The 57,671-nt window shown below is 68.4% G+C and carries 48 protein-coding genes and 1 tRNA gene (2 of these 49 cut by a window edge); 23 read left to right on the top strand and 26 right to left on the bottom strand.

The annotated features are described in order from the left end of the window. Both G1H10_RS25000 and G1H10_RS25005 read right to left on the bottom strand, forming a co-directional pair. Positions 1-829, bottom strand: the beginning of a protein-coding gene (locus G1H10_RS25000) for an ABC transporter ATP-binding protein (RefSeq protein ID WP_376778659.1). The gene continues 1,001 nt to the left of window position 1, outside the view; only the first 829 of its 1,830 coding nucleotides appear in the window; its start codon is at positions 827-829; its stop codon lies off the left edge, out of view. A 26-nt stretch (positions 830-855) separates the two neighbouring features. Further along, positions 856-2,703 (bottom strand): ABC transporter ATP-binding protein, encoded by a 1,848-nt coding sequence (locus G1H10_RS25005; protein WP_163743096.1) that lies wholly within the window; start codon positions 2,701-2,703, stop codon positions 856-858. Between the two features lie 143 nt (positions 2,704-2,846). Here G1H10_RS25005 and G1H10_RS25010 point away from each other — a divergent pair, with 143 nt between their 5' ends. Next, complete coding sequence (locus tag G1H10_RS25010) at positions 2,847-3,209, top strand: PPOX class F420-dependent oxidoreductase (protein WP_163743098.1); 363 nt, start codon at positions 2,847-2,849, stop codon at positions 3,207-3,209. A 106-nt stretch (positions 3,210-3,315) separates the two neighbouring features. On the opposite strand, the gene G1H10_RS25015 is transcribed toward G1H10_RS25010, so the two are convergent. The 5 genes from G1H10_RS25015 to G1H10_RS25035 are packed head-to-tail and all read right to left on the bottom strand — an operon-like array spanning position 3,316 to position 7,669. After that, entirely contained in the window at positions 3,316-4,005 is a 690-nt protein-coding gene (locus tag G1H10_RS25015; RefSeq protein ID WP_163743099.1) for a hypothetical protein, read from the bottom strand. Positions 4,006-4,054: 49 nt separating this feature from the next. Beyond that, a complete protein-coding gene (locus tag G1H10_RS25020; protein ID WP_163743102.1) occupies positions 4,055-5,521 on the bottom strand; it encodes a hypothetical protein in 1,467 nt (488 codons plus the stop codon). Then, entirely contained in the window at positions 5,518-6,288 is a 771-nt protein-coding gene (locus G1H10_RS25025; protein WP_216853639.1) for an ABC transporter ATP-binding protein, read from the bottom strand. Before G1H10_RS25025 ends, G1H10_RS25020 begins: the two co-directional genes overlap by 4 nt. 2 nt (positions 6,289-6,290) lie before the next feature. Beyond that, positions 6,291-7,136 carry a zf-HC2 domain-containing protein gene (locus G1H10_RS25030; RefSeq protein WP_163743104.1) on the bottom strand — a complete coding sequence of 282 codons (846 nt, stop codon included), beginning with the start codon at positions 7,134-7,136 and terminating at the stop codon, positions 6,291-6,293. Then, positions 7,133-7,669, bottom strand: a complete 537-nt coding sequence (locus tag G1H10_RS25035; RefSeq protein WP_163743106.1) for an RNA polymerase sigma factor — start codon at positions 7,667-7,669, stop codon at positions 7,133-7,135. Before G1H10_RS25035 ends, G1H10_RS25030 begins: the two co-directional genes overlap by 4 nt. Before the next feature lie 336 nt (positions 7,670-8,005). On the opposite strand from G1H10_RS25035, the gene G1H10_RS25040 reads away from it, so the two are divergent. From G1H10_RS25040 to G1H10_RS25050, 3 genes are all read left to right on the top strand, one after another. Further along, positions 8,006-8,989, top strand: a complete 984-nt coding sequence (locus tag G1H10_RS25040) for a sigma-70 family RNA polymerase sigma factor (RefSeq protein WP_163743108.1) — start codon at positions 8,006-8,008, stop codon at positions 8,987-8,989. A gap of 849 nt (positions 8,990-9,838) precedes the next feature. After that, positions 9,839-10,876: a LacI family DNA-binding transcriptional regulator gene (locus G1H10_RS25045; RefSeq protein ID WP_163743109.1), complete on the top strand. Its 1,038-nt coding sequence runs from the start codon at positions 9,839-9,841 to the stop codon at positions 10,874-10,876. Between the two features lie 246 nt (positions 10,877-11,122). Next, positions 11,123-12,034 (top strand): LysR family transcriptional regulator, encoded by a 912-nt coding sequence (locus G1H10_RS25050; RefSeq protein ID WP_163743110.1) that lies wholly within the window; start codon positions 11,123-11,125, stop codon positions 12,032-12,034. 118 nt (positions 12,035-12,152) lie between these two features. On the opposite strand, the gene G1H10_RS25055 is transcribed toward G1H10_RS25050, so the two are convergent. Together G1H10_RS25055 and G1H10_RS25060 are read right to left on the bottom strand one after the other, a co-directional pair. Continuing rightward, entirely contained in the window at positions 12,153-12,935 is a 783-nt protein-coding gene (locus G1H10_RS25055; protein ID WP_163743111.1) for a 3-ketoacyl-ACP reductase, read from the bottom strand. Positions 12,936-13,093: 158 nt separating this feature from the next. Then, on the bottom strand, positions 13,094-14,464 hold the full coding sequence (locus G1H10_RS25060) for a glycoside hydrolase family 88 protein (protein WP_163743112.1): 1,371 nt from the start codon (positions 14,462-14,464) through the stop codon (positions 13,094-13,096). A 225-nt stretch (positions 14,465-14,689) separates the two neighbouring features. Here G1H10_RS25060 and G1H10_RS25065 point away from each other — a divergent pair, with 225 nt between their 5' ends. Then, a complete protein-coding gene (locus G1H10_RS25065; RefSeq protein WP_163743113.1) occupies positions 14,690-15,841 on the top strand; it encodes a Gfo/Idh/MocA family protein in 1,152 nt (383 codons plus the stop codon). Positions 15,842-15,869: 28 nt separating this feature from the next. Next, on the top strand, positions 15,870-16,799 hold the full coding sequence (locus G1H10_RS25070; RefSeq protein WP_163743114.1) for a sugar phosphate isomerase/epimerase family protein: 930 nt from the start codon (positions 15,870-15,872) through the stop codon (positions 16,797-16,799). A gap of 32 nt (positions 16,800-16,831) precedes the next feature. Here G1H10_RS25070 and G1H10_RS25075 read toward each other — a convergent pair whose 3' ends face one another. The 3 genes from G1H10_RS25075 to G1H10_RS25085 all read right to left on the bottom strand — a co-directional run bounded on the left by G1H10_RS25075 (position 16,832) and on the right by G1H10_RS25085 (position 19,522). After that, entirely contained in the window at positions 16,832-17,449 is a 618-nt protein-coding gene (locus tag G1H10_RS25075) for a hypothetical protein (protein ID WP_163743115.1), read from the bottom strand. After that, on the bottom strand, positions 17,446-18,465 hold the full coding sequence (locus G1H10_RS25080) for a DUF7224 domain-containing protein (protein ID WP_216853640.1): 1,020 nt from the start codon (positions 18,463-18,465) through the stop codon (positions 17,446-17,448). The genes G1H10_RS25075 and G1H10_RS25080 overlap by 4 nt, the downstream gene beginning before the upstream one ends. Before the next feature lie 313 nt (positions 18,466-18,778). Further along, complete coding sequence (locus G1H10_RS25085; RefSeq protein WP_163743117.1) at positions 18,779-19,522, bottom strand: ATP-binding cassette domain-containing protein; 744 nt, start codon at positions 19,520-19,522, stop codon at positions 18,779-18,781. A 229-nt stretch (positions 19,523-19,751) separates the two neighbouring features. Between G1H10_RS25085 and G1H10_RS25090 the strand changes: the two genes are divergently transcribed. Then, positions 19,752-20,291, top strand: a complete 540-nt coding sequence (locus G1H10_RS25090) for a hypothetical protein (protein WP_163743118.1) — start codon at positions 19,752-19,754, stop codon at positions 20,289-20,291. Between the two features lie 235 nt (positions 20,292-20,526). Beyond that, a complete protein-coding gene (locus tag G1H10_RS25095; RefSeq protein ID WP_163743119.1) occupies positions 20,527-21,207 on the top strand; it encodes an Abi family protein in 681 nt (226 codons plus the stop codon). Between the two features lie 126 nt (positions 21,208-21,333). On the opposite strand, the gene G1H10_RS25100 is transcribed toward G1H10_RS25095, so the two are convergent. The 8 genes from G1H10_RS25100 to G1H10_RS25135 all read right to left on the bottom strand — a co-directional run bounded on the left by G1H10_RS25100 (position 21,334) and on the right by G1H10_RS25135 (position 30,934). Then, positions 21,334-22,371, bottom strand: a complete 1,038-nt coding sequence (locus tag G1H10_RS25100) for a Gfo/Idh/MocA family oxidoreductase (RefSeq protein WP_216853641.1) — start codon at positions 22,369-22,371, stop codon at positions 21,334-21,336. Then, complete coding sequence (locus G1H10_RS25105) at positions 22,359-23,270, bottom strand: sugar phosphate isomerase/epimerase family protein (RefSeq protein ID WP_163743120.1); 912 nt, start codon at positions 23,268-23,270, stop codon at positions 22,359-22,361. The genes G1H10_RS25100 and G1H10_RS25105 overlap by 13 nt, the downstream gene beginning before the upstream one ends. A gap of 81 nt (positions 23,271-23,351) precedes the next feature. Continuing rightward, the gene (locus tag G1H10_RS25110) at positions 23,352-24,848 is read right to left on the bottom strand and encodes a CoA-acylating methylmalonate-semialdehyde dehydrogenase (RefSeq protein ID WP_163743121.1); all 1,497 of its coding nucleotides are present in this window, start codon (positions 24,846-24,848) and stop codon (positions 23,352-23,354) included. A 95-nt stretch (positions 24,849-24,943) separates the two neighbouring features. Continuing rightward, positions 24,944-26,836, bottom strand: a complete 1,893-nt coding sequence (iolD, locus tag G1H10_RS25115; protein ID WP_163743122.1) for a 3D-(3,5/4)-trihydroxycyclohexane-1,2-dione acylhydrolase (decyclizing) — start codon at positions 26,834-26,836, stop codon at positions 24,944-24,946. Positions 26,837-26,910: 74 nt separating this feature from the next. After that, positions 26,911-27,840, bottom strand: a complete 930-nt coding sequence (iolB, locus tag G1H10_RS25120) for a 5-deoxy-glucuronate isomerase (protein ID WP_163743123.1) — start codon at positions 27,838-27,840, stop codon at positions 26,911-26,913. Between the two features lie 247 nt (positions 27,841-28,087). Beyond that, positions 28,088-28,975, bottom strand: a complete 888-nt coding sequence (locus G1H10_RS25125; RefSeq protein ID WP_163743125.1) for a Cgl0159 family (beta/alpha)8-fold protein — start codon at positions 28,973-28,975, stop codon at positions 28,088-28,090. After that, positions 28,965-29,936, bottom strand: a complete 972-nt coding sequence (gene iolC / locus G1H10_RS25130) for a 5-dehydro-2-deoxygluconokinase (protein WP_163743127.1) — start codon at positions 29,934-29,936, stop codon at positions 28,965-28,967. The genes G1H10_RS25125 and iolC overlap by 11 nt, the downstream gene beginning before the upstream one ends. Then, positions 29,933-30,934, bottom strand: a complete 1,002-nt coding sequence (locus G1H10_RS25135) for a Gfo/Idh/MocA family protein (RefSeq protein ID WP_163743129.1) — start codon at positions 30,932-30,934, stop codon at positions 29,933-29,935. Before G1H10_RS25135 ends, iolC begins: the two co-directional genes overlap by 4 nt. 417 nt (positions 30,935-31,351) lie before the next feature. On the opposite strand from G1H10_RS25135, the gene G1H10_RS25140 reads away from it, so the two are divergent. Continuing rightward, a tRNA-Asn gene (locus G1H10_RS25140) sits at positions 31,352-31,427 on the top strand. A gap of 293 nt (positions 31,428-31,720) precedes the next feature. On the opposite strand, the gene G1H10_RS32180 is transcribed toward G1H10_RS25140, so the two are convergent. From G1H10_RS32180 to G1H10_RS25150, 3 genes are all read right to left on the bottom strand, one after another. Next, complete coding sequence (locus G1H10_RS32180; protein ID WP_174264641.1) at positions 31,721-31,879, bottom strand: hypothetical protein; 159 nt, start codon at positions 31,877-31,879, stop codon at positions 31,721-31,723. A gap of 226 nt (positions 31,880-32,105) precedes the next feature. Next, positions 32,106-32,795: a response regulator transcription factor gene (locus G1H10_RS25145; protein ID WP_163743131.1), complete on the bottom strand. Its 690-nt coding sequence runs from the start codon at positions 32,793-32,795 to the stop codon at positions 32,106-32,108. After that, the gene (locus G1H10_RS25150) at positions 32,770-34,071 is read right to left on the bottom strand and encodes a sensor histidine kinase (RefSeq protein ID WP_163743132.1); all 1,302 of its coding nucleotides are present in this window, start codon (positions 34,069-34,071) and stop codon (positions 32,770-32,772) included. The genes G1H10_RS25145 and G1H10_RS25150 overlap by 26 nt, the downstream gene beginning before the upstream one ends. Positions 34,072-34,313: 242 nt before the next feature. On the opposite strand from G1H10_RS25150, the gene G1H10_RS25155 reads away from it, so the two are divergent. The 4 genes from G1H10_RS25155 (at position 34,314) to G1H10_RS25170 (ending at position 41,272) form a co-directional block, all read left to right on the top strand. After that, positions 34,314-35,111 (top strand): ABC transporter ATP-binding protein, encoded by a 798-nt coding sequence (locus G1H10_RS25155; protein ID WP_163743194.1) that lies wholly within the window; start codon positions 34,314-34,316, stop codon positions 35,109-35,111. After that, positions 35,111-37,363 carry an ABC transporter permease gene (locus tag G1H10_RS25160; protein ID WP_163743134.1) on the top strand — a complete coding sequence of 751 codons (2,253 nt, stop codon included), beginning with the start codon at positions 35,111-35,113 and terminating at the stop codon, positions 37,361-37,363. The genes G1H10_RS25155 and G1H10_RS25160 overlap by 1 nt, the downstream gene beginning before the upstream one ends. 420 nt (positions 37,364-37,783) lie before the next feature. After that, complete coding sequence (locus tag G1H10_RS25165; protein ID WP_163743136.1) at positions 37,784-38,872, top strand: fatty acid desaturase family protein; 1,089 nt, start codon at positions 37,784-37,786, stop codon at positions 38,870-38,872. 204 nt (positions 38,873-39,076) lie between these two features. Beyond that, complete coding sequence (locus G1H10_RS25170) at positions 39,077-41,272, top strand: lamin tail domain-containing protein (RefSeq protein WP_163743138.1); 2,196 nt, start codon at positions 39,077-39,079, stop codon at positions 41,270-41,272. 78 nt (positions 41,273-41,350) lie between these two features. Here the strand turns inward: G1H10_RS25170 and G1H10_RS25175 are convergent, their stop codons facing one another. Next, positions 41,351-42,355 carry a hypothetical protein gene (locus G1H10_RS25175; RefSeq protein WP_216853643.1) on the bottom strand — a complete coding sequence of 335 codons (1,005 nt, stop codon included), beginning with the start codon at positions 42,353-42,355 and terminating at the stop codon, positions 41,351-41,353. Positions 42,356-42,982: 627 nt separating this feature from the next. On the opposite strand from G1H10_RS25175, the gene G1H10_RS25180 reads away from it, so the two are divergent. Together G1H10_RS25180 and G1H10_RS25185 are read left to right on the top strand one after the other, a co-directional pair. Beyond that, a complete protein-coding gene (locus G1H10_RS25180; protein ID WP_163743140.1) occupies positions 42,983-44,389 on the top strand; it encodes an LVIVD repeat-containing protein in 1,407 nt (468 codons plus the stop codon). Positions 44,390-44,427: 38 nt separating this feature from the next. Further along, positions 44,428-45,966, top strand: coding sequence for an LVIVD repeat-containing protein (locus G1H10_RS25185; protein ID WP_163743142.1), 1,539 nt, complete (start codon positions 44,428-44,430; stop codon positions 45,964-45,966). A gap of 177 nt (positions 45,967-46,143) precedes the next feature. Here G1H10_RS25185 and G1H10_RS32550 read toward each other — a convergent pair whose 3' ends face one another. Next, on the bottom strand, positions 46,144-46,839 hold the full coding sequence (locus tag G1H10_RS32550) for a DUF5979 domain-containing protein (RefSeq protein WP_163743144.1): 696 nt from the start codon (positions 46,837-46,839) through the stop codon (positions 46,144-46,146). Continuing rightward, a complete protein-coding gene (locus tag G1H10_RS25195) occupies positions 46,781-49,744 on the bottom strand; it encodes a DUF5979 domain-containing protein (RefSeq protein WP_163743146.1) in 2,964 nt (987 codons plus the stop codon). Before G1H10_RS25195 ends, G1H10_RS32550 begins: the two co-directional genes overlap by 59 nt. Positions 49,745-50,062: 318 nt before the next feature. Here G1H10_RS25195 and G1H10_RS25200 point away from each other — a divergent pair, with 318 nt between their 5' ends. The 8 genes from G1H10_RS25200 to G1H10_RS25235 all read left to right on the top strand — a co-directional run. After that, positions 50,063-50,614, top strand: coding sequence for a ribonuclease FAU-1 family protein (locus G1H10_RS25200; protein WP_163743148.1), 552 nt, complete (start codon positions 50,063-50,065; stop codon positions 50,612-50,614). A gap of 203 nt (positions 50,615-50,817) precedes the next feature. Beyond that, positions 50,818-52,365, top strand: coding sequence for a sialidase family protein (locus G1H10_RS25205; RefSeq protein ID WP_163743150.1), 1,548 nt, complete (start codon positions 50,818-50,820; stop codon positions 52,363-52,365). Positions 52,366-52,776: 411 nt separating this feature from the next. Further along, entirely contained in the window at positions 52,777-53,583 is an 807-nt protein-coding gene (locus tag G1H10_RS25210; protein ID WP_163743152.1) for a class I SAM-dependent methyltransferase, read from the top strand. Between the two features lie 103 nt (positions 53,584-53,686). Continuing rightward, positions 53,687-54,235, top strand: coding sequence for a WCX domain-containing protein (locus G1H10_RS25215; RefSeq protein WP_163743154.1), 549 nt, complete (start codon positions 53,687-53,689; stop codon positions 54,233-54,235). Positions 54,236-54,438: 203 nt separating this feature from the next. Next, complete coding sequence (locus G1H10_RS34765; protein WP_216853644.1) at positions 54,439-55,677, top strand: cytochrome P450; 1,239 nt, start codon at positions 54,439-54,441, stop codon at positions 55,675-55,677. Then, positions 55,677-55,880 carry a ferredoxin gene (locus G1H10_RS25225; RefSeq protein WP_163743198.1) on the top strand — a complete coding sequence of 68 codons (204 nt, stop codon included), beginning with the start codon at positions 55,677-55,679 and terminating at the stop codon, positions 55,878-55,880. The genes G1H10_RS34765 and G1H10_RS25225 overlap by 1 nt, the downstream gene beginning before the upstream one ends. Continuing rightward, positions 55,877-57,178, top strand: coding sequence for an NAD(P)/FAD-dependent oxidoreductase (locus tag G1H10_RS25230; RefSeq protein WP_216853646.1), 1,302 nt, complete (start codon positions 55,877-55,879; stop codon positions 57,176-57,178). Before G1H10_RS25225 ends, G1H10_RS25230 begins: the two co-directional genes overlap by 4 nt. Next, on the top strand, positions 57,175-57,671 hold the beginning of the coding sequence (locus G1H10_RS25235; RefSeq protein WP_163743155.1) for a MurR/RpiR family transcriptional regulator. Its footprint extends 499 nt past the window's final position; only the first 497 of its 996 coding nucleotides appear in the window; its start codon is at positions 57,175-57,177; its stop codon lies beyond the right edge, outside the window. The genes G1H10_RS25230 and G1H10_RS25235 overlap by 4 nt, the downstream gene beginning before the upstream one ends.

Consider the following 57,671-nt stretch of genomic DNA (forward strand, 5'->3'; position numbering starts at 1 on the left):
TCGCGACATCGCTCACCGGAAAGAACACCGAGCGCAGCGCCAGCGTGCGCACGCGCGTGCGGTAGGCGCGCCCGATCGCGGCATCCGCCTCCGCCACCCGGACGTCGCGCAGACCGAACGCCTCGACGGTCCGCGCACCCTCGGCCGTCGACATCATGCTCTCCGTCACATCCGAGTTCGCCTGGCCCTCGGCCAGGTAGGCCTCGCGTGCCCGTTTCAGATACCAGCGGAACACCCACACCATCAGCGGCAGCCCGACCAGGGCGCACGCACCGAGCAACGGATGCAGGAGGAAGATCGCGCCGAAGACGAACGCCGCCTGAACGCACGCCAGGAAGACATCGGGGGCGGCGTTCCGCAGCGTCAACCCGACGACGCCCACGTCTCCGGTCGAACGCGTGACCAGGTCACCGGTTCCCGCTCGCTCCGCCACCCGCGTCGGCAGCGCCAGCACCCCTCCCACGAACTCCTCACGCAGCCTCGCCAGCGCCCGCTCACCGAACCGGTGCACGGCGTACCGCGCACACCGGGTGAGGACGAGCTGGGCGACGGCGAACCCGAGCAGCACCAGAGCCAGTACGTTAACGGTGGACATGGTGGCGTCGCCGGCCTCGACCACGTCGACGATCTCCCCCACGATCCACGGCGGAGCGAGCGCGACCAGCGCAGCCAGGCAGGTCAGGACGACGACCGCGGCCATCGACCGGCCGTCCTCGCGGATCAGCCGCCAGGTGGCCCGCCGCACGGTCGCCGCGTCGGCCACCGGCAGCCGCCATTCATCGTGCCCACCGTCGTCACGTCCACAGCCGTCACGCCCACCGTCGGCGATCCCTTGGTTGCTCACCGACTGCCGGCTCACAGCGCTGCCCTCTCGCTCGCGTCGTCTTCCTCCGACCCGCGGAAGACGAGGTCGCGGTAGCTCGGCTCGGTCGCCAGCAACTCCGCATGTGTGCCCACCGACCGCACGGCGCCGTCCACCACATAGGCGACCTGGTCGGCCTGGTCCAGCAGCAACGGCGACGTGCCGATGACCAGGGTGGTGCGCCCTTGTCTCCACTCGCGGAGTCGGCGGATCATCGCCGCTTCGGTGAGCGCGTCGACCGCCGACGTCGGTTCGACGAGCAGCAGCACCTCCGGCTCGGCCAGCAGCACCCGGACCAACCGGATCCGTTGTCGCTGCCCACCCGACAGGTTGCGTCCTTGTGGCTCGATCAGCGTGTGCAATCCGTCCCCGAGGGCGGCGACTATGTCGTCCGCGCTCGCCGCCCGCATCGCGGCTTCGATCTCGCGGTCACTCACCGTCGCACGAGGACGGCCGGTGGAACCGCCGGCACCGCTGCGATAACCGCCGTCGACGCAGTCACGCAGCGCCCCGGCGAACAGGTACGCGTCGTGATCCGCCACCAGGATCCGCCGGCGCACCTCCGTGACGGCGATGTCGCGCAACCGGGTGCCGCCCCAGGTCACCTCGGACTCCGTGTAACGGCCGAGCCGGTCGACGATGCTTGTGGCGTCCTCGGACGTCGCGCATACCAGGGCGCTGAGTCGGCCTGCCGGTACGACCAGCCCGGACGCCGGATCACGCAGGTCCGCGTGGCCGCTCGGTCCAGGCCTCATCGCCGGCCGGCCATCAGTGTCCGGCCGGCCGTCGGTGTCGGGACGGCCATCGGTATCGGGCTCGACGCCGCCCGTCGTCGCATCCTCGATCTGGGGCGTCATCGCGAGGATGCGGATCACACGCCGGGCGGACACGATACCGGGAACGATGTCATCCGCAGCCTCGATGAAGAACGACACCGGAATGATCAAGATGGCCACGTACCCGTAGACGGCGACCATCTCCCCCACCGTGATCGTGCCCTGCACCGCCTCACGCGCGGCGAGCCACACGACCACGCCGACGAACAGCACCGGCAAGCAGGCTCCCACCGCCTGGATCCAGCTGGTGATCGCGCCGACCCGATAGCCGATCTCTCGCAACTCCGCGGACCGCGCCCGGTACCGTTGCCCGAACGTCGCTGCCCCACCGACGCCGGAGAGCACCCGCAGCCCGGCGACCGTATCGCCGGCGAACGCGGTCAGCGCACCCTGGTGCTCGCGGTACCGGGTATCGACGCCGCGTAGCCTGCGCAGCAGCGGCCCGATCAGCAGCACCAGCACGGGCACGCCCACCAGCACCACCACCGCCAGCAGCGGCGAGATCGAGAAAAGCAGGACGGCCACGACGACGTAGGCGATCACGGACCCCACGCCGGGACCGGCGATGGTCAGCGTCTGGGCGATGCGGCCGACGTCGGTGGCCTGCACGGTCGCCAGCTCGCCCGACGTCACGCGCCGGGTGAGCGCGGCACCGAGCCGCACGGTCTGGCGCACGACCAGCTGCACCGTCCGCAGGGCGGCGTCGGTCCGGACGAAGGTCATCGTGCGGTGCCGCAGGATGCTCAGCACGGCGGTGACGACACCGATGCCCAGGACCGCCGACGCCCACAGGACCAGTGCCGTCATGTTCTCGCGCCGCAGACCGTCATCGATCGCACGCGCCGTCAGATACGGGGGCAGGGTGAGGCTGCACATGCCCAGGCTCGCCCACAGAGAACCGAGCAGGACCCGGCGGCGCTGCATCCGGACCAGCCACCACAGGTACCGCACGGGACCACGGCTGTCCGGCGTGCCGGGATCTGCGTACGGAACGTGGCGACGCATGCTGCCATCATCGCGTCCTGCTCCCTCGCCCCAGCGGGCCGGGTCACGTCGCGGGACGACCCCGCAGATGGGAAGAGATCGCGGCCGGGCCGGGTTGTGCTACACAGGTTGTGTAATTTCTCGCCACGAACCTCGGAGGATCGATGAGCGCCTTCAGCGACGACGAGCTCGCCTACCTGCACGCCACCGACCGGCCCTCCAGGGACCGGCTCGCGCGACTCGCCACCGTCGGCACCGACGGCACACCACATGTGACACCGGTGGGTTGGTCGTACAACGCCGAGCTGGACACCATCGACATCGGCGGTCGGGACTTCGCCACGACCAAGAAGTTCCGCGATGTTCAGCGTACGGAGCGTGCGGCCGCCGTCATCGACGACGTCCTCCCACCCTGGCGGCCACGGGGTATCGAGATTCGAGGACGGGCCGAGGCCATCGACGGCCCGGCGCCGATCATCCGGATCCACCCGGATCGGGTCCGCTCCTGGGGACTGGCTCAGGGCTAGCGATCTCAAGCCTCGCCGTCGCCCCGGATCTCGGAAAATCCTCCACGCTTCTTGAGCGTCAGTTGCGCGAATGGCGTGTGTGCCGGCACGTATTTGCAGCTGACGCTCAAGAAGCAGACGAGGACACTCGAGCTCCCAGTACCCCGTACAGGGTCAGGCCGATGACGAAGATCCCAACGGATACCGTGACCGCCGCACCGGCGCTCCACGGCTGAACCGGCCATGTCCACCATGCCGTGCCGGATGCGATCGGCCGCGGCGCGATCGCGTACACCGCGGTTCCATAGGCGAGTGCCGGTAGCCAGGCCAGCCGCGTGCCCATGACGACGGCCGCACCGACGATCAGCCCGGTGAAGCCGAGGGTGTTCCGCACCAGCTCCGCCGCACCGTAGGTCCGCGGTTCCCACAACCCTGTGACCGCGAGAACCGCGCCGATCACCGCCGCGACGACGAGGACGTGCACCAGGCGATACCGCCGCCACGGCGCGGGCAGGGAACGTTCTAGTTCCTCGGCCGCCCCGCCCAGCCCTGGCGACGCCAGCGTGGCGGCCATGAGCGGTGCGACCACCACTACCGACATCCGTGCCTGCGGCGTGGGCGTCGGTTCACGATGCACCAGCCAGTCGGCCAGGCCCCACCCGGCCAGAGCGACGGCAACGATCCCGAGCAACAGCGCCGGCGCGCCTCGCGCCCGCAGGTGCAGCGTGACGAGCCTCGAACGCCGACCGCGCGGAGCGTGCCGCGGAGCATGCCGTGAACGTCGCCACGCGCCTGACCGCACCACTGTCATCGTCATGGTCGCCCCTCATCCGCGGTCATCACGAGGCGCGCCGCCGTCGCCCGCCTCATTGCAGCTCCCGCACCAAGGCGGCGAACATGTCCGTGTCACAGGAGCGGGCAGCCATCATGTACCGGCTCAGCCAGTCCTTCTGCTCGACCTCCGGTTTGGCCAGCAGCGTCTGGAATTCGTGGTTCTCGCCTTCTCCCAGAACCATGCCGACCGGATCCGGGTCCCCCAGCACCCAGTAATACGCGATCTCGCCTGCCCAGATGACGGCCTGTTCCTCGGGCGACGGCTCGCCTCCGTCCAGATCGCAATGCCGATTGACCACGCCACCGGCGGAAGAGGCGAAGGACGTCTGGACCGTCTCTCCGTACTCGTTCTGCTCGGACAGCCCGCCGTTCCAGGACACGAGCCAGCTCAGGTCCAACCCGGCCGTGCCGTCGGGTAGCGATGACGGATCATGCCCGTGCGCCGTCGAGTCGACGGCACGGACGAACCCACCGTCGATGCCCTCCCATCGAGCCAGCTGCTCCCGCACGGGCCCTTTCGCGTCCTCCAAGAGGAAGGCATTGACCCGGGTCATGCACACCTCCGGCCCGCCGTCGTCGGTACAGACCAGCTCCGCAGCCGCCGGATCGCGTTGCCATCCGACGTCGCGAGTGTCGTTCACCAGCCACGCCGCCGCCACGATCGCGGCCGCCGCCGGGGCGACGACCAGCCACCTCCGCCGCGAGGACACCAGCACCAACACCGTCACGGTCAATCCCGCCAGCCAGAGCAGCTGGAGCAGGCGCGCATCGGTGGAGACGTGCTCTACGCCGTATCCGGTCCAGTCCATGGATGGAGTCAGCCAGGTGTACCCGGAACCGTTGGTCCCGCTGCCCATGCCCATGCTGACGAACACGACCAACCCGATCACGGGCGCCACCACCCGGCTCGGGATCAACCGTCCGGCCGCGACGCCGATGGCGGCGGCCGCCGCCAGGCCGGCGAACGCCACGGCCAGCGTCAACCACCAGCCACGGCCTCCGTACGTCGCCACCCGGGCGACCAGGACCGCACCGGAAGCCCAGACCAGAAGCAGACCGGCGAAGGCGCCGAGCGTGACGGCGGCCCACGCCAGCACCAACGGCTGCCCGGACGGCCGGGCCGTCGAGTCCAGTAGGTCACCGATCCGTCGCCGGCGTTCCCGTCCGGCCTGCCAGGCACCGGCCGCCGCGGCAAGCGGCAGGAGCGCGAACAGGATGACGGAGATGTACTCGGCCAGCGGATTCCACCGCCCGGCCCACCGCTCGGTCTCGTTGAACAGCATGGCGCCGCCGGCTACGGCGATGCTCAGCGCCGCCATCGGTGCGGTGCCGCGAATGAGTTCGGTCCGCAGCGCGCGCCACGTGGTCCGGTCGATGCCCACCGAACCTCGTTTCCCCACTCGATCCGCCCGGCCCGCCTGCTCCCGGCCCGCCTGATCCCGGCCCGGCTGCTCCCGGCCCGGCTGCTCCTGGCCCGCGCCCTCTCTGACCAGGCTCATCGCTGCCTCGCCGCCCGGAGCACCGCGGTGTAGCCGCGCTCGATCGCCGAGTCACCCGTGCCGGCGTCGTTCCCGGCCGCGGCCAGCTCCTCATGTGTGCCACGAAAGACCGTCCGCCCGTCGTTGATCAGGGTGACATCGGTGCATGCGGCCGTGACGTCCTCGACCAAATGCGTCGCCACCACGACGCACGCGTCGACCCCGATGGTCCGCAGCAGCTCGCGGAAGGCCACCCGTTGCTCCGGGTCGAGCCCGGCGGTCGGCTCGTCCAGCAGCAGCAGGTCGGGGTCGTTGACGATCGCCTGCGCGATCCCGGCCCGCCGCAGCATCCCGCCGGAGAGCTTCTTCAGCCGCTCGTCGGCGCGGTCCAGCAGGCCGACGCGCTCGATCGCCCGGTCGACGGCGGTCGGCACCTGCGCCGCGGGCATCTCCTTCAGCCAGGCGAAGTACTCGACGAACTCCCGAACGGTGAACCGCGGGTAGTAGCCGAACTGTTGCGGCAGGTAGCCGAGCCGGCGCCGGACCTGTCGCAGACGCCCGTGGTCACCGAGTTCGTGGTCGAGCAGCGACACGTGACCCGAGGTCGGTGTCGCCACCGTGGCCAGCACTCGCATCAGGGTCGTCTTCCCCGCGCCATTGGGTCCGAGCAGCCCGTGCACACCCGTGTCCAGGGTGAGGTCAAGCCGGTCGAGTGCGGCGCGCTTCCCGAACCGCACGACGAGGTCGCGCACGTCGACGTGGGTTCCGATCATGGTGGGAACGGTCATCGTCACATCTCCATCTGTGGACGGTCCGATACGGACTGCCGGTCGAATGCACTGCGTCGCACGGCCACCACCAAGGCCGCCGTCGCGGCCACGGCCAGCCAGACCGGGACCGACTCGGTGGTCAGCGCGGCGGGCGTCGTGCGCGCCGGAGTGTCGAACGTCGCGATCGTCACGCCCAGCGCCCAGCTGAACGCCGCCACGGCCGCCGCCTTGGGTATCCCGATGACGGAGCCGAGCGCCAGCGTGACCACGGTCAGCGCCAGACTGGCCAGCAGCCACGGCAGCGGCGATCCGTAGCCGGAGACCGCACCGGCCGCTGCGCCCAGTGCCGCCGACGTGGTCAGCACCACGGCCGAGCGCACCAGCAGCAGCCGCAGCCCACCGCCGGGCGTGGACGCGATGATCTCCTGCGCGTCGTCCAGCCCTGAGCCGTACGACAGCGCCACCCCCAGGATCGGCACCATCGGCGCCACGGCGCCGAGCATCGGCACGTCGCCGCGCCCGGACAGCGGCGCGAACGTGTCCAGGGCGGCCGCGAGCGCGAGCCCCACCACGCTGGCCGCCAGCCATGCCCACCGTGCCGCCGGCCCCGACGCCACCAGCATGACCACCTCGCGGTAGCGCGAGCCACGCCTGACCCGCCCCTGCTGCCCCAATCCCGCCGAGACCGCGGCCCATCCATCGGCGATGTCGCGCGTGATCGACCCGACGTCGCCTGCGGTGGACGCGACGACGGTGCGGCAATGCCCGCAGGACACCAGGTGTGCCTCGACCGACCAGGCGTCGGCGTCGCTCACCTCGCCGTCGACGTAGGCACGGGCCGTCCGCTGCGTCACATGCCAGGTCATGCCAGGGCCTCCCTCAGTTGCAGCCGCGCCCGCCGGGCGCGGGACTTGATGGTTCCTTCCGGCACGTCGAGCAGCACCGCCGCCTCCCGGACGGACAGTCCGTCCAGGACGGTCGCCTGCAGCACCGCCCTCAGCTCCGGCGATAGGCGGTCGAGTGCGACGGCGAGCTCCGAACCGACGGACGCCGCCAACGCTTCTTCCTCGGCCGACGGCACCTGGACCAGCTCCTCGTACGGTTCCCCCGCCGTCTGTGCCCGGGCGGCCCGTCGCCGGTGCGCGTCGATCAGCCGCCGGGTGGCGATCGACCACAGCCAGCCGCCGGATTGGCCGTTGCCTGTATACGACGCCGCCGCGCGCCAGACCGCCAGGAAGGTCTCCTGCAGGACATCCGCGGCCAGCTCGGGGTCACCGCAGCGCCGCCGCAGCCGCACCAGCAGCCAGGCGGCGTTACGCCGGTAGTACTCCTCGAACGCCGCGCGGTCACCGGAACCGGCGGCACGCAGCAGCTCGTCGTCGGAGCGTTCGCCTGTCACGTCAGATAGAGACGCAGCATTGTCAGAAACGGTTCTCGGGGCTCGTGCATGACCGCATTGTGTCGTGCGCTACGGCCAAGCGCGGCTGGAATAGCCCTCCGCACTCACAATGTTGTAAGATTCGCTGCCTTCTAGTTCTCAATGACAGGAGTGAGGGCAGGGACGGACAAGGCGGCCGACGTGGGTAGGGCTTCGAACGTAGGACCCGAGTCTCCGTAACTCTCAGCAGGTTCTCAGGAATCCAGGAATCTCTAGGGCGCCTCGTACGTTATGAAACGTATGTTCGTCGGGCGAACTGGGTACCGTCCGACTAGCGATCACAGGAAGGGAGGAGCCATGGCAGTCAGCACTGAACTAGATGCCACGCGTCATAATACGCGTAGCGGCTCCGAGGGGGAACCTGACCTGGTCGGGCGATACCTCGCACAGATCGGAAAGACGCCTCTGCTCAGCGCGGAGGAAGAGGTAGAGCTCGCCAAGCGCATCGAAGCAGGAGTGTATGCAGCTGAGCTGCTACGCGCCGCGGATGCCGGAGAGAGCACGCGCAAGCTGACCCCGACCTACCGCAAGGAGCTCGAGGCCATCGCGCACGATGGCGAGCTCGCCAAGGATCATATGATCCGGGCGAACCTACGCTTGGTGGTCTCGGTGGCGCGCAAACTGTCCAACCGAGGTTTGCCGTTTCTGGACGTGATCCAGGAGGGCAACCTGGGCCTGATGCGCGCGGTCGAGAAGTTCGACTACGCCAAGGGTTTCAAGTTCTCCACCTACGCCACCTGGTGGATCCGGCAGTCGATCCAGCGCGGGTTGGCCGAGCAGACCCGCACGGTGCGGCTCCCGGTGCACGTCGCCGAGACGGTGGCGAAGCTGCACCGGATCGGTCGCGACCTGCAGCGTCTGCTGGGACGGGACGCGACGGTCGAGGAGATCGCCGAGGAGGCCGGGCTCCCCACGGAGCGCGTCATCGAGCTGAGGCGCGTCTCGCGGGATCCGCTCAGCCTGGACACCCCGATCGGTGAGGACGGCGACACGTCCGTCGGAGAGATCATCGAGGACGACGACGTGATCCGGGCCGAGGACGTGGCCGAGCACCACGCTCTGGTCGATTCGCTGCGCACCGTGCTCGACTCGCTGCCGCCCCGGGAGGCGCGGATCATCGAGTTGCGCTACGGGCTGGCGGATGGACACGAGCACACGCTGCAGGATGTCGCCGACGAGGTCGGTGTCTCCCGGGAACGCGTCCGTCAGCTGGAGAAGCACGCGCTGGCCGCGCTCCGCGAGCCGCAGCGCCGGCACTCGCTGCTTGCGTGGGCGAGTTAGCACCCACATCATCCCCCCTGAGTGATCGCTCAACGGTGGGCTCCGGTACAACCGGGGCCCACCGTTGTGCGTGGACGCGACAGCCGTCTCTGCGTTCTGGCCGCGAACCCGCATTCAGGCCTGTCATCGGCGTCTGGCCCAGCCGTCGCTCCAGTGAATCCGCTGCGCTCTCCCCCAGACTCTGTGCTCTCTACCGAACGCCCCGCGCCGGCCCCACACCGGCTCGAGCCGCGCTGGGTGTCGCTCGCACTCATCGTCCGGCCCGACGTCCGCTGCACACTCGCGCGATCAGGCGTGCGATCAGCTGTGCGAGCAGCTGTGCGAGCAGCCATGTGATCAGCCGTGGGAGTGTGGACCGCCTGCCGCGGTCGCGGGACCGGCCGTGAGGATTTTGACCGCTATACGCGGCCAGAATGCGCACGACAGCTCACTCGACTGCCAGGAGCCCGGATTTTGCCGTCGTTTCTCACACGACCGGGTGCACGACCATGGGCAAACCCGGCATGGCTCACACAACAATCCGCACGAGCAGGTCGTGGATGGAGTCATGTGAGAACCGACCGGTCACGAGCGGCCATATGTCCCGTCGTGCGCGCGGTTGTGCAAGTCCAGACCGATGCGTACCCGACTGTGCAGTCTGTCGTCTGAGGAGCGCGGGCGGGTGAGCGTCGGCGAAACGGGCGGGTGGCATGCCCTCACCGATGGTGGAGGCCCGGGCACCACGCGGAAGTCGCCGGGAGCATGACGGACGATTCACAGATTCGTACGTCGAAATGTCCAGCAGAGAGGCGTGTGCGCAGTAAGGTGGAAATCGCATTCCTGCAGGCCCGGTCGCGGAAAGGGTTCCTCATGGTCGAGCAACGAAACGGCGCCGTCACATTGACCGATGTCGCCCGGGAGGCGGGAGTCTCTCTTGCCACGGCGTCGCGGGCGATCAACGGGAGCACTCGACAGGTCGGGGAAGAGCTCCGCGAGCGTGTCCTGGACGCCGCCCGCAGACTCAACTACGCCGCCAACACGCAGGCGCAAGCGGTCGCGAAGGGCCAGACCAACCTGGTTGGCCTGCTCGTCCACGACATCGCCGACCCGTACTTCTCCTCCATCGCCGCCGGAGTCATGCGCGTCGCCGAGACGCACCAGATGCTGGTGACCCTGGCCAACACCGGCCGCAGCCCACAGCGCGAGATCGAGCACCTCAATTCTCTACGCGGACAGCACAGCCGGGTCGCCATTCTGGTGGGTAGCCGGGTTGCCGACAGCGCCGAGATGGAGGCGCTCCGGCACGAGTTCGGCATGTTCCAGCGGACGGGCGGCCGCGTCGTCATGATCAGCCAGGATGTGCTGCCGGTGGACACCGTCGCGATGGAGAACCGGGCGGGTGCGCGCGAGCTCGCGACCGAGCTCGTCGCACTCGGCTACCGTCGTTTCGGCATCCTGGCCGGCCCGTCCACGCTGCTCACCGCCCGTGACCGGATGGAGGGCTTCCAGGACGGCCTCGCCGCGGCCGGCATCGAGGTAGATCCCGGCAACATCGAGCACGGCGGCTTCACCCGCGACGGCGGATTCTCCGCCATGAACGAACTGCTGGCGCGGGGCGCCGACCTCGACTGCGTCTTCGCGGTCAACGATGTGATGGCGGTCGGCGCCATGACGGCGTGCCGGGATCACGGCGTCGAACTCCCGGCCCACATGGGTATGGCCGGATTCGACGACATCACCACGCTGCGCGACGTCAGCCCGGCGCTCACCACGGTTCGGATGCCGCTGGAAAAGGCCGGATCCCTCGCGCTCGAGCTCGCCCTGGACGCTACCCCGGACCAGCCGCCCCGAGTGCACAGTCTGGCCGGCGAGGTGGTCATCCGGCAGAGCACGCCAGGTCCGAGCTGATTCGAGCGCAGGGACACAACACCTTCCTGAGCCGTCGTGCGTCGACGTGCGCGGCTCCCTGCCGGAGCCACCGCGAGCACCGGGCTCCCATCACACCACGTTCCCGCCGCACCAGGCTCCCGTCACACCAGGTTTCCGCCGAAGCGGCATCCGGGCCAGGCCGGCCTCGCAGCCAGATCCTCGAACTCCCAAAGCAGACCTCATGTTTGTTAGCTTGGGCATTGAGAACGCTTATGGGAGGGGCCAATGATCGAGATCCGGCATCTTCAGCTCCTGCAGCAGGTAGCCGAGACCGGCTCGCTCTCCGCTGCAGCCCGCGAGCTCGGCGTCTCCCAGCCGGCCGCCAGCCAGCAGATGCGCGCTCTGGAGCGCGCCGTGCAGACCCCGATCCTCCTGCGCGAGCCGGGCAATACCCGGCTCACCGAGGCGGGCGAGATCCTGCTTCGGCACGCCCAGGACATCCTCGCACGGCTCTCGCTCGCCCAGAAGGAGATCGCCGCGATCACCGAGCTGGAGTCCGGGACCGTCCGGCTGGCGTCGTTCCCCAGCAGTAGCGCGACCATCCTGCCGCGCGCCCTCAGCGCTGTCACCCGCGAGCACCCGAACCTGCACTTCACCCTGGTCGAGGCCGAGCCGCCGGAGTCGCTGGACCTGCTGCGTAAGGGATCCTGCGAGATCGTCATCGGATACACCTACAAGCGTCCCGCGGAACCCGAACCCGAGGGCCTGCTGCAGGTACCGCTCTGCGAAGATCCGCTCTACCTGGCTCTCCCCCGGCAGCACCGGCTGGTCGAGGACGCGGAGAACATCTCGCTGCGCAAACTGAAGCGGGAACGCTGGATCGCCGGGTGCCCACGCTGCCGTCGCCAGCTCCTCGACACCTGCCACGAGGCCGGGTTCGAGCCGGAGATCGCGTTCTCCACTGACGACTACGTCGCCGTGCACCGTCTGGTCTCGGAGGGGTTCGGCGTCGCGCTGCTGTCCAGCCTGATGCTGTCCTCGGTCGGACTGAGCACGCTGGAGCTACGTACGGTCGCTCCGACGCCGGTCCGCTCCATCAGCGCCTACACCACGGCCGCGCTCGCGACGGTCCCGGCGGTGAAGACCACGTTGGAGGCGCTGGCGACCACCAGCCGTGAACTCCGGGACTCGTTCTAGCTCGTCGACAGCATCGGCGACGACGGCACCGAAGGACGGGCGTTGCCGTTGCGCCATGCATGCCGAGACGGACCACTTCCGGTGCGACTCCCCTTGATCCGGACGCGGGTGGAAGCCGCTACAGCGTCTGCAGGTGGAACCCGCCGTCGACGTCGATCACCTGCGCGGTGCTGAACGGCAGCAGATCGGTGGCCACGGCGACCACCGCCTTGCCGATGTCCTCCGGCTGCCCCCAGCGGCGGATCGGGGTGATGCCGTCCTCCAGGATCAGTTTGTCGTACTTCTCCTTGACCGCGCCGGTCATGTCGGTGGCGATGATGCCGGGGCGGATCTCGTAGACGTTGATGCCGTGCTCGGCGAGCCTGTCCGCGTAGAGCTTGACCATCATCGCCAGCCCCGACTTCGCCACGCAGTATTCGCCGCGGTTGGTGCTGGCGGCGTAGGCGCTGATGGACGAGACGACGACGATCTTCGGCCGCTCCACCACGCCGCTGTCGACCTGCTCGATCATGCGCTTGGCCACCAGCTGGGTCAGGAAATACGGACCCTTGAGGTTGATGCCCAGGACGCGGTCGAACGACTCCTCGCTGGCCTGCAGAAGGTCGGCACGCTCGGACGGCCCGACGCCGGCATTGTTCACCAGCAGGTCGAGGCGGCCGAATGCGGCATACGCCTCGTCCACGAGCCGGGCACGATCCTCGGCCACGGACACGTCCGCCTGCACGGCACGCCCGCGCGCACCGGCCTTCTCCACCTCCCGGACCACGTCGTTCGCGGCATCGGCGTTGCGGGCGTAGTTCACGACGACGTCGATGCCGGACCCCGCCAGCTCGAGGGCGATGCCCCGGCCGATCCCCCGCGACGCCCCGGTCACCAGCGCCGCCTGTGTCTCGCTACTCATCTGCTTCTCCCGTCACACGTTCGTATCCCACCAGCGCTCCCGGAAGGAACGACATCGCGGTCACGATCGCGACCTCGATGCATTTCCCTTCCGTATGCGGTCGCGGGATGCTGCCCCGCTCACGTCCTGCACGCGCATCGCCCACGCCGCGTACCGCATCACGAGCCGAAGAAGGTGTAGTACCTCTCGTCCCGAGCGACGCGCTGGACATACAGTGCCAGCTCGCGGGCGTGGTAGTCGCCCCACATGCAGGCTTCCCCGTTCGGTACCTTCTGCCCGGCAGCGATGTGATCCCAGCCGTTCGGCCGGTGGTAGACCGCGTGCAGCAGCAGACCCTGGTGGTTCGGGTCGGTGGACAGGTACGGAGCGTCGAAGATGGTGTCACAGACGGTGAGGCCGGCCTGCCAGTACCGGCGGCCGTCCGTGCTGTCCACACCGAGGTAATGCCCGAGGCGCAGCAGACCTTGGGCGGCGATGGCGGCGGCCGACGAGTCCACCGGCTCGTGCTCGTTGTACGGGTCGGCGGGCCGGGACAGGTAGTCGCCGAGGTGGGCCAGGCCGGGCGCTCCGGTGTCCCAGTACGGGACGCCGTCGACGGGCGTGTGCTCGAGGTAGAAGTCGGCCGTCGCCCGGGCGGCCTTCAGCATCATCTGCTCGACGGCAGCGCGGCCACCGTACGGCTCCAGCTCGGCGTCGTCGACCGTGGCCAGGAACTCCAGCTGCTCCGGGTATCCGGCGATGGCCCAGGCGAGACCGCGGGTCCACGTCGAGAACGGCGAGTAGCCCTGTTGCGTGCTCGGGCACCGGTACTGGCCGTCGTTGGTGTTGAAGATGGACTCGTGGACGGTACGGCCCCACAGGTCGTAGGAGTCCCGGCCCTCGCCGTAGTAGACGTTGTACTTCGCCGTGTTCGCGGCGTGCTCGATCATCCGGCCGAGCAGGGAGATCTTCTCGTCGTGCTCCCCCATCAGCACGTGGCCCAGGCGGTGCGCCACCGACAGCGCCCGGCACGAGCGGATGGTGTCCACGAACAGCGAGTGCGGTCCGTTGAAGGAGTACACGTACCCCGTGCCGTCGGCGGCGCGCTGCCACCGCGCGGCCTGGACCGCCCCGCTCACCTGCAGCGCGACCTCGTAGAAGGATCGCTCGCCCGCGTCTTCGGAGATCTTGCCCTCGCCCATCAGCCGCCACAGGTTTCCGTAGGTGCTGACGTTGTTGAAGCCATGGTCGTGCACGCCGATGTGGCTGAGGTGGCTGGCCATGTGCCGCGTCGTGCGGCTGCGGCCGAGGTCCAGGTACGACTTGTCCCCGGTGGCGTCGAACTGCAGGATCGCCGCGCCGTACTGGAACCCCTGCGTCCATTCGGTCCAGCCGCGGGCGGTGTAGCGGCCCTCGACCGTGTAGACGGGGGCGCCGGCATCCGGGGGACACGTCTGTTCGATCGAGTCGATCTTGGCCGCGGACGCTTCCCACAGCCGATCGATCTTTCCTTGCAGGTCAGCCGCGGTCAGCGAATCGTTCACCATCACGTTGGCACTCTCCCGAGCGTCGTTGGACCACGCACGGCCGCGCCCACTCTCCCATGATCATGAACAGTTCCCGTGCTATTTGAACGGTAAGTGTTCATGATCATGGAGTCAGGCTCCGGTCGCGCGACGTACAGGAGGCCGGACAAACCCGCTGTTCACATGGGCCTGTCGCGGCTCTGGCTCCATAGTGTACGCTGTCGGTAAGCGTTTTCCCAGGAGGGTTCAATGACACGCAGGTCCATCGGCGTCATCATGAACGGCGTCACCGGGCGGATGGGATACCGCCAGCATCTGGTCCGGTCCATCCTCGCCATCCGCGAGCAGGGCGGCGTCGAGCTCGCCGACGGCACTCGGGTCCAGATCGAGCCGCTGCTGGTCGGCCGCAACGAGACGAAGCTCCGCGAGATCGCCCAGCGGCACGACCTCGGCCGATGGACCACGGACGTCGACGCCGCGCTGGCAGAGCCGGAGATGCAGATCTACTTCGACGCGCAGCTCACCTCGGTCCGCGAGGCGTCCATCATCAAGGCGATCGAGGCCGGCAAGCACATCTACACCGAGAAGCCCATCGCCGAGAGCGTCGACGGCGCCCTCGAGCTGGCTCGTCGGGCGAACCAGGCCGGCGTGAAGAACGGTGTCGTACATGACAAGCTCTATCTGCCCGGACTGGTCAAGCTGCGCCGGCTGATCGACAGCGGATTCTTCGGCCGGATCCTCTCCGTCCGCGGCGAGTTCGGATACTGGGTGTTCGAAGGCGACTGGCAGGCAGCGCAGCGTCCGAGCTGGAATTACCGCAAGGAAGACGGCGGCGGCATCGTCAGCGACATGTTCTGTCACTGGGACTACGTGCTGACCAATCTGTTCGGCCGCGTCGAGGCGGTCACCGCCCGCGCGGTCACCCACATTCCGCAGCGGTGGGACGAGCAGGGCAAGCCGTACGACGCCACCGCGGACGACGCCGCCTACGGCATCTTCGAGCTCGCCGGCGGTGTCATCGCTCAGCTCAACTCGTCGTGGTGTGTCCGCGTCCACCGCGACGAGTTGGTCGAATTCCAGGTCGACGGGACGGAAGGCAGCGCCGTCGCCGGCCTGCACAACTGCGTGGCGCAGCACCGCGGCGCCACCCCGCGCCCGGTGTGGAACCCGGACCTGGTGGAGACCGAGCCGTTCCGCGACCAGTGGCAGGAGATCCCCGCCAACACGGAGATCGACAACGGGTTCAAGGCGCAGTGGGAGGAGTTCATCCGCCACGTCGTCGACGGCGCTCCGCACTCGTACGACTTCCTGGCCGGTGCCCGCGGCGTCCGCCTCGCCGAGGCCGGGCTCGAGTCGTCGGCGCAAGGCAAGCGGATCGCGCTGCCCGAACTCACGCTCTGACGGCGATAACCGAGACCGAGGACCAGCGATGAACCGCCTGTCGTTGAACCAGAAGACCACCAACTCGTGGGCCGTCGAGCAGGCCATCGACGGGTGCGTCCGCGCCGGCCTGGAGTCGATCGGCCTCTGGCGGGAGCCGGTGCACGAGGCCGGAGTCGCCAAGACCGCCGCGCTGATCGCGGATGCCGGGCTGCGTGTGTCGTCGCTGTGCCGCGGTGGGTTTATCACGGTGCCTGAAGGCGAGGCTCGTCGTCGAGCCATGGATGACAACCGCCGCGCCATCGACGAGGCCGCAGAGCTCGGCACCCGCTACCTGGTGATGGTGGTCGGCGGACTGCCTGCGGCGGGGGGCGCCAGCACTCCGGTCCTGCCCGGTCAGCGTGCGGCCGCTGGAAGCGCGAGCCCAGCGGCGACGACGGGTGGTGGTCCGGACGCACCCGTCGAGCGGGACCGGGATCTCCCGGCTGCACGGCAGCGGGTCGCCGACGGCATAGCCGAACTGGTTCCGTACGCCATGGAACGCGGTATCCAGCTGGCGCTGGAGCCGATGCATCCGATCTACTGCGCCGACCGCGGCGTGCTCTCCACGCTCGGCCAGGCGCTGGACATCGCCGAACAACACCCGGCGGAGGCGGTGGGAGTCGTCGTCGACACGTTCCACGTCTGGTGGGATCCGGACATCGAGCGGCAGATCGCCCGGGCCGCCGGCAGGATCTCCAGCTTCCAGGTCTGTGACTGGATCACCCCTCTCCCGGCCGATTCCCTGCTCGCTCGCGGGATGATGGGCGACGGCCACATCGACTTCCGCTACTTCCGGCAGCTGGTGGAGAAGGCGGGATACGACGGGGACATCGAGGTGGAGATCTTCAACGCCGATATCTGGGCCGCCGACCCCGATGATGTCGTCGCGTGGATGAAACGGCGCTACGCGGAGTACGTGGCCGGCCCCGAGAGCTAGACCCTGGACGCTGACCCAACGTCGGACCAGACTCAGGTGCCAGCCGGGACACCGCGCCGACGGGGCAACCAGGCAGCTCGGGTGATCGCTGCTGCCGCAACGCAGAGCGTGAGTACCTGTGTCAGTGCGACGAGCGACGAGTGGGTGTCAAGCGGCCATGCCCACCACGCGCTGGCCGGGGCACCCGCCGCGTAAATGGTGCCGAACCTGACGCAGATGATCGGGAACATCACCATGACGACGTTCGCGACGACGGGACCGATCAGGCGGCTCAGAACAAGAGTCAGCGCCACGTACCCGGCGGTGTTGCGTACCACGGCGAGGGAATCGGCGAATGAGAACCACGGCGCGAGCAGCGCAGCCGTCACCACCTGAGCGAGCAGCAGAGCCGCGACGGCGGCGAGATCGAACTCAGCCGGGCGCCGCACCGCGGCCGCCTCATGTGCCGGCTCGCCGCGGCCCATGTTCCACAGCACCATAGCCGCGGGTACGGCAGGCAACAGCACAGACACCGGGAGCGCGATCACTACGCCGGAGAACAGGTCTGGCAGTTCCAGTGTCGCTGAACCGAACACAGCCGCGGCGACGACGATCATTGCCGCGGCCGCGATGCTGACGACCCAACACCGGGCGGCCATGTACCAGCTCATGACGGGCCACCCGAGGCAGTGACGCTCCGCAGCGCGGCGGGCGGCTCCCCTTGCGGGCATTCACGCAGTGCATCGACGCCGGCTTCGTACCAGCTCAGCTGTTCAGCCGGCGACCACTCGCTGCGCATCGCACGGACGGCTTCGACGTTCTCCGGTGCGGCCACTCCCTCGGCTGTGCCGGCATCGAGACCCGCGGTGAGGTAGAGCCAGCTGGACATGCGTTCGTGAACGTCGAAGTACCACTCGGGATACCCGAGTGGGCAATCGGCCGGCTCGGTCGGCAACAACGCGCCGACCATCGTCGCCACGATCTCGATACGTCCAGGCGAGGAATGAGCGAAGGTGATCGGATCCATCGAATCGGCGTAGCGGATACCCGCCGATTCGAACCGCGCAAGCACGTCGGTGACGGACGCCTGGATGGTGTCGGCCGAGGATTCCTGCTCCGGCCACGTACACACGCGTGGCGTCCCGTCGGTGCACTCCGCGGCGGAGAGATCGCGTGGCGCCGTGGGTTCCCAGTCCAGCGGCAGCACGAGCCAGACGGCGATCGCCGTACCCGCCAGTCCAGGCAGGACGGCGGCGACGCGGGCCACAAGCACGCGCGCGGAGACGATCAGCACGGCGCTCACGATGACACCTACAGCGAACACGCACGCGGCGAAGAGCACCTCGGGCGCCGCGATCTCCTCCACGGTGCAGCAGTTGTACAGGTTGGTGGCGCCGATGTGCCGGATCCATGCGGGCTCCAGGCCCAGACCCGCGGTGGTCACAAGGAACGATCCCATGGTGGCGAGTGGGACGGCGATCACTACCGGGAACGCACGCCCGACGGCGTAGCCGGCTGCGATGTGCGCACACAGGATCAGCAGCTCAGTGCCGAGGATCGCGACGTCCGGCCCGCCAGGCGTCCCTGGCTCCGGTACATACAGCCACAGGACCAGGCCCGTCGCGGTGACCGCCAGGACACCGACCGGCCAGCACCCTCCCACCATGACGCGTGTGGAGCTCCGCACGGGGTTGCCGACAGCATGCAGGAGCCTTCTGCTGCGGAAGCCTTCCCAAGCGGCACACGCCGCGCAGGCGGGCGCGGTGAAAGACAGGAAGAGCGTCCCGACAGCTGTCGCGGCCGTCCAGTAACCACCGTCCTCGGGCTGTGTGTCGCCGGCATAGATGGCGATCAATCCCAGAAGAACCGGCGCAACCCAGATCACCCATGACCGCCGGATCACGGGCCCCACGGCTCGGAGACCGCGACGACGACGGAGCTCGGACCGCCGGGCTGTACGGCGGCGCGACGGTACAACAGGAGCAGTTGTCATTGCCGCCCTACGCCTCGTTGCCGACATAGCGCGCATACGCCAACTCGGCCCGCTTTGTTTCCGGGGTGCCCTCCGGGGCCATGCCGAGGAACGACTGAAGCCCGCCGTCATGGTGGACTCGCCCATGCGCGAGCAACACGACGTGATCGAATACCGTATCGAGATCGTCGGTCTGGTGCGTCGATACGATGATCTGCGCCGTCTCCCTCAACTCGGCGATCAATCGACGAAAGACCTGACGCTGGCCCGGGTCCAGACCCGCGGTCGGCTCGTCCATCAGGACCCATGACGCTTCGTGCACGAGCGCCTGTGCGATCGCCATGCGGCGCTGCTGACCGCCCGACAGCTTGCCGCTCGCGCGGCCGGCCAGGTCGCCCAGCTCCACCCGCTCAAGCGCGCGAATCGATCGGTCCCACGCCTCGGAGCGCGACAGCCCCTTCAACCAGCCGCAATACGCCACCTGCTCCCGCACCCGAAGTCCGGGCACGGCCGTGACCTGCTGCGGGATCCACGAAACGCGACGACGGTAGGCTGCCAACTCGCGCTTACGCGCGGGCACGAGGCCATCCAGGGAGACCCGCCCCGAGTCAGGCCGAATCGCCGTGGCCGCGATGCCCAACAATGTGGACTTGCCCGCCCCGTTCGGCCCGAGCACTACGGTCACCGGATCGTGAAAGGACAAGGTCAACCGATCGAAGAGTCTGCCGGACCGGCGGTATGAGAACGTCACGTTCTCGAACACGAGGGGCATGAGAACACTCCACAAGTCTCGCGTCGAGCCTCGCGGATCGCGCAGCCCAACGTGAACGATCTTCTCTCCGGAGCTGACTCTAACGCCTCCGAACTCTGCTCGTCGGCAACCTCAACACCGGCATCTGGCCAGCGGTCTCCGGGTATCCCGGCTCCCGAGAAGCGGGGATGTAGCCGGCAACGCCATACTTCGGAGTGGACCAGAGAACTGCGAGGGCGGGACACCGACAGTGAGTCAGAGCAGCAGCTGGCCGCGAAAGCGCATCACGTTGGTCGTCGGATGGATGCTGCTCGCGGCCGGGATCATCGGCAGCGCCGTTCCCCTCGGACTGACGCAGTACTCCAAGGCGCAGGGCTCGGACGTAGGGCCGGATCAGGCGGTGACCTGGCCGTCAGACGAGCCCGCCGTGATCGTGCCGCACGGCGAGCGCCCGTCCAGCTCGAACGAGTGCATCGTCACGCCACAGCATGGCGAACCACGGCACGAGAGCATGCGCTGGGGACTGCTCGCCCACCCTCACGCCTCGGGCACCGCTACCCTCACGTGCGAGCACGCCGGTGTCTTCGTGACGGGCACCAGCGCGAACATCCTCAGCATGACGTACAGTCTCGGGGTACTCATCGCATTCATGATGTTCATCGGACTCATCGGTTTGGTATTCGTGGTGCCACGCCTCGCCGTGGTTTTCAGCTATCAGACCACCCTCTGGGATCGTCTCAGCGGCCGCGCAGCCCGGCGCGAAGCCGAGGAGCACAACTTTCTCCGTTGATGCGGTCCGGTCACACCCGGGCGATGCGGTCGCGGATCACCTCCAGCTGGCCACACGAGTCCTTGTCGGCGCTCGCGTCCCCGGCGAACACACATTCGACACGCGGAGATTAGCGGAGCGCGCCGTCACGCCCGTGAAACGAAATAACCCCGGCGGTTTGGCCTGCACCAGCGCCGTCGGCGACTAGGGCTACCAGGGACCGTTCCGGGGTCTCTGCTTGCTACTCTACATCACCGTGGCTCCACCACGAACCGCCCGCTCCATCGCGCCGGTCCTCTACCACAGCCTCAGTGCGGACCGGCTCGAAGATTACCTAGCCGAGGTTCCCAACCGCGACGCTAGCCACGCCATCGCGCTCTATCTGTGGAACACCGAGATCTCCGGTGCCTTCTGGGAGGCTCTCGCGCATCTAGAGGTCGCGCTGCGCAATGCGCTCGCAGGGCAGCTCGCTGCCCGACACGGGCGTCGGCAACGGCCCGGCTCATGGCTGGACAACGTCGCCAAAGAACTCGATCGGCGAGCGGAACGTGATATCGGGAAGGCTCGTGCTCGGGTGCAGATGAACCGAAAGCCACCGTCGGATGGCCAGACCATCAGCGAGCTTCCCTTCGGCTTCTGGCGATACCTTCTCACCAAGAAGTACGCCTCAACGCTCTGGCCGGACGTCGCCAACGCGTTCCCGTACAGTCCCGACCGTTCACTGGCCACCGTCGAGCAACCGGTCCACAGCCTGCATCGGTTCCGCAACAGAGTCGCCCACCACCATCGCATCTGGACCGAACCTCTCAGTCAACGCTGGGCCGACCTGCAGGCGCTCCTGTCCTATCTCGATCCTGTCTTGTGCGACTGGGTTATTTTCAACAGCCGCGTACCGGCCGTGCTCAAGACCTGTCCCATCACCAGGCCGCATCCGTGAGAATCAGGGGTCAGCCGGTGGGGCATGAGGACCCGGCCAGGTCTCGGGCGACGTCAAGACCAGGACGGGTCCGTGTCCAGATGTAAGCATGAACCGTGCCACTGCGGGGACGGTCCACGTGGTTCCCTAGGACACCGCGTACAGCACCGGCCTGTCCTCCAGCTTGATCGGGACCCGGGAACCGGTGCCCATCGACCATACTGCAGCCTCAGAGATGGTTGTGGCGACGTAGCCGTCCCACGAAGTCGGCCCGGTGGCGCCGCCCTTTGCGGCGGCGTCGACCCACGCCTGTAGCTCGACGTCGTACGCCTGCCGGAAGCGATCGCGCCAGTCCATGGCAATCAGCGCCGTCACACCTCCAGACTGGCGAACAACGACATTGCCGGCCTGCGGCAGCTCGACCGTGCCCGATTCGCCGACCACCTCCGCGCGGATGTCGTAGCCGTACTGGATATTGACCGACGTCTCGACATCGATCAGCACACCACCCGCTGTCTCCAGCAGGATCAGCAGTGGATCCTGCACGTCACGGCCATGGCCATTGGCGCGCGGCTTGAGTACCCGCACGGCAACGATCTCGTCGTCGAGCAACCAGCGCACGATGTCGAACTCGTGCACGGCGCTATCGGTGATGGCCATATCAGCGACGAAATGACCCGGCACGGAGGCGTTCCGATGCGCACAGTGCACCAGCAGCGGCGCCCCGATCGTCCCGGCGTCCACCGCCCGCTTGAGCTGCGCGAACGCCGTGTCGTAGCGGCGCATGAAGCCCACCTGCACCATCCGGCGCCCGATCGCCGCCTCGGCCTCCACGATCCGCAGGCATTCCTTCGCCGAAGGCGCGAGCGGCTTCTCGCAGAAGACCGGCTTGCCGGCGGCCAGGCAGGCCAGCACGTACTGCTCGTGAGTGGCACCCCAGGAGGCGACGACGACGGCGTCCACCTCGCCGTCGCGGACCAGGTCCTCGCCGGAGTCATGGACGCGGGCGCCCGGCGCCACGTCGGCCACGGCACGCGCGCGTTCGGCGTCGACGTCCGTCACCGCACTCACCCGGCAACCGGATAGCGTGCTCGTGAGCCGCCGGACGTGGTCCTCGCCGATCATCCCGGTACCGATGACACCGACTCGCAACACACCCGTCGCGTCCACGGTCACGGAACCCACCGACGTAGGACATCGCGGTTACGACGCTGATCCTCCATCGCCTGTCCGGGCGGGTCGGACGGCGACGGAACGACGTCCTGCTCCACGACGAGCCAGCCGCTGAAACCGTCGGCGATCACGCCGTCCATGAACGACGCCAGGTCGAGGTCGCCGGCGCCGAGCGCGACGAACGCCTTGCGCTCCCAGACGGCCCGCATCCCCGCACGCTCGCGCACCACGTCGTCCAGCACGGCCCGCCGCACATCCTTCACATGCAGGTGATTGATCCGGTCCCGCCAGCGACGCCAGCCGTCCACCGGGTCTCCCCCGCCGATGATCAGGTGACCGCTGTCCAGAGTCAGATCCACGTCGGTGCGGTCGAGGAACTCGTCGATCTCCTCCGGTGTCTCGACGTGTGTGCAGGCGTGGTGGTGGAACGTCGGCTCCAGCCCGGCGGCGCGGATCCGTACCGCCGCCCGCTCGACATTCCTCGCGAGCCGGTCCCACCCCGCGCCGTCGAGCATGAGCTCCTGCCCGCCGCCCGGGTTGGCCCTCCGGGCCTCGGATCCCGCATCCGCCAACGTCGGGAGCGGAGCCCGCTCCGGGTCTGCCTCGGCCGCCGCGGCGAAGATCTCCAACGCGTCGTCGAGCCCTTTCAACGACGCGTCGAACTCGCCGTCGTCGCCGGTGGTGAACGGCATGTCGAACCAGCCGCCGGCCAGGCCCAGTCCGTGCTCACGCAGCCGCCGCTGCAGGGCGTCGCCGCGGCCCAGCCATCCGACGGGACCGAGGTCGATGCCGTCGTAACCCGCGTCGCGCAACGGGGCCAAGATCGTCTCCGGCTCGGGGAACTCCTGGTCAGTGGTGAGCTCGAAGATGCCGAAGCTCACCGGAGCGTTGGCTATGCCTGTGATCGCCATCAGAATCTGCCTCCGGGCCGTCGCCGACGACGGCTTTCAAGACTCGAGGTGGAAGGTTCGGGACACGCGTCCGGACAACGATCAGGACGTCGTCGGGAAGTGGTAGCTGGCGCCGACGGGGTTGTCGACGTGCGGCCAACGGGACGTGATGACCTTGGCCCGGGTGTAGAAGGAGACACCCTCGGGGCCGTGCACGTGCTTGTCGCCGAAGAGCGAATCCTTCCACCCGCCGAACGAGTAGTAGGCCATCGGCACCGGAATCGGCACGTTGATGCCGATCATGCCGACCTGGACGCCGCGCTGGAAACGGCGCGCTGCCTCCCCGCTGCTGGTGAAGATCGCGGTGCCGTTGCCGTACGGGTTGGCGTTGATCAGCGCGATCGCGTCGTCGACCGTCTCCACCCGCACCACGGACAGCACCGGGCCGAAGATCTCCTCGGTGTAGACGTCCATCTCCGGAGTCACCCGGTCGATCACCGTCGGCCCGACCCAGAACCCGTTCTCGTGGCCGTCGACGGTGTAGCCGCGACCGTCGACGGTCAGCCGCGCACCCTGCTCCGCACCGGAGCCGATCAACCCGTTGATCCGGTCCCGCGCCTGTGCGGTCACGACCGGGCCCATCTCGCTCGCCGAGTCCCGGCCGGGGCCGACGCGGACCTTCTCCGCCTTGGCGGTGACGGCATCCACCAGACCGTCGCCGGCGTCGCCGACGGTGACCGCCGCCGAGATCGCCATGCACCGCTCCCCCGCCGAACCGAACGCCGCCGCGACCATGTGGTCCGAGGCGAAGTCCACGTCCGCGTCCGGCATGACGATCGCGTGGTTCTTGGCCCCGCCGAGCGCCTGCACCCGCTTGCCGTTGGTGCTGGCGCGCTCGTGGATGTAGCGGGCGATCGGGGTGGAGCCGACGAACGACACCGCGGAGATGTCCGGATGGTCGAGGACCGCGTCCACGGCCGCCTTGTCCCCGTGCACGACGTTGAAGACGCCGTCGGGCAGGCCGGCCTCTCTCCAGAGCTCGGCCACCAGCATCGACGCCGACGGGTCGCGCTCGCTCGGCTTCAGCACGAAGGTGTTGCCGCAGGCGATGGCGACCGGGTGCATCCACATCGGCACCATCACCGGGAAGTTGAACGGGGTGATCCCGGCGACGACGCCGAGCGGCTCGCGAAAGCTGAACACGTCCACGCCGGTGGAGACCTGGTCCGAGTACTCGCCCTTGAGCAGGTGCGGTATGCCGCAGGCGAACTCGACCACCTCCAGGCCGCGCTGCACCTCGCCGAGCGCGTCGGAGACCACCTTGCCGTGCTCGTCAGCGATGATTTCCGCCAGATCCTGCGCACGGGCGTCGACCAACTGCCGGAAGTTGAACAGGATCTTGGTCCGCTTCGACAGCGAAGTCTGCGACCACGACTCGAACGCGGCCGCCGCGCTGGCCACGGCCGTGCCCACGTCGCCCGGCTCGGCCAGCAGCACCTGCGCCTGCTGCTCGCCCGTCGCCGGGTTGAAGACCGGGCCGGTCCGGGTGGACGTGGCGGCCGCCGTCCGGCCGTCGATCCAGTGCTCGATGGTTCTCACGGGTCTCACATCCCTCTCTCCAAGCCTCATGATCATCGAGGATGTGTGGGGCTATGGCACGCCGGATCCTCGATGATCATGAGCCGTGCCGGTCCTTATAGGTACGGGCGTTGCGCCGTCTTGTGGTCGTCGTAGGTCTTGCGCGCGTCGCGGGTGGCGTCCAGCTCGGCCACCTCGGCGACGGGCACGTCCCACCAGGACTCGCTGTCCGGGGCGGGCACCATCGGGTCGGTGTCGATGTGCACCATGAACGGGCCGGTCGCCTCCCGCGCCTGGCGCAGCGCGGCGCGGAACTCGTCGACGCCGCTGGCGCGCAGCACCTGCACGCCGAGGCTGGCGGCGTTGGCGGCGAGATCGACCGGGAGCGTCTCCCCGTCGAGTCTTCCGGTCGCCGCGTCGCGGTACCGGTACTTGGTGCCGAACCGCTCGACGCCGACCTCCTCGGAGAGCGCACCGATCGACTGGAAGCCGTGGTTCTGCACCAGGACCACGATGATCTTGATACCCTCCTGGACGGCGGTGACCAGTTCCTGCGCCATCATCAGGTATGAGCCGTCGCCGACCATCACGTAGACGTCGCGGTCGTCGTCCGCGGAGAGCGCCGCCATCTTGGCACCCAGCCCGCCGGCGATCTCGTAGCCCATGCAGGAGTAGCCGTACTCGACGTGGTACCCCTTGGGGTCTCGAGTGCGCCAGAGTTTGTGCAGGTCGCCTGGCATCGAGCCGGCCGCGCAGATCACCACGTCGCGCGGGCGCGACACGTCGTTCACCGCGCCGATGATCTCCGACTGCGCCGGCAGCGGGCCATGACCGAGGTGGTACGCCGCCTCGACGGTGCGGTCCCACTCGGCGGCCAGCGACGACGCCCGCTCACGGTACTCGGCGCCGGTGTCGTAGCCGGTCAGAGCATCGGTGAGGGCGACGAGCGCCTCCCGGGCGTCGGCGACGACGGGCACACCCGCGTGCTTGGCACCGTCGAGGCCGGTGATGTTGATGTTGACGAAGCGCACGCCAGGGTGCTGGAAGGCGGTGCGGGACGCCGTCGTGAAGTCGCTGTAGCGGGTGCCGATGCCGATGACGACGTCGGCCTCGCGGGCGATCCGGTTGGCCGCCGTCGTTCCCGTGCTGCCGACCGCGCCCAGGGCGAGCGGGTGATCGTACGGCAGCGAACCCTTGCCGGCCTGGCTCTCCCCGACCGGGATACCGGTCGCCTCGCAGAACTCGCGCAGCGCGTCAGTGGCCTCGCTATAGATGACGCCGCCGCCCGCGACCACCATCGGCCGCTCAGCGGACCGGATGATCTCGACGGCGCGGGCCAGCGCGGCCGGCTCCGGCACCGGGCGCGGCACGTGCCAGACCCGGCGCTGGAACAGCTCCACCGGCCAGTCATGGGCCTCGGCCTGCACGTCCTGCGGAATCGCGACGGTGGCGGCGCCGGTCTCGGCCGGATCGGTGAGCACCCGCATCGCGCCGAGCAGCGCGGCCGGCAGCTGCTCCGGGCGCCACACTCGGTCGAAGAACCTCGATACCGGGCGGAAGACGTCGTTGACCGAGACGTCGTAGCCGGCCGGGCTCTCCAGTTCCTGCAGCACCGGGCTGGCGACGCGGGTGGCGAAGATATCGCCGGGTAGCAGCAGCACCGGCAGCCGGTTGATGGTGGCCAGCGCCGCGCCGGTCACCATGTTCGTCGCCCCGGGGCCGATCGAGGCTGTGCAGGCCATCGTCGACAGCCGGTTGCGCATCCGGGCGAACGCGCTGGAGGCGTGCACCATGCCCTGTTCGTTGCGGGCCTGCCGGTAGACCAGCGCGCCGGGATCGGAGACCTCCGCCTCCAGCAGCGCCTGCCCCAGTCCGGCGACGTTGCCGTGGCCGAAGATGCCGAAGCAGCCCTCGAAGAACTTGTGCTCCACGCCGTCGCGCTCGGTGTACTGCTGCGCGAGGAACCGCACGGTCGCCTGCCCGACCGTCAGCCGCACCGTTTCACTCACAACCGTTACTCCTTCTCTCGTCCCCCATGATCATCGAGGATCTCGGGGGGCATAGCACCGCGGATCCTCGATGATCATGGGGAGCTGAGGGGTAGGCGTGGGTCCGGATCCTGCCGTTCCCACTCGCCACGGACCCAGGCGTGCGCCGGGTCGTCGCAGATCAGCCATTCCCGCTTCTCCCCCGGCCCGGACATCACGTTCAGGTAGTACATGTGGTAGCCGGGCGCCGCCACCGACGGGCCGTGCCAGCCGTGCGGGATCAGCACGACGTCGCCGGTGCGCACCTCCTCCAGCACCTCGATCGGCCGCTCCGGCGTGCCGTACACGCGGTGGAATCCGAACCCGTGGCGCTGCGTGGTCCCCCGGCTCGCCGCTCCCGCGTCGCCCGGGCCGTCGGAGATCTCGAAGTAGTAGATCTCCTCCAGGACCGACTCCTCACCCGGGCGGTCCTCGTCGTGCTTGTGCGCCGGGTACGACGACCAGTTGCCCGCCGGCGTGATGACCTCCACCGCGATCAGCCGGTCCGCGTCGAACGTGTGCGCCGAACCGAAGTTGTTCACCTGCCGCGTCGAGTTGCCGGAGCCGCGGATCTCGACCGGCACGTCCTCGGCGGGCCGGTACCGCGCCGGCAGCCGGTTGGTGCAGCGCGCCGCCGGCAGCGCGAACCGCCCGGGCCCGTCCGTGCCGGTCGAGGTGATGGTGACCTCGGCGTCGCGCGGGACGTACACCGAGTCGGTGACCCGGTTGAAGACGTTGTCCCGGCCACCCACGGTGAACTCCTCGCCGTCGCAGACCACGGTGCAGGAACCGGACAGCGGAAGAACGAACATCTCCTCGTCGCCGGTGTTGAACGCGTGCTTCTCACCCGGCGCGAGCTCCACGATCCGCAGCGACGAGTACCCCAGGGGCCCGTCACTCGCCGGGTTCACGTCGAGCGCGTACGGGCCGGAGCTCGCCGCACCCGCCGGCAGGTAATACTCGTTCCTCGTCACGTCGCTACCCATCTGTGCGCCATCTCGTCATCTCCTCACCGGCTCACCGGCTCACCGGCTCACCGACAGCCGCTACGCCACCGGCTACCACCACACAAACCTGTCACCGCCACCTCGCCGGAGCAACTGACATGCCTTGCGGTCGCGATCACGACCACGATGTCGTTTCCTCCGCTGAGGAACCGATGGCCGGGTGCGAAGGCGGGCGCCCGGCCGGACGGCGCATCGTTCACGCTACGCGGCATCTCGCTCGTACCTCTCAGAGCAGGCTGACGGCGGTGTCGACCGCACCCGCGACGTCGCCGTCCGGCGGGTAGAGCAAGGTCCGGCCGACGACGAGTCCCATCGCAGTCGGCAGGCGCAGCACCTTCTCCCAACGACGGAACGCCGCATCCGGGTCGTCCGGCACCTCACCGCCCAGCAGCACCGCCGGCAGCGTCGACGCCGCCAGCACGCGCTCCATGCCGTCCGGATCGTCGTCGACGACGGGCAACTTCAGCCAGGTGTAGGCCGAGGTGGTGCCGAGCCCGGCCGCGACCGTCACGGAGCGGACGACGGCCTCGGTGGAGAGGTCGTTCTGAACCCGCCCGTCGACCCGGCGCGAGATGAACGGCTCGACCATCGCCACCCGGCGTCGTGCCGCCAGCTCGGAGACCGCCCGGGCGCAGGATTCCATGGTCGACGCGGTGGCGGGATCCTCGGGATCGATGCGCAAGAGCATCTTGCCCATCTCGAAGCCCATCGCGCCGATGGTGGCCGCGTCGTACCCGGTGAACCGGTCGTCGATCTCGAACGTCGTCCCGGCCAGGCCACCCCGGTTCATCGACCCGACCACGACCTTCCCGTCCAGGGCGCCGAGCAGGAGCAGGTCCTCCAGCAGGTCCGCGGTGCCGAGCACGCCGTTCACGCCGGGCCGGTCCAGCGCCACCAGGAGCCGATCGATCAGACCGGCGCGGTCCGCCATCGCGGTGGCGTCGGATCCGGCGCGCAGCGATCCGCGGGCCGGGTGGTCCGCGGCGATCACCATCAGCTTGCCCGACGGTCCGACCAGGCTGTCCGGGCGCACGCGCCGCGCGGCCGCCTCGGCGATGGCATCGGGGCGAGTGGTGCGTGCCCGCACGATGGTCTCGAGTCGGTCAACGGACATCGGCGTCTCCAGAAAGGCGTGCCTCGACCTCGTCGGTCGTGGGCATGGCGGATGAGCAGGCAAGGCGACCGGCGACGATGGCACCCGCGACGTTGGCGAACTGTACGGTGCGCTCCAGGTTCCAGCCGGCCAGCAGGCCGTGGCAGAGCGCCCCGCCGAACGCGTCGCCGGCACCGAGCCCGTTGACGACGTCGACCGGTGCGGGCGGCACTTCGTAGGTGCCGGTGTCGTCCGCGGCGAGCACACCCTTCGGGCCCTGTTTGACCACGGCGATGGCGATACCCAGGCCGCGCAGCGCCTCGGCGGCGGCCGCGGGTTCGCTGGTGCCGACCGCGGTGTGACACTCGTCGAGGTTCCCGACGGCGACGCTCACGTGCGGCAGCGCGCGCTGCACCTGTTCGCGCGCGGCCTCGCGGGATTCCCAGAACATCGGCCGGTAGTCGAGGTCCAGGACGGTGACGCCGTTCCTGCCGCGCGCCTCCAGGGCCGCCAGCGTCGCCGAGCGGCTCGGCTCCTCGGACAGGCCGGTGACGGTCGCCCAGAACACGCCGGCGGAACGGATCGCGTCGTAGTCGAGTTCGTCGGCGCTGATCTGCATGTCCGGCGCGGGGGTGCGCCCGTAGAAGTAGAGCGGGAAGTCATCGGGCGGGAAGATCTCGCAGAAGGTCACCGGCGTCTGCAGTCCGGGAACCGTGGTGACCATGTGGTCGTCGACGCTGAAGTCGCGCAGCGCCAAGTGGAGGAAGCGCCCGAACGGATCGTCGCCGGTACGGGTGATGGTCGCGACGCGGCGGCCGTGCCGGGCGGCGGCGACGGCGACGTTCGTCGAGCTGCCGCCGAGGTATTTGCCGAAGCTCTCGACCTCCTCGATCCCGACGCCGATCTGCAGCGGATAGACGTCGACGCTGATCCGACCCATCGTGATGACTTCGTAGGGAGCGCTCGTCCCGTCGACGCTCATGCTGCCCGCACCTCCTCGAGCCGGACCGGGCGGTGCTCCAGCCGGGAGCGGGTCGCGGCCTCGGAAATGTAGAACCCTTCGAGCGCGTCGGCGACGGTGCACGGGCTGGGCAGCGTGCCACGCGCCACGTCGATGAACGCGTTGATCTCGGCTTCGTAGGCCGGCAGGAAGCGGGACCAGAACTCCCGGTACGGGGTGCCGCCCGGGAAGTTCACGTCGGGTTCGGCAGAGGTCAGCGCGGTGTTGTCATCCAGGCCGACCGCGTAGGTGGCCTCGGTTCCGGCGACCTCCATGCGCACGTCGTAGCCGCCGCCGTTGTACCGGGAACCCTGGACGGTGGCGAGCGTGCCGTCGTCCAGCGTCAGCACGGCAGCGGACTGGTCGACGTCGTTCGCCTCGCCGAAGTACGACGCGCCGCGGTTGGCGCCGATCGCGTAGACCTCGACGACGTCGCGGTCGGTCACCCAACGCAGGATGTCGAAGTCGTGCACGTGGCAGTCCCGGAAGATGCCCCCGGAGTGCGGCACGTACCCGGCCGGCGGCGGCTCGGCGTCGGCGGTCACCATGTGCACCCGGCGCAGCTCACCGAGCTTGCCGGAGCGCAGCGCCTCGCGCGCGGCGGTGTAGCCGGCGTCGAAGCGGCGCATGAATCCGATCTGGTTCGGGATTCCGGCGCGCTCCACCTCGTCGCGCACCCGGACCGTGCCGGCGATGTCCGGCGCGACCGGCTTCTCGCAGAACACCGGGAGCCCGGCTTGCGCGGCGGCGACGATCAGCTCCGCGTGCGCCGATGTGGCGGCGGCGATGACGACCGCGTCCACGTCCACGTAGGCGTCCTCCGGTGCGGCCACGGCGCGCACGCCGAGCTCGGCCGCGACCTGGGCCGCCCGATCGGCATCCACGTCCGCCAGCACCACGTCGGTGACGTCCGGGTGGTCACGGAGTACCTTGGCGTGTGACGCACCGATGCGCCCGACGCCGACCAAACCGATCCGCATGCTCCCGCTCTCCTGTCCCTGGCCTGCATCTACCCCTGGCGGTACCTCGCGTTGAGTCGCCGCACGAGCATCCGGTCGCAAGGTATGGACCGTTTGCGTGTGAGTCTGCTCTTCACCGGCGCCGCCGTCAACAGTTTGTCATTACATTCTTACATGACGTCGAATCCACCGCACAGTCCGGACCTCTAGTCTCGTCCGCGATCCCGCAGATCTCGCCTGCAACCGCCTACAGATCTCGCGTGCAACACCCTGCAGGTGGGGACCAGTAGGCTCGGCTGCACGCAGATCACCCCTGGCGCATAGTCCAGCACGGCGCAGCTGACACGGATGCAGCACACCTGCTTGCCGAGCCGATTGGGAACCTGGGTCGGAAACCTGGTAACCTTCTGCGTCGGCAGGCAAGTTCGGCCGATGCGATCCCGCATAGCTCAATTGGCAGAGCATCTGACTGTTAATCAGAGGGTTCCTGGTTCGAGTCCAGGTGCGGGAGCCACCATCTACCAGGCATGATGGATGGCTTATCGATCATCTCCAGATCCCCCGGTGGACACAATGCACCGTAGGGGGTGCAGCCATACCGGAGGAGCCACCATGCACCGTCTGAGGAGCGCACCAGACCCGTGCCCGGTGGGAGCCTGGCACGTCGGTGGAGCCGTCACACGTCCATCCGATGGCGATCAGCATTCTGCCGACGGTCGCGTGCCCGTGCAGGCCCCCGGTTCACCCCTCGCGACCTGAGCGCGGTCGCACCGCCCCGGCCCTGGACGTGAGCGATAACCGGTCCGGCTACGCCTTATGCGCCTTGCGCCTGATCCAACCGATGATCGCCGTGGCAACGAACAGGACAACTCCGATCACACCAAGCCAGAGGATGCCTTCGATCGCGAACCCGACGATCGACAGGACCAGCCAGATGGCCAGTAGCACGATCACCAGAATCAACATTCTTCAACTCTACGCTCCCCACCAGGCCGTGTGCCCGGGAAAGTCGATGACGACGTCCCGCTGACAGGTGAAGGGCTGGGTCGCTGCGGTCGGCTGACGCGGTCTCGCCGGAGCGATTCCCGCGCCTACCTGACAGCCCAGCACGGGCCCAGCAGGACGCGATGCCGCACCCCGCAGGGCTATCAATGCACCTGAGCACCTTCAGCACGTGTTCCTAGCCGTATCATCACGCCTGCTCGGCACCGCGCTCAGGCGCAGCGCTTACCAGACCGGTCTGGTAAGCGATGACGACGAGTTGCGCACGGTCGCGCGCCTGCAGTTTTGTCATGGCGCGCTGGACGTGGGCGCGGACCGTGAAAGGGCTGAGGTACATCCGATCCGCGATCTCGAGGTTGGACATGCCGGTCGCGACCAGGGCGACCATCTCGCGCTCGCGCGGAGTCAACGCGGCGAGCTGCCCGGACTGGGGCGGTTGAGTCTGGGCTGGTGTGGCGAGGAAACGGGCGACCAGTGAACGGGTCGCGGTTGGCGACAGCAGGGTGTCGCCGTCGGCGATCGTGCGGACGGCGTTCAGCAGGTCTTGAGCGTCGATTCCCTTGCCGATGAAGCCGCTCGCTCCTGCGCGTAGGGCTTGGGCGATGTACTCGTCGGTTTCGTACGTGGTGAGTATCAGTACGCGGCAGGCGCGTAGGTCCGGATCGGCGCAGATTTCCGCGGTGGCGGTGAGGCCGTCCATTCCGGGCATCTGGATGTCCATGACTATCACGTCCGGGCGCAGCTCACGGGTCAGTGCTACCGCCTGTGTGCCATCGCCTGCCTCCCCGACCACGGTGATGTCGTCTGAGCTGTTGAGAAGAGTACTGAAGGCGCCGCGCAACAGCGCCTGATCGTCAACGAGCAATACCCGGAGCGTCATATTCTGTCCTCGGCCTCGGTCCTGGTCTTCTGGCCGTCGTCGATCGTGTCGTGGTCCCGCCGTGGGTTGCCTCGTCGTCCGCCTCGGCTGCACTCGTGGAGGCGCCCAGGGGGAGCTGCGCCGCGACCAGGAAGCCGCCCTCGGCGCGTGCACCGGCGGTCAGGGTCCCACCCACTGCCGCGGCCCGTTCACGCATTCCGATCAGACCGTAGCCCGCAGGGCGATCCGGTGACGTTCGGGGGCCTCCGCCGTCGTCGCTCACCGTGATGCTCACGTACTCGCGGCTCCAGGTCACGTGCACCTGCGCGTGGCTGGTTGCGGCGTGCTTGGTCACGTTGGTCAGCGCTTCTTGGATGATGCGGTAGGCCGTGAGATCCACGGCCGGCGGAAGCGCTCTGGCCGCGCCGTCCTCGAACATCGACACGTCCAGGCCTGCCCGGCCGAAGGTGCTCAGCAGAGCAGGGAGTTGAGACAGTCCGGGCGCCGGATCGGTGGACGCGGATTCGTCGTCGGCCTGACGTAGCAGGCCTACAGTGGCGCGCAACTCGTCGAGAGCATGGCGGGTGGTCTTGACCAATTCCTCTATGTTCGTGCGGGTCTGCCCAGGGTCAGTGTCGAAGAGGTGCGCGGCGACGCTGGCCTGGGCGTTGGCCAGGGTGATCTGGTGGGCCACCAGATCGTGCAGCTCGCGGGCGATACGGACCCGTTCCTCAGCCACCTTCTGGCGCGCCTGGCTGTCCCGGCTCTCCTCGGCGCGACGCGCTCGTTCCTCGACGAGCGCCAGGTAGGCCCGCCGATGACGTGCCGAGCGACCGAACACGGCAGCGACGAGCGGCGACGCTGCCACGGTCACGAGCCTGCTGGTGTCCTCCCACGAGAAGCCGGCCTCGAAGAACGGCGTGAAGGCCACCAGCAGCGCAGTGGAAGGGAGCAGGACGGCGACCGCCACCGGCCCTCCAGTACATCCTGCAAGCGTGTAAGCACTGATGACGGCGGGGGCGACGATGAGCGGGGTCGGCAGCAGACCCAAGGGCGCCACCAGCATGCCGCACATGGCCGTGGCGATCATCGTGGCGACGGGTGCACGGTGCCGCGCCGGCAGCATCGCCGAAGATATCGCGGCGATGACGTAGGCCGGTGCCGGCGGAGCCGCCAACGTGTCGTCGGCGTGCAGCGCGCCGCCGAGGAGGCAGAGCACGAACGCCACCGCGACGACCGTTCCCTCCCGCCACCACGCGTCGCTCCGCAGCGCAGGTGCGGTGCCCCTACTCGCCATGGCCGGCGTGGCCGACTGAGGGGTCTGCGCGCCACCACACACGGTCAGGGTACGCGACGACCACGCTGCACACGGGGTCGTCGATGCAAAGTAGTGCATCTGCACCAGAAGCCGTGCTGCCTGGTCCGGCGGCACTGGAGCGAAGACGGTTTCAGCAGACGATGTGCAGCTCAGCGCGGGACGACAGGCTGGTGAACGAATCGTCCGGCACCGGGCCGGACGACAAACGGCAGGAAGAGACGTTGAAGAAATCCGGAAAGACCACCGATGCCGTGCGACTGACGGCCGTCCGCAAGGTCTACGGCAAGCGCGACAGCCAGGTGGTGGCGTTGGACGGCGTCACGACCCGGTTCGACCGCGGAACGTTCACGGCGGTCATGGGGCCCTCAGGCTCCGGCAAGAGCACCTTGCTGCAATGCGCGGCCGGGCTCGACCAGCCGACGACGGGTTCGGTCATGCTCGAGGAGCACGAGCTCAGCGAGATGAACGAGACCGAGCTGACGGAGCTGCGACGGGACCGGATCGGCTTCGTCTTCCAGGCATTCAACTTGCTGCCGGTCCTGACCGTGCGGCAGAACGTGACGTTGCCGCTGCGGCTCGCCGGCAACAAGCCGGCCAGAGGACGCGTATCCAAGATTCTGGACCAGGTCGGTCTCGGCGAGCGCAGCCACCACCGCCCCTCGGAGCTGTCCGGCGGGCAGCAGCAGCGGGTCGCCATCGCCAGGGCGTTGATCAGCGATCCGGCCGTCGTCTTCGCTGACGAACCGACCGGTGCGCTGGACACCAGGACCGCACGCGACATCCTCGGACTACTGCGGCACGCCTCGCAGGCGGCCGGTCAGACGATCGTGATGGTGACCCACGATCCAGTCGCGGCGTCGTACGCCGATCGCGTGCTCTTCCTCGCGGACGGACGTCTGGCCGGCGAGTTGGATTCGCCGACGCCCGAGTCTGTGGCCGAGCGGATGACCCACCTGGGCGCCTTCGACGACGACGGTCCTCTCCCGCGGCTGGAGCCGACACGAAAGGGGCAGCGCTGATGTTGCAGCTTGCATTGCGTACCTTGCGGTTCCGCGCAGGCATATTCGTGGCGGCCTTCATCGCCATGTTCTTCGCGACAGCCATCATGATGGCCTGTGGCGGCCTGATCGAGACCGGCATCCGCACGGCCGTTCCGCCGGAACAGACGGCCTCGGCCGACATCGTCATCGCCGGCGACCAGGAGTACCACGATTCCGGCGGCGACCCGGATGAGCCCCCGATCCTGCCCGAGCGGGTCCGCATCGACGCCGGGCTGGCGGACACGATCGCGGCGCTGCCGGGAGTGCACCAGATCGAGACCTTCGTCTTCGAGGGCGATCCACCTGCGGGTACGGTCGACGCGATCGGCGTGCAGGCCGAGCCTGGGGTGGACGTCGGCGAGCTCCGGGAGCGAATCGACGCCGAACTGGACAGCAGAACTATCACTCTGGTCGGTGACGAACGAGGCCGGGCCGAACTGCGCGAGGCCATGGAGAGCGGTGTCACCGTGATGGCCCTGGCAGGAGTGTTCACCGCCTTCGCGATTCTGGTGTCGGTCTTCGGGGTCGCTTCCATGCTCGCCCTCTCGATCATCCAGCGTCAGCGAGACCTGGCGTTGCTGCGGGCCGTGGGAGCCACGCCACGTCAGCTTCGCCGGCTGATCCTCCGCGAGACGCTCTTGCTGTCCTTGCTCGCCACCGCTCTGGCGTGCATCCCAGGCCGGTTCCTGGGCGGGTTCGTGTTCGATCGGCTGGTCGCACAAGGAATCGCCGCAGATGGTGTGGTCTTCCACCAGGGCTGGATCCCGACCGTGGCCGCGATGGTCGTGGCGATCCTCGCGGCCGTGGCCGGCGCCCAGGGTGCCGGACGGAGAGCATCGCGCATCAAGCCGACCCAGGCGCTCGCGGAAGTCTCCGTCGAAGGCAAGATGATCGGGGCAGGACGGCTGCTCCTGGCGATGATCGTCCTCGCCGGTGGAACCGCGTTGACCCTGGTGACCATCGTCGTGATGAGCGGACCGCTCACACCCGCCACCGGTGCACCTGCCGTGATCCTGCTCGCCATCGGGTTCGCCCTGCTGGCGCCCGTGCTGACGAAGGTCACGACATTCATGGTGCAATGGCCCGTACGCGCCGTCGGCGGTGCGACCGGCGAGCTCGCCGTGCTCAACGCACGCGGCCGCAGCGGCCGGATGGCGGCCGTGATGGGCCCGGTCATCCTCCTCACCACGGTCTCGACCGGCATGTTGTATCTGCAGACCACGAACGACGAGGCCGACCGGCAGAGCTTCGCCGAGAACCTTGTCGCCGACGCCGTGGTGACCACGGAGGATGACTTCGACCCACACCTGGTCGAGCAGCTCAGCAACCTGCCCGGCATCGCCGGTGCCTCGGAGTACGTCGCGAGTGTCGGCTTCATCGAGGACCCGCCGGACAGCTCGCCGATGAACGAAGGCTGGACCCTCCAAGGCGTCACCGCCGAAGGCGCTGAGGCCACCACACCCGTCGAGGTCACCGCGGGTAGTCTCTCCGACCTCCACGCGGACACCATCGCCATCGAGGACCAGCACGGCGACAAGCTCGGCGTCGACATCGGCGACACGATCACGCTGCGCATGGGGGACAACACCGCTCGCGACGTGCAGGTGGCCGCCCTGTTCTCCGCCCCGGAGGACTACTCCACCCTGCTGCTTCCCGCCGACACCCTGGCCGCCCACACCACGGCGGGAACGGCCACCCGCATCCTGGTCACGTTCGACGAGAACGCCGACCCGGAACAGCTGGTGGCAGATCTGGAGAGGGTCACAGCTGGAGCGGACGGAATGGCAGTGACCGGCCGCGACGTCCTTCTCGAGGAGTACGACGACCAGAAGCAGACCGCTACCCTCGCGATCTACATCATGGTGCTCATGATCGCCGGGTACGCGGCCATCACAGTGATCAACACCCTCGCGTCGAGCATGCTGGCGCGCAGACGGGAGTTCGGGCTGCAACGCCTCGCGGGATCGACCCGTGGCCAGGTGATGCGGATGGTGGGTCTGGAGGGTGCGATCGTCTCCGTCAGCGGCGTGCTCCTCGGCACCGCTGCCGCGGCCGCCATCCTCGTGCCCGTCAGCATCAAGCGTCTCGACTCCGTCCTACCCGCCGGATCCCCGTGGATCTATGCGTCGATGGCCGCTCTGACGATCCTGCTCACGCTCGGGGCGATGCTCTTGCCCGCATGGCGTGTGACGCGCGGCCGACCGGCCGAGGCAGCACTCGCTATCGAGTAGCCTCGGCGCCGGATCTCCCGACGGATCGGCTCCATTCCGTCGGGAGATTCCGCTCTGACTGCGATCGCGGCTTCGACCGCCGAGCCGCCCGCGTGTGGCCCGTCGCGCATGCGGCAACGGTTCACCAGCGCTTTCACTGGCTTGATGGTTCTTTTGTTAGGCTAGGTGCACAGCTGGCGGTACCATATCCGCCGAATTGAGGACCACCATGGGGACAGCAGGCATACGCCTGATTCGCGGTCTCGCCCCCAACGAGGTAGCCGACGATCTCAAGCGGCTGCGCTGCCATGAACGGATATCGATCCACGTCGCGCCGGCCATCGAGCGCCGGCTGACCGTCCTCACGTCGATCAGCTCGGAAGACGATCGGTCCGAGGGCGGCGCATTCGCCTCACCATCTGAGCACCCGCGGAGACCCACATGAGCCCCACGTCACCGAAACTGACCAGCCCAGAAGACACGCGTATTCCACGCCGTACTCGGTACGTGAGCTCGTACACCGAACTGTCCCGCCAAGTCCAGGACGCCGGGCTGCTCCGGCGGCGCTACGGCTACTACTGGACCAAGATCATCACCACCGTGGCCGCGTTCGCCGGCATCTGGGTGGCGTTCGGATTCCTCGGCAACTCCTGGTTCCAGCTTCTCCTCGCCGCGGGACTGGGCGCCGTTCTCGCCCAGATCAGCTTTCTCGGCCACGACAGCGCTCACCGGCAGATCTTCACCTCCCACCGGTGGAACGACTGGATGTCCCGGGTGTTGTCCGGCCTGTTCGCGGGGCTCAGCCACGGCTGGTGGATGAACAAGCACAGCCGTCACCACGCCAATCCGAACAAGGAAGGCGCGGACCCTGACATCGGGCCCAGCGCGTTCGCCTTCACCCCCGCCATCGCCCAGAGCCGGCGCGGGCTGGCCGCTCGCCTCACCCGCTGGCAGGGCTACTTCTTCCCGCTCATCCTGCTCGTCGGACTCGCGCTCCACATCGCGAGCGTCCGCACACTCGTGCACCGGAAGCAGCTCAAGCACCGCTGGTGGGAAGTCGCGTTCATCACCGGCCGATTCGGCGGGTACATCACCGTTCTCTTCCTCGTCCTGCCGCCGGGCAAGGCGGCGGCCTTCGTCGGTGTCCAGATGGCGCTGTTCGGTCTCCTGCTCGGCGGCACCTTCACCACCAACCATGTCGGCATGCCCATCGTCCCGCCCGACATGAAGATCGACTTCATGCGACGACAGGTGCTGATGTCCCGCAACATCACCGGAGGCAGGTTCACCACCTTCGCCATGGGCGGACTCAATTACCAGGTGGAACACCACCTGTTCCCCAACATGCCCCGCCCCAACCTGCGCAAAGCGCAGTCCCTTGTTCGAGAGCATTGCGCCAAACACGACATCCGTTACACCGAAACCAGCTTCTTCGGCGCCTATCGGGCGATCATCCGTTACCTCAACACCGTCGAACACGCCACCATGGATCCGTTCCGCTGTCCCCTGGTCGCCCAGTACCGCACGTGACGCTGGACGCACCCCGGACCGTCCCGTCGGCGTGGCGTCATTGAGTGCGTAGCGTTCCGGCGCATATCCGTACGCCTCCGAGACTGCCGCTCGTGGACCGTTCGTTCGCCGTTCACCACCCCCTTGCCTTCCGGACAACCCATGCCGCTTGGCTCAGCGCGGCGGGAATCGTCCCGTTTGTCGCACACATCAACGAGGGGGTACATGAGCGTGCGCAGATCAATCAGCGCGGGAATCGCCGTGGCCGGCATGGGTGGGCTCGTCTCACTGGTGGGCTCGGCCCTGCCGGCTCCGGCGCAGGAGCCGCCCGGCAGCGTGGTCATCAACGAGATCGAGTCGAGCGGCGGCGACCCTGGCGACTGGGTCGAACTGACGAACACCGGCAGTGACTCCGTCGACGTGGGCGGGTGGCTCATCCGCGACGAGAAGGACGACCACGTCTCCGTGATTCCGGACGGCACGGTGATCGAGGCCGGCGGCTACTACGTGCACGAGCGCGCCGAACTGGGTTTCGGCCTCGGCGGCGGAGACATGGTCCGCCTCTACACGCCCGAGGAAACCCTGGTCGACGCGTATGAGTGGCAGACGCACGCGCCCACCACGTACGGGCGTTGTCCGGACGGGACCGGTGAGTTCACGGCCACCACCTCCGTGACCAAGGGTGAGCCGAACGACTGCGACACGGCGGTGCGGATCAACGAGATCGAGTCCAGCGGCGGGAACCCGGACGACTGGGTGGAGCTGGTCAATCCGCGCGCCGAGGACGAAGATATCTCCGGCTTCGTGATCCGCGACGACGACGATTCGCACACCTGGATCGCGCCTGCCGGGACGTTCGTACCCGCCGGCGGACACCTGGTGGTCGAGAAGTCGGACCTCGGATTCGGCCTGGGCGGCGGGGATGCCGTGCGGTTCTTCTCGCCCGACGGTGAGCTGCTCGACTCCTACGCGTGGCAGTCCCACGCACCCACCACGTACGGTCGCTGCCCGGACGGGACGGGCGAGTTCGCCACCACAGCCGAGCCGACGAAGGCGGCCACCAACTCGTGCGCGGACGACCCGCAACCACCGGCACCGTGGCCGGGCGGCTCCGACGTCGCCCCGGCCGACCAAGCCGAGACGTTCGACGGTGACCTCAGCGGCCTCGACTACGAGCCGACCGGTGACGCCGAGCCGGGCGTGCTGTGGGCCGTGGACAACGGCCGCGGCCTGCTGCACCGGCTGCTCTGGGACGGATCGGTGTGGACGCCGGACTCCTCGGACGGCTGGTCCGCCGGGAAGACACTGCGCTACGCCGACGGCGCCGGTACGCCCGACGCCGAGGGCGTCACGGTCACGGGCGACGGCAGCATCGTGGTCGGAACAGAACGCGACAACGACGCCGGCGGCACCAGCAACATGACGGTGCTGAAGTACCGCGCTGACGACGCCCAGACGACGCTGACCGCCGAGATGGAGTGGGATCTCACGTCTGACCTTCCCGCCACCGGCGCTAACGCGGGGATCGAGGCCGTCGAGTGGATCTCGGACAGCACGCTCGTCGAGCTGGGCTTCGTCGACGAGTCGACAGGTCAGCCGTACAACCCGCAGGATTACGCCGGGCACGGCGACGGTGTCCAGTTCATCGGCATCGAGGGTACCGGTCTGGTCTACGGCTACGTGCTCATGGACGACGGCGGTTATCAGCGGGTAGCCGAGATCGAGCCGGGGCTGGGAGCGGTGATGGGCCTCGACTACGACGCGGACACGGCGACGCTCTGGGCCATCTGCGACGACGGCTGCGAGGGCCGCTCGTCGCTGCTACAGATCGGCGAGGACGGATCGTTCGTCGTCGTCGACCAGGTCGCCCGGCCGGACGGCATGGCCAACCTGAACAACGAGGGCTTCACCACCACCCCGGTCGAGCTCTGCGTCGACGGCGTCCGCCCGGTGTACTGGGCCGACGACGGCGACACGGACGGCCACTCGGTGCGCGCCGGCACGCTCGACTGCCCCGACATCTCCGAGCCGCCGGGCGGCGGAGACGAATCCGGAGACGACACGGGCGACGACGCTGGGAACGACACGGGCGACGACACCGGCGGCGGAAACGACGGCGGAGATGACGCTGGAGGCGGCGACGACGCAGGCAATGGCGACGAGACGGGCACAGACGGCGGCAGCGACGGAGGCGACGCGGGCTCCGACAGCGGTGGGCCGGATGGCACGGGCGACGACGGCAGTGGCGACGCCAACGGCGAATCCGGCACCGGTGACGCGTCGGGCGACAGCTTGCCCGACACCGGCGTCGGCGGCGCCGCCCTGCCCATCGCCGGCCTGGCGCTGGCGCTGATCGGTGGGACGCTCGTCGCCGGCGACGCCATCCGCCGTCGCAGCGGCCTGGGCACCGAGTCGGTCTAGCGAACGCGCGACCCTAAGCCCGACGCGCCCTGCCGGTCATGCTGCCCGGCAGGGCGCCAGGGCACCCGAATCGATTCCTTACTGCTGGAACTCGCCCGGGCCCAGCACGTCCCAGTAGTCCCGCTCCGGCTCCTCGATGTCGTGCACGGGGACGGAGAACGAGGTCACCTGCCGGGTGTCCCGGCTGATCCCCCACAGGGTCGCCTCACGGCCGCGGGCATGGTCCCAGGCGATGCCCTGGCCTTCGATCTGCGGCAATGCGACCGTGCCCACCCATTCCAGCTCGCCACCCGCCGCCGGCAGTTTCATGACGTACGCCTCCGGAAGATCGTGGCCGGTCAGGTACAGGCGGCCGTCCGGGCCCCAGGAACCGCCCGAGTTGCTCATCAGCTCGAACCTGTCGAGGATCTCCTTGGGAATGGTCCAGGACTCGACCACCTGGAAGTCGTCGTCCATCTTGACCACCTGCGTGTTGTACGTGTATCCGTACGGCGCGGGCTCACCACCGGGGCCGGGCTTCTCCCGGTTGTAGTTGGCGAAGGTCGCCCACCACGCGCCGTCGTGGCGGTCGAGCCAGGTCAGCGAGCCGCGGTAGATGCCGAAACTGTGCGTATCGATGTGCTCCATGGTCCGGGTGTCGAACACCTCGATCGAGCTCTCCATCGGCCATTCCGAGTAGTTGGAGTGCGCCGCGTAGAGCTTGCCGTTCACCACCGCGCCGCTGTCGAGGTGCTCGATCGGACCGCCCTCGGCACCGGCGAACTGCAGCAGGGGCTCCCCGGTGTCGCGGGCATGCTTGGTGATGGTGCGGTTGTTGACCGCGTAGAAGTATCTGCGATCCACCGCCACCCCCTGGTTCGCGTCGAACGCGTCGTAGGTACGGACGACGTCGGACACATACTCGGGGACTTCGGCATCGGCGACGTCCTGCGCGGCGACCCTCTGCGCGACGACGTCCTGCACCGGCACGTCACGGCCGACAGAACCGGACGGCGACGCCTGGGCCGCGATCAGGAACGAGCCCACCGTGGTGATGCCCACGGCGGCCACCGCCACCGCGGAGACCTTGCGACGACTGAACATGCGAACCTCCAGTAGAGCGGGATCGGGTCTTGCCCTAGCCTGGCCAGGCGCCGGATCGGCCGCTCGAACGCGTTTCGGCCGAGGGATGAAACGTCCATGAATGGCGATCCAGGCGGCCTCCAGGCGCCGGGATCCGGGCTTGCCTTCCCTCGGATCCCCGACCCAGCTGACGAACGATCACTGATCCGCGTCCTATTGCGCATCGACGTCGGCCGCCCACCTGTTGACAGGTCGGTGATACCGCCGTACGTTGCGGGGCGTCCGGGCGCGCTCAGGGCACGCGCCCCGGCACGAAAGGGGGGCATGTGCCGGCTCGAGTTCGCTGGTTCCTGGCATTTGGCCAGGTAGATCGCGCGCGGCTGGTGGTTGCCGCAGCGCTCCGTCCGGCAGATTCGCCGTTGGGTTCCATGAGCAAGGGGGACCGCGTCGCTTAACCCTGTGTGACGTCGGTCGACCGCACCGCGTATCTCCGTACGATCCATGCGACTCGAGCCGTCGCATGATCACTCTGACGCGCCGGAACGTGCGTCGCTCGGTTGTGCTCGGTGACCTACCGGGTGACACGAGGCGTTCCCCGTGATCCGGGGCCACGCTCTCGTGTCACGACCTCACGAGAGGGGCACCGCCATGAAGAGACGGACACGCATCGTCATCCTCGGCGTCGCCGTCGCGTCGCTACTGGCCGTGAGCGTTCCGGCCACCGCAGATCCGGACCACAGGGTTGACCACCCCGGTTCCGAATCCAACGGCCCTGACCAGCACTCGCAGAACATGAAGCTGCTCGGGAACAGCCCGAACCCGGACGCGACCAACTCCGACCTGGCCTTCGACGGCAAGCTCACCTACGCCGGGAACTACGCCGGGTTCCGGATCCTGAACACGGCGTCGCCGGCCAATCCGAAGGTCTTGTCGGACTTCCTCTGTAACGGCGCGCAGGGGGACGTGTCGGTCTACGGAGGACTGTTGTTCCGATCCGTCGACGCGCCTCAGTCCAGCACCGAGTGTGACAGCGAGAACGTCACCGCGAGCACGCCCGGGATGTTCGAGGGTATCCAGATATTCGACGTGAGCGACCCGGCCTCGCCAGAGCACCTCGGTTCGGTCCAGACCGACTGCGGCTCACACACGCACACGCTGGTGCCGGAGCCGGAACTCGACCGCTTGCACATCTACGTGTCGTCCTACCCGCTCACGATGGCCAGCAAGGGGCCGGAATGCCAGGAGCCGCACGGGTACATCTCCATCGTCACGGTGCCGCTCGACGACCCCGTCGACGGAGCGACGGTGACGCGGTACTTCCTCGATCCGGCGACGACGGTCTCCACCTACGATCTGGACGCCGTCTTCGGCACGCCTCCCGGAACCCTGGGCTCGTCGACGTACAGCGGCTGTCACGACATCAGCGTCTTCCTCGAGCTGAATCTGGCTGCGGCCGCATGCTTCGAGGAGGCACAGCTGTGGGACATCTCCGATCCGCTCAATCCACAGCTGAAGTGGCGCTACATGAACGACGCGATCGACCCGGGCAAGCTCGACCTGTTCCACTCGGCGGCGTTCAGCTGGGACGGCGAGGTAGTCGCGTTCGGCGACGAGTCGGGCGGCGGTGCGTTCCCGCGGTGTGTCGACCCCACGGATGACCAGGGCCGGGTGTGGTTCCTCGATACCGAGACCGGACACGAACTCGCCAGTTACAAGCCTCCGCGCTCGATCGAGGGCGTCTGCACGATGCACAACTTCAACTTCATCCCGCTCAAGAGCGGCGCCAAAGTGCTCGTCTCCGCCGCCTATGAAGGCGGCACCACGGTGGTCGACGTGGATGCGCTGATCGCGGGCGCGACCGAGGCGGACGCCGAGATCGGCTTCTACATCCCGTCCGGTGCGGACACCTGGTCTTCGTACTGGCACAACGGCTTCATCATCACCAACGACATCGAACGCGGCGTGGACGTGATGCTGCTCAGCGACAAGGCCCGGGCGGGCGCGGTCAAGCTCGGCCTGAACAACCCGCAGACCCAAGAATCGCTGATTCCGTGATCCGGCATCGGCGAGCCGTCACGACGGAAGGAGTACGCATGCGCACCAAGACACGGTGGTCGATCGCAGCCATCGCGGTCGCACTGCTGGTCGGCGCCACAGTGCCGGCGACCGCGGATCCCGAACTCGACAACCTCGACGACTTCGACGTCAAGAGCAGGCCGGCCCCGGCCGAGATCAGCGTTCCGCCGGGCAAGGCAGACCACCGCACCTTCCCCAGCACGAGGAACATGCACGCGCTCGGGCACAGCTCACACCCCGCGTCGTTCGAGGTACCACCGGCGGAGAGGGAGATCAGCTCGGACATCGCCTTCTGGGGCGACCTCGCGATCCAGGGCAACTACAACGGGTTCCGCGTCATCGACATCTCCTCGCCGGCCAAGCCGAAGCTGCTCTCCCATCCGGAATGCAACGGGGATCAGGGCGACGTCGTGGTGTGGGAGAACATCGTGGTGCGGTCGTGGAACTCACCCGCACCGGAGGGCCGGCTGTGCATGGGCGAGCCGGTGCCGGTCGGATTCGAGGGCCTGCACGTCTTCGATATCGCCGATCCGGAAAACCCAGAGCTGCTGACCGCGGTGGAGTTCAGCCAGGTCGGTGCCGCTGAGCGGGGGACCGCCGACGGATGCGGATCGCACACGGTGACACTCGTCGCCGACCCCGACAACAACCGGCTCGTCGTCTACAGCAACAATTCCAGCGGCGACAACCGTCCGGTGTGCGATGCCATGGACATCATCGAGGTGCCCATCGACGATCCCGCCGCTGCCGGTCACATCGGGTACGTCCCTCTGGTGGGCGGCTCGCTGGGCAGCAACAACGGTTGCCACGACGCCGGCGCGATCCTGGGCGAGGTGAACATGCTCACGTGCGCCAGCGGGCACGCGGCGAACGTGTTCAGCATCGGCGAACCCGGCGGCGGCACGCTGGAGAATCCGCTCTGGCTGTTCAACATCGAGGAAGAGGATCCTGAGTCCGGCGTCAAAGTCGGTGCACCTGGCGCGGGCCGCTGGCACTCGGCCACGTTCAGCTTCGACGGCGAGGCGATCCTCCTCGGCTGGGAACCCGGCGGTGGCGGTCAGGCCCGGTGCACGGCCGACGATCCGGACATCAACAAGAGTCTGTTCGCCTACAGCGCCGCGGACGGTGCGAAGCTCGGTCAGTGGGTGCTGGAGCGCCCGCAAGGCCACGACGAGAACTGCACCATCCACAACTACAACATGGTTCCGCTGCGCAGCGGCAACGACGTGGTCGCGAGCGGCCATTACCAGGCCGGCAGCCGGGTGGTCGACTTCACCGGCATCCAGGAGGGCGTCCAGCCGGAGTCGATCGCATGGGCGGATCCGCCGTCGCTCGGACCTGGCCCGTTCTGCACGGTGATGTGGGACGGCGAACCCACACCCACCGACGGCTGCCGGCTGGGAGGAGCATGGTCGACCTACTGGTACAACGGGTTCCTCTACGAGAGTGACATCACCCGGGGACTGAACATCTATCGGGTGAGTGACCGGGCGACGGCCGGCGCCATCAAGCTGTCGCATCTGAACCCGCAGACACAGGAGTTCACCATCCACTGACGGAGGGGTGGCGTGCCGGACGGCTCGGTCCGCCGTCCGGCACGGGTGCGGCCGGCGCCCGCGGTCGGCCGCACCGGCTTCTCCGCATGACACCCTGACGGGGCGGCCGGGACGTGATCCGCGCTTCCGCTGGGCACGAGTGACCGGCGATCCACCTGGCGACGCCGCTGTTCGGCGTCAGCCCCATATCCGGCGACGTGAGAGCACCAGCACGCTGAGACCGAGTCCGATCAGCCCCAACCCGGCCACGAGGACGCCGAGACCGGAAGCTCCCGTATCCGGCATATCCGGGCCGTCCGGCGGCGGGGTCGGCTCCGGCGGGAGTGTGGGAGTCGGCGGGGATGTCGGAGTCGGCGTCAGCGTGTCGGACGGCGTCGGGCTCGGCGTCTCCGTCGGCGTAGGCGTCGGGCTCGGCGTCTCTGTCGGCGTCGGGCTCGGCGTCGGCGTCGGGCTCGGCGTCGGCGTCGGCGTCGGGCTCGGCGGTTCAGGGCTCAGCGCGTTCTCGAACACGATCGCCAATCCGTCCGGGGCGTCGACGACCGACGGGACTGTGACATCGACGGTCGTCCCCTCCACGGGCTCGGAGCCCGGCACGGTAATGGTGGTATGCCAGGTGTAACCGTCGGCTATGGACGGCAGAGCGTCTTCGGTGACCGTGCACGTACTGTCCGCCGGCAACGGGTCCGACGTCCACGTCGACTCCGCTGTGAGGGAGAAGGATCCAGGGCCGTCCTCTGGAACCGCGTCCCCCGCCGGCGTCTCGCACCGCCAAGAGAACCCGTACTCCGGGTCGGGCTCGTCCAGCCCGTCCTCCTCACCCGTGAATGTCTTGCTGACGCTGAACATACCGAGCGGGGCGGAGGTATTCGTCACGGTGATGGTGGCCTCGCTCGACGCGGGGGTCGTCAGAAGCCGTCACCGATTCGCCGAGATCGGGGTCGCCGTCCCAGACCCACAGGGATGAATCGGGGAAGGGCCGGTCGGGCCGGCTCGTCTCGGCCGTGACCTCACACACGGATCCGAGCGGAATCTCGGCGTCGGTGGTGACGGTCCAGACCTCTCCGGCGGCGACCGGGCCCCATTCGCCGCTGCGCACAACGGGGTTCTCGGGATCGTCGCCGCTGTAGGCGCATTCCCACGTGCCGGCGTATCGATTCGCGGGATCGGCCTCTCCCACGACGTCCTTCACCACCGAGAACCCGCCGAACACTCTGGCCGCGGCGTTGGACACGGTCACTGTGTTCGCCCCCGGGTCGTCGGAATCCTCGAGCACCACCAGTCCAGACGAACCGTCCGGCGACTCGGGATCGTACACCGGCGGTTCCCATTCCCAGGACTCGTCCGGACCGGACGGTGAATCCTCGACGACGACACATTCGGACGTCACCGGGATCGCCGTCGCGGTCGACCCCTCATCCGGCGTCAGGGTCGCCGCACCGGAGCCCGTCACCGACCATGTGCCCGAATTGGTCGTCTCGTCGGATCCCCCGTCATAGGTGCAGGTCCACGTGCCGGTGAAGGTGACGTCGTCAGGCGCCGCATCCGGGAGATCCTTCACGATGTTCAGCTCCGCAGTGGCCTGCGTGACGGAGTTCGTCACCGTCACGGTGTTGGCCTCCGGGTCGCCGGAATCCTCGAGCACCACCACCCCGGACGAACCGTCCGGCGACTCGGGATCGTACACCGGCGGTTCCCACGTCCACGTGTCGTCCGGTAGGTCTGCGTCGTCGAGCGGGTCCTCATTCACCACGCATTCGGAGGTCACCGGCACGGCGGTGGCGGTCGAGCCCTCGTCCGGCGTGAGTGCCGCCGTGCCTGCGCCGGTCACCGACCATGTGCCGGAGTCGGCCACGTCGTCGTCGGTGCCCGGCCGCCCATCGATCCCGGCGTACCTGCAGACCCACGTCCCGGTGAACTCGACGTCCTGAAGCCAGTCGGGTGCGCCGTCGGGAAGATCCTTCTCGATGTTCAGCTCGGCCGTCGCCTGCGTGACGGAGTTCGTCACCGTCACGGTGTTGATCAGCGGGTCGTCGGAGTCGTCTTGGATCGTGATGGTCGCGTCGTCGGGATCGAACCCCGGCGGCTCCCAGCCCCAGGACGCATCCGGAAGCTGCTCCTGCCCGAGTTCGTCCTCGGTGATCGTGCATTCCGAGCCGATCGGAACGTCGGGAACCGGGTCCATGGCGGCGTAACCCCCGCCGACGATCCGCCACGTCCCCTCGACCCTGGCGTCGTCCGGCGTGACACACGTGTAGCCGCCGGTGTACGTCAGATTGTTCAGGATCGCGCTCGGCGCGTCGTCTCCGAACGCCTTGAAGACATTCGGTGTGCTGGGTGGAGCGTTCGTGAACGTGCACACGATCGCTCGGCTACGTCCTTCACGCGAGATCAGGGTGAGATCGAACCCCCGTTCCTCGCCGGCGAGGGTGCCCTCGATGGGTCCGAACGAGGGGTCGTTGTCGTCCACGCATCGGTAGGTCGTCAGGTAGTCGCCGAGGTCCGTCCCCGATGCCCCGGTCTCCTCGACGTGATACACACGCCCCTGTTCTCCGCTGTAGAGCGTGGTCAAGATGGGAAGCGGACCGACCTGCGCCTCCTGGATGCCCAGGTCGTCGCCGCTGGTCTGCGCCGGCTCGCCGACCTCGATGTCCGGGTCGGTCGTCGGGTTCTGCGGATCCCCTCGCCGGGTCAGCGACAGTGAGAACTGATCGTCCGGGTTCTCCCGGCCGGTGACGTTCTTGCGGACGGTCAGCGTGCTCGGAGCGATGCAGGATGCCAGGTCCGTCGAGGCCCCACCGGAACCGGAACCGGAACCGGTCTGGCCAGGCCCGAGGTTCGACAACGTCGCCAGGTCGGCACCGGTCGACGGGTCGACCTCGCGGACGTTGGCGCTGACATAGCTCTCATACAGGTAGCCGTACTGGCCGTACGCGACGCCGACACCGTTGGAGCCGGCCCCGGCCGCGTCGCCGACGTGGGCGAGAACCACAGCGACATCCGGTTGCTCGGGGTTTGTCGGAAGCTGCCCACCCGGACCGGTGTAGAGAGCAGCGGTCTGGTCCTGGCCGACGATATAGAAGATGTTGCCTTTGGAATCGAAGGCCAGATCGCCGCTGACGCCCGGCGCGTCCGGTGTGTTCACCGTACCGGCGATCCAGACGTTCTCCGGATAGTCGGGGTTCGGGCTGCCATCCTCCAGGAACGGGCTCCCCGGATCCACGGCCGCGTTGTACGCGATCAGCGTGAACAGCGTCTCCTGTCCCGCCCCGGTCCGGTGTGTCGTGAAGTAGTACACCCCCGTGCTCTGGTCGACGGCTCCATGCCGGACCACGTGCTCGGAGTCCGGAACGTAGACGTTGTGCGGTATCGGAATCGTCTCCAACGTCTGCGTCAACAGGTCATACCGGTAGATGTTCCGCGTCACATCGCGATCGATGTCACTGGAGACGAACAGCAGGTACCGACCGTTGCCGTCATCGTCCCGGCCGATTCCCAGCCCGTTGATGCGCTCGTCGATCTCTCCGGTGAAGTCGGCGATCACATCCGCCTCGTCCGGCCCCGAGGGTGGATCCGTCACGTCGTACCGCTCGACACGGTTCAGCCGCTCCGCACCCGAAGGCGGATTGTCCGGGCTACGCAGGTTGTACACGTACGGCGACGTCGGGGAGCAACTGAGCAGATCCTCCACCGCCGCAACCGCCGGCGGCGGAGGTTGCGCGACCCCCGCCATGACCAGTGCACTGCTCACCAGCACACATAACCCCACCTTGATGCCCATGTGCGTCGCCCACCGTGTCGCGTTTCTCGTGCCTTCCCACCGTTGCATGCCTCCCTCTCCGCCGGCTACCGACCTGCGGGGAATCTGCGCGTGGGCGACACTCCCACCGTGCGTCGGTACTCTCGCACGCGGCAAGACGCGCCGCCTCTAGGCTGGGCCACGATGCCCCTCGAGCGTGCCGACCATGCCACTACCGGCGCTGTCCCGCGCCCGTTCCGTCCGTCCGGGACCCCGCCCTACTTCGAGCCAGGCGAGCACATTCTCTGGCGCGAATGGTGCCCCACGCGACGCCATGGCACACCAGAGGTGGTGCGCCCCGTGCGGGTGATACGCGACGACGCCGACGGCCTGGTGTTGTGGCTGCCCGGCGGCACACCGGTGCTCCGGGCCGTGTTGTCCGACGGTCGCCACATGCGAGAGACGCCCTTGCACGAACGGCATCGCGGTGGACGAGCGTCCAAGCGCGATGTTTGGCGTGGCGACGGCGTGCTCAAGATCGCACCGACCGGCGCGCCGTGGTCCGTGTGGGTGTTCTGGGATGCGGACCGGCACCACCGCTGCTGGTACATCAACCTCGAGCAGCGCCACGTCCGCGACGACGCCGGGATCGTGACCCGGGACCACGAGCTCGACGTCATCGTCTGGCCGGACGGGTCGACGGAGATCAAGGACGACGACGATCTCGCCGCCGCCGTCGCCGCCGGCCGCTTCACCGAACACGAGGCCGCGACGTTCGCCGACGACGCGCAGGCGGCCATCCGCGTAGTCGAGTCGTGGAGTCCGCCGTTCTCCAGCGGTTGGGAAACCTGGCGACCGGATCCGACCTGGCCCACGCCCCAGCTCCCGGACGATCTGGCCAGCGATCACTGACCTGCGCAAGTGCCCCGGCGAAGATGTCCCGACGTCCATTTGACAGCGGTGCTCGCGAGGAGTAGATCGAAGGGCGTCATGTCCGTCTTTGCCCCATGTGCCTCGGGTTGTCAGGCGGACGAAGGGGGGTGTGCTCACGGCTGGCCGAGGGCGTGCCGGCTCAGCGCGGACTCCGCAGGCAGTTGAGCATCCGGGAGGCACCCATGCGACGAACAACGCTCATCGCCGCCGCATCATCACTTCTCTTGGCGATGGTTGCTCCCGCCCTGGCGGGACCGTTCACCACCGGCTCGGTGGTCCAGGTGTCGGGCACGAGCCCCTTCGACGCGACGTGTGGCATGACGCCGGACGGGGGCTCGGTCTTCCTCGACAGCGAGGTCGAACCCTGGGTCGACGTCAGCCCGACCGATTCGGACATCGTCGCCGGCATGTGGCAGCAGGACCGGTGGTCGAACGGTGGTTCCCGGGGCAACGTCGCCGGCATCAGCGTCGACGGTGGAACGACCTGGCAGATCGTCGCGCCGCCGAACGTCTCGGAGTGCACGGGCGGCGAGTTCGACCGGGCCTCCGATCCGTGGGTCTCCTTTGCCCCGAACGGGGATCTACATCTGATGCACCTGGTGCTGGACATCACCCCACCACCGGGCAGGCCCGGCGGCTTCGGGGAGAACGGGATGATGGTGCAGATGGTCCCCGCGCAGGCGTTCGCCGACGGCGTCGTCGATCAGGCCGAGTTCAGCGAGCCGATCCTGATCGCCTTCAACGACGAAGGCAAGCTGCACGACAAGAACTCGCTCACCGCCGATCCCACGGACGCGGATTTGGTGTACGCCGTGTGGGACTTCCTCGACATCCCTCCGGGAGCTCTCATCCGGCCCGACCGAGCGGTCGCGCTCGGCTTCAAGGGCGCGGCGCTGTTCTCGCGGACCACCGACGGCGGGCAGACATGGTCCGAGCCCGAGGTCCTCTACAACCCTGGTGGCATCAACCAGACGATCGGCAACCAGATCGTCGTCAATTCCGACGGCGTCCTGTTCAACTTCTTCAACGAGATCCTCAACTTCCGGAACGACGACCGAGGGAATCAGTTCGAGTTCAACATGTCTCTGAAGTTCTCCCCGGACAAGGGCGAGACCTGGCTGCCACGCGGACGGCCGATCCGGTTCGGCAAGATCATGCAAGCGCCCGTGACGGATCCGGACACCGGCGAGCCGCACCGGACCGCCGACGTCCTGTTCGACGTCGCCGTCGACGAGAACAGTGGCAACCTGTACGCGGTGTGGCAGGACCGTCGATTCACCGGCGTCTCCGCGGTGGCCTTCACCATGTCGACCGACGACGGCCGCACCTGGACCGCCCCGGTCCGGGTGGACCAGACTCCGCCGGATCCAGGCAACGCGCTCAACCAACAGGCGTTCCTGCCATCCGTACACGTGGCAGACGACGGCACGGTTGCTGTGACCTACTACGACTTCCGGAACAACGGCCCTGGCGGCGGCACCGACACCGACCATTGGTTCGTCCATTGCCATGCGGCCACGGTGACGTGCAGCGACCCCGCCAACTGGAACGCCGAGGTCCACGTCGCCGGGCCGTTCGACGCACGACAGGCGCCATTCGCCGGTGGATACTTCCTCGGCGACTATGTCGGCCTGAGCAACGCCGCCGACACGTTCACGCCGTTCTTCACCCAGACCACCGCGACCGACCCGGCCAACCAGTACTACACCGAGGTATCGCCGGCGCCGTAACCCCGCAGTAACCCATCGGCGGCCATGTCAGGCGATCCGCGCCGGCCCTGGCCTGGGGCCCGCACGTACGGGGCCTCGGGCCAGGGCCCGCCTGGCCGCTGCCACGATGTCACCGCGCGTATCGCATGTCACCTCGCGTATCGCTATAAGCCGCGGCCGGGCCGCAAAACGATACGGACGGTGACACGGAGAACACACGGTGACACGGAGAACGCACGGTGACATGCGGCGCAGGCGCGACTCAGGATGCGATCGCCGTCACCGTCCACCGCCACAGCACCGGGCTGCCGATCGAGCCGGCGACACCGTCGACCGTGGCCTCTCCGTCGTACCCATGAACAGGATCCTTGGCACATGTCCCGAGGGCTCGCGGATTGCGTGACGAATCAATAATCATTATCGTTTACCACTATGTCGCAGACGCACGAGCAGCCCACCACCCGAGCCTTCGACGCGGCAGCCGCCGGTTTCCAGGACCTCGGCCGCTATCTCTGGGAACCGATCGGGGCCGCGACCGTGGCCGCGACCGCGCCGCAGCCCGGGGAGCGCGTGCTCGACGCGTGCTGCGGCAACGGTGCATCGGCGATACCGGCGGCGCATCGCGTCGGGCCGGATGGCCTGGTCGACGCCGTCGACCTGTCCGCGCCGATGATCGACGAGCTCAACGCCCTCGCCGGGGACCTGCCGCAGCTGCGATCGCACCACGCCGACGCGACGACCTGGCCGGCCGACGGCTACGACACCGTGCAATCCGCGCTGGGCATCTTCTTCTTCCCCGACATGGCGGTTGGCACGGAATGGCTGATCGGCCGCGCTCGCCCGAATGGCCGTGTGGGCCTGACCATCTGGCGAGACGGCGCCATGGAGGCCGCGGGACACCACCTGCACGCCGCCATCGCCCAGGTGACCGGGACCGAACCCCCGAAGCGGCCGCAGCATCCGATCTTCGCGATCAACAAGGCCGACGCGTACCGCTCCTGGCTCGTCGAGCGCGGACTGACCGACGTCGACATCGCCACGCATGAGCTGCGCCTACCCATGACACCGGACATCGCCTGGTTGGTCATCACCGGCTCAGGGTTCGTCGGCGCGCTGAGCGCGCTCAGCCCAGCCGACGTCGACGCCGTCCGGGACGCCTACCTCACCTCGCTGAGCGAGCAGAAGGTCGACGAGCTCGACGCCACCACGCTGATCGGCACCGGAACCACGCCCGGCTGAACGTTGCCGGCCGCACCGTGGCACACGCCAGCTGACCGGTCGACTCGGTCGTGGCCACACGCCGGATGTGTCACGGACTGAGCACAGGGCAGAATGCTTGTCTGTGGGACGCTCGCTGGATCGACGACGCGACGCCGACCTCGTCACCGAGGTCCGAGCGCGGCTACTGTCCGTGGTACCCGCCTCCGTCCGTCATGATGTCGAGCGGGCGGTGCGGAACCCGGTCGGCGCCGTGGCCTACCTCATCAGGCCCCGGCGGCGCGATTCCGGCCCGGCAGCCCTCGGACCCGGTGGATACGCCGCAGCCGAGGCGCCGAACGTCGCCGGCATGCCGACGGCCGCCCGGCCCGACGACGCGCCGGCCGTCCACGTGGTCGTCACCCTGCACGCACCGGCCCGAACCGTCGGCGATCACCTCGACGGCATTGTCGACGGTCTGGTCAGCACGGTCCGCCCGTTGGACGATGAGCGCAGCCGGCTGGAGGCGTCATATCGGGGCCCGCTGGAGCACCTGGCCCAGTGTCTGCTCATGCTGGGCTTCGAGTTCGAGGTACACGAACCGCAGGAGCTGTCGACGGCGCTGCGCGTGCTCAGCGCTCGTGCGTTGCGCGCGGCGCGCGACGACGTGGATCTGATCTGGGACGGCCGTTAGCCGCCACCGCGACCAGCCGTCCGCCGAACCCGAGCAGCTCACGTCCGCGCCGATCGTTCACCGAGCCGTCGCGAACGTAGGTACAGAATAAATTTCTGACACTATTGACCATTTCATCATTTCCTTCTACTGTCGACGTTACTCGACGCCGGCGACGGCGGAATCCCCACAAGCGCAGCGATGAGCAGCGTTGGAGGCATCCAGTGAAGACGAGCACGGCGACGGAGGAGCGGGACGGCCTTCCGGCCTTTCCGATGCCGAGGCAGGGTCCGTTCCAACCTCCCCATGCCTACGCCGAGCTACGTGCCGAGCAGCCGGTCGCACGCGTACGGCTCTGGGACGGTCGGGCGGCGTGGCTGGTCACCCGGCATGCGGAGATACGGCAGCTGCTCAGCGATCCCCGCGTCAGTGCCCGGCGCCAGCACCCGGGCTTCCCGTTCGCCACTCCGGCACGTGCGGCCGCCGAGCGGCACGAGGAGGCCTTCATCTCGAAGGATCCGCCCGAGCACGGGCGGCTGAGGAAGATGCTGACGCGGTACTTCGCGGTCAGGCGGATAGAGCGGCTGCGGCCGGTGGTCCAGGACATCGTGGACGGGCTCATCGACGACATCGAGGAGTCGGGGCCGCCGGCGGACCTGGTGCGACAGCTGGCGCTGGAGCTGCCGGCGCGGACCATCTGCCACATATTCGGCCTGCCGCCCGAGGAGCGGCACTACTTCCAGTCGCGGGACCACCGGCGCAACGCGCTGGACTCCGACCCCGCCGACGTCGTCGCGGCGACCGAAGAGATGCTCCACTACGTCGATGCGCTCGTCGCCTCGAAACAGCGGTCCCCCGGAGACGACCTGATCAGCGAACTCGTCCGGGACCAGCTCGATACCGGCGCCGCCGAGCGCGGGGAACTCGTCGCGATCCTTCGGCATCTCCTGGCGGCCGGCCACGACACCACGGCGAACATGATCGCCCTCGGCGTCGTCGTGCTGCTCTCCCACCCCGACCAGCTAGCCCAGGCCACGACAGACCCTGAGCTCTGGCCCGGCGCAGTCGAGGAGCTCCTGCGCTACATCAGCGTCTTTCAGATCTCCCCGAACCGGGTGGCCACGGAGGACATCGAGATCGCCGGTGTGACCATCCGAACCGGCGACGGGATCATCACTCCCGCCGTCGCCGCCAACCGAGATCCGCACGCGTTCCCGGACCCGGACACGTTCGACATCCATCGCCAGGCCCGGCACCACCTGGCGTTCGCCTACGGCGTCCACCAATGCCTCGGCCAGCCACTGGCACGACTGGAGCTGCAGGTGGTGTTCCGCACCCTGTTCGAGCGGCTGCCCACGTTGGAGCTGACCACGCCGGCCGAGCGGCTGGCCGTCCGCGAGTATCTCCTGCTCAGCATCGAAGAACTGCCGGTCACCTGGACGGTTCCGGGGGTGAGCCGGTGATGCACATCGTGGTGGACACCGATCGGTGCGTCGGCGGCGGCCAGTGCGTCATGGCAGCGCCGGAGATCTTCGATCAGAACGACGACGACGGCACCGTGGTCCTGCTGCGCGCGGACCCGCCACCCGACGCGTCCGCAGCGGTCCGGGAGGCGGCACGGCTCTGCCCGGCGCTGGCGATCACCCTGGTGGAGGAGGAGCAGTGAGCGCGACGGTGGGTCACGTCGTCGTGGTCGGTGCGTCTGCGGCCGGTGTCACGGTCGCGGACACCTTGCGCGACGAGGGGCACGACGGCCGGATCACGCTTATCGGCGCGGAGCCTGAACGGCCATACGATCGGCCGCCGCTGTCCAAGGATGTCCTGGCCGGCACACGGGAACCTGCCGCGACGGCCCTGCGAACGCACACGCACTACGAAGATCGCGGCATCGAGCTGCGGACCGGCCGTACCGTCGTATCGGCCGACCCGACGGCGCGAGAAGTCCAGTTGGACACGGGAGAGACGCTCCGATACGACGTGCTCGTCGCCGCCACCGGCGTGGGCCCGCGTCGGCTGCCTCTCGGGCTGCCGCACGGGCAGCGGCGCCCGCATCGGCTCGCGGGCGTCCACGTGCTGCGCACCCTCCACGATCTGGCGGCCTTCCGGACGGACATGCTCACGGCACACCGCGTTGTGGTGGTGGGGTCAGGTCTCCTGGGCATGGAGGTGGCCGCGACCTGCCGCGGTCTCGACGTCGGCGTCACCGTGGTGAGCCGCGGCCCGGCACCGCTGCATGGGCAGTTCGGGGCCACCGTGGGCGGTAAGGTCGCGGCCCTGCACGTCGAGCACGGTGTCGACCTGCGCAGCGGTGTCGGTGTGGCGGATCTGACCGAGGCACGCGGCCGGGTCACCGGCGTCACGCTGACCGACCGGTCCACCGTCGCCGCGGACGTCGTCCTGGTCGCGGTGGGCTCGGACCCGCACACCGGCTGGCTCGCCGACCCCATGCGTGGCCTGGATACCGCCGACGGCCTCGGGTGCGATGCCTATTGCCGGGCCGCTCCCGGGATCTTCGCTGCGGGAGACGTAGCCCGCTGGCACCATCCGGCGCTCGGAGCCCCGGTACGGGTGGAGCACCGGATGAACGCCACCGAGCAGGGCATCTGCGTTGCCCGCAACATACTCGGCGCCGCCCAGCCCTACGCGCCCGTCCCCTACGCATGGACCGACCACTACGATGCGCGGATTCAGACCTACGGCTTCATGGGCCCACGGCATCAGTTCGCCGTCGTCGAGGGCAGCCTCACCGAGCGCCGGTTCGTCGTCGTCTACGGGATGCACGGTCGGGTCACCGGTGCGCTGGCGTGGCGGTACCCCAAAGGGCTGCGTCGTGCGCGTGAGCTGGTGGCACAGACCGCGCCGTGGGCCGAGATCCACAACCGTCGACGCACGTCCGCGGCTATGTCGACAACGACGGCGGCGACAACGACGACGTCATTGCACAGTAGAGGAGTTCTCCGGTGACAGAGACACCGTCCGATTCCATGCCCGGCGGAGCCTCCGGCCCGGCCGGTGCGCCGGCATGCCTCGACCGCGTCCGTGCGGCCAGGCCGAACCTCACCGGTGCCAGGGCCCAGGTGGCCGACGCCGTGCTCGAGGATCCGTGGAAGATCCGCGGCGCGTCCATCCAGGTGCTCGCGCAGACCGCGGGCGTCTCCGAGAACGCGGTCAGCCGGTTCACACACGCGCTGGGATACACCGGCTACCGCGAGTTCGCGCAGGCCCTCTCCCTCGACCTCGGCAAGACACTCGGGCTCTATCACTCTCACCCAGTCGATCTGGTGCTGGAGGCTCGATCCGGCCTCGGCGGACCGCTCGACCTGGTCCAGCGGGTGATGTCCCTCGAGGTGGAGTGCATGCAGGACACGCTGACCAACCTGTCCGAGCCGGCGCTGCGGCACATCGTCACCCGTCTCGGCGCAGCGCCGTCGGTCCTGCTCCTGGGCACGGGGACAGC

This window comes from Phytoactinopolyspora halotolerans, assembly GCF_010550675.1.
GTDB classification, from domain to species: domain Bacteria; phylum Actinomycetota; class Actinomycetes; order Jiangellales; family Jiangellaceae; genus Phytoactinopolyspora; species Phytoactinopolyspora halotolerans.

What these genes read in the sequence shown, in the direction of transcription:
- G1H10_RS25005 (WP_163743096.1), bottom strand. Translation starts at nt 2,703, where the DNA reads ATGCGTCGCCACGTTCCGTACGCAGATCCCGGCACGCCGGACAGCCGT.
- G1H10_RS25010 (WP_163743098.1), top strand. Translation starts at nt 2,847, where the DNA reads ATGAGCGCCTTCAGCGACGACGAGCTCGCCTACCTGCACGCCACCGAC.
- G1H10_RS25015 (WP_163743099.1), bottom strand. Translation starts at nt 4,005, where the DNA reads ATGACGATGACAGTGGTGCGGTCAGGCGCGTGGCGACGTTCACGGCAT.
- G1H10_RS25020 (WP_163743102.1), bottom strand. Translation starts at nt 5,521, where the DNA reads ATGAGCCTGGTCAGAGAGGGCGCGGGCCAGGAGCAGCCGGGCCGGGAG.
- G1H10_RS25025 (WP_216853639.1), bottom strand. Translation starts at nt 6,288, where the DNA reads ATGACCGTTCCCACCATGATCGGAACCCACGTCGACGTGCGCGACCTC.
- G1H10_RS25030 (WP_163743104.1), bottom strand. Translation starts at nt 7,136, where the DNA reads ATGACCTGGCATGTGACGCAGCGGACGGCCCGTGCCTACGTCGACGGC.
- G1H10_RS25040 (WP_163743108.1), top strand. Translation starts at nt 8,006, where the DNA reads ATGGCAGTCAGCACTGAACTAGATGCCACGCGTCATAATACGCGTAGC.
- G1H10_RS25045 (WP_163743109.1), top strand. Translation starts at nt 9,839, where the DNA reads ATGGTCGAGCAACGAAACGGCGCCGTCACATTGACCGATGTCGCCCGG.
- G1H10_RS25050 (WP_163743110.1), top strand. Translation starts at nt 11,123, where the DNA reads ATGATCGAGATCCGGCATCTTCAGCTCCTGCAGCAGGTAGCCGAGACC.
- G1H10_RS25055 (WP_163743111.1), bottom strand. Translation starts at nt 12,935, where the DNA reads ATGAGTAGCGAGACACAGGCGGCGCTGGTGACCGGGGCGTCGCGGGGG.
- G1H10_RS25065 (WP_163743113.1), top strand. Translation starts at nt 14,690, where the DNA reads ATGACACGCAGGTCCATCGGCGTCATCATGAACGGCGTCACCGGGCGG.
- G1H10_RS25070 (WP_163743114.1), top strand. Translation starts at nt 15,870, where the DNA reads ATGAACCGCCTGTCGTTGAACCAGAAGACCACCAACTCGTGGGCCGTC.
- G1H10_RS25075 (WP_163743115.1), bottom strand. Translation starts at nt 17,449, where the DNA reads ATGAGCTGGTACATGGCCGCCCGGTGTTGGGTCGTCAGCATCGCGGCC.
- G1H10_RS25085 (WP_163743117.1), bottom strand. Translation starts at nt 19,522, where the DNA reads ATGCCCCTCGTGTTCGAGAACGTGACGTTCTCATACCGCCGGTCCGGC.
- G1H10_RS25105 (WP_163743120.1), bottom strand. Translation starts at nt 23,270, where the DNA reads ATGGCGATCACAGGCATAGCCAACGCTCCGGTGAGCTTCGGCATCTTC.
- iolB (WP_163743123.1), bottom strand. Translation starts at nt 27,840, where the DNA reads ATGGGTAGCGACGTGACGAGGAACGAGTATTACCTGCCGGCGGGTGCG.
- G1H10_RS25125 (WP_163743125.1), bottom strand. Translation starts at nt 28,975, where the DNA reads ATGTCCGTTGACCGACTCGAGACCATCGTGCGGGCACGCACCACTCGC.
- iolC (WP_163743127.1), bottom strand. Translation starts at nt 29,936, where the DNA reads ATGAGCGTCGACGGGACGAGCGCTCCCTACGAAGTCATCACGATGGGT.
- G1H10_RS25135 (WP_163743129.1), bottom strand. Translation starts at nt 30,934, where the DNA reads ATGCGGATCGGTTTGGTCGGCGTCGGGCGCATCGGTGCGTCACACGCC.
- G1H10_RS32180 (WP_174264641.1), bottom strand. Translation starts at nt 31,879, where the DNA reads ATGTTGATTCTGGTGATCGTGCTACTGGCCATCTGGCTGGTCCTGTCG.
- G1H10_RS25145 (WP_163743131.1), bottom strand. Translation starts at nt 32,795, where the DNA reads ATGACGCTCCGGGTATTGCTCGTTGACGATCAGGCGCTGTTGCGCGGC.
- G1H10_RS25150 (WP_163743132.1), bottom strand. Translation starts at nt 34,071, where the DNA reads ATGGCGAGTAGGGGCACCGCACCTGCGCTGCGGAGCGACGCGTGGTGG.
- G1H10_RS25160 (WP_163743134.1), top strand. Translation starts at nt 35,111, where the DNA reads ATGTTGCAGCTTGCATTGCGTACCTTGCGGTTCCGCGCAGGCATATTC.
- G1H10_RS25165 (WP_163743136.1), top strand. Translation starts at nt 37,784, where the DNA reads ATGAGCCCCACGTCACCGAAACTGACCAGCCCAGAAGACACGCGTATT.
- G1H10_RS25170 (WP_163743138.1), top strand. Translation starts at nt 39,077, where the DNA reads ATGAGCGTGCGCAGATCAATCAGCGCGGGAATCGCCGTGGCCGGCATG.
- G1H10_RS25175 (WP_216853643.1), bottom strand. Translation starts at nt 42,355, where the DNA reads ATGTTCAGTCGTCGCAAGGTCTCCGCGGTGGCGGTGGCCGCCGTGGGC.
- G1H10_RS25180 (WP_163743140.1), top strand. Translation starts at nt 42,983, where the DNA reads ATGAAGAGACGGACACGCATCGTCATCCTCGGCGTCGCCGTCGCGTCG.
- G1H10_RS25185 (WP_163743142.1), top strand. Translation starts at nt 44,428, where the DNA reads ATGCGCACCAAGACACGGTGGTCGATCGCAGCCATCGCGGTCGCACTG.
- G1H10_RS25195 (WP_163743146.1), bottom strand. Translation starts at nt 49,744, where the DNA reads ATGGGCATCAAGGTGGGGTTATGTGTGCTGGTGAGCAGTGCACTGGTC.
- G1H10_RS25205 (WP_163743150.1), top strand. Translation starts at nt 50,818, where the DNA reads ATGCGACGAACAACGCTCATCGCCGCCGCATCATCACTTCTCTTGGCG.
- G1H10_RS25210 (WP_163743152.1), top strand. Translation starts at nt 52,777, where the DNA reads ATGTCGCAGACGCACGAGCAGCCCACCACCCGAGCCTTCGACGCGGCA.
- G1H10_RS25225 (WP_163743198.1), top strand. Translation starts at nt 55,677, where the DNA reads ATGCACATCGTGGTGGACACCGATCGGTGCGTCGGCGGCGGCCAGTGC.